General features: G+C 57.9%; 46 protein-coding genes (1 of these 46 running past the window's edge). 21 read left to right on the top strand and 25 right to left on the bottom strand.

Annotation, left to right across the window (positions count from 1 at the left end):
- The 4 genes in view from XX99_RS10820 to XX99_RS10805 are tightly spaced (at most 24 nt apart) and all read right to left on the bottom strand, a layout consistent with a single transcriptional unit that may run on beyond the window.
- On the bottom strand, nucleotides 1-374 hold the start of the coding sequence (locus XX99_RS10820) for an AAA family ATPase (protein WP_050059428.1). 604 nt of this gene lie to the left of the window's left edge; only the first 374 of its 978 coding nucleotides appear in the window; the start codon lies at nucleotides 372-374; its stop codon lies beyond the left edge, outside the window.
- Nucleotides 367-1,569: a DUF4350 domain-containing protein gene (locus XX99_RS10815; RefSeq protein WP_050059427.1), complete on the bottom strand. Its 1,203-nt coding sequence runs from the start codon at nucleotides 1,567-1,569 to the stop codon at nucleotides 367-369. The genes XX99_RS10820 and XX99_RS10815 overlap by 8 nt, the downstream gene beginning before the upstream one ends.
- Nucleotides 1,566-2,558 (bottom strand): DUF4129 domain-containing protein, encoded by a 993-nt coding sequence (locus XX99_RS10810; protein ID WP_050059426.1) that lies wholly within the window; start codon nucleotides 2,556-2,558, stop codon nucleotides 1,566-1,568. The genes XX99_RS10815 and XX99_RS10810 overlap by 4 nt, the downstream gene beginning before the upstream one ends.
- A gap of 24 nt (nucleotides 2,559-2,582) precedes the next feature.
- Nucleotides 2,583-3,584, bottom strand: a complete 1,002-nt coding sequence (locus XX99_RS10805) for a hypothetical protein (RefSeq protein WP_050059425.1) — start codon at nucleotides 3,582-3,584, stop codon at nucleotides 2,583-2,585.
- Between the two features lie 315 nt (nucleotides 3,585-3,899).
- Between XX99_RS10805 and XX99_RS10800 the strand changes: the two genes are divergently transcribed.
- Nucleotides 3,900-4,814: a hypothetical protein gene (locus XX99_RS10800; protein ID WP_050059424.1), complete on the top strand. Its 915-nt coding sequence runs from the start codon at nucleotides 3,900-3,902 to the stop codon at nucleotides 4,812-4,814.
- A gap of 351 nt (nucleotides 4,815-5,165) precedes the next feature.
- Complete coding sequence (locus XX99_RS10795; protein WP_156185935.1) at nucleotides 5,166-5,600, top strand: DUF6526 family protein; 435 nt, start codon at nucleotides 5,166-5,168, stop codon at nucleotides 5,598-5,600.
- Between the two features lie 28 nt (nucleotides 5,601-5,628).
- Here XX99_RS10795 and XX99_RS10790 read toward each other — a convergent pair whose 3' ends face one another.
- From XX99_RS10790 to XX99_RS10770, 6 genes are all read right to left on the bottom strand, one after another.
- Nucleotides 5,629-7,428: an ABC-F family ATP-binding cassette domain-containing protein gene (locus XX99_RS10790; RefSeq protein ID WP_050059422.1), complete on the bottom strand. Its 1,800-nt coding sequence runs from the start codon at nucleotides 7,426-7,428 to the stop codon at nucleotides 5,629-5,631.
- 37 nt (nucleotides 7,429-7,465) lie between these two features.
- Nucleotides 7,466-7,681 (bottom strand): DUF3565 domain-containing protein, encoded by a 216-nt coding sequence (locus XX99_RS10785; protein ID WP_050059421.1) that lies wholly within the window; start codon nucleotides 7,679-7,681, stop codon nucleotides 7,466-7,468.
- A gap of 174 nt (nucleotides 7,682-7,855) precedes the next feature.
- On the bottom strand, nucleotides 7,856-9,886 hold the full coding sequence (locus XX99_RS10780) for a S53 family peptidase (protein WP_050059420.1): 2,031 nt from the start codon (nucleotides 9,884-9,886) through the stop codon (nucleotides 7,856-7,858).
- Nucleotides 9,887-10,433: 547 nt separating this feature from the next.
- Entirely contained in the window at nucleotides 10,434-11,714 is a 1,281-nt protein-coding gene (locus tag XX99_RS10775) for a lactonase family protein (RefSeq protein ID WP_050059419.1), read from the bottom strand.
- 124 nt (nucleotides 11,715-11,838) lie between these two features.
- Complete coding sequence (locus XX99_RS27220; protein ID WP_156185934.1) at nucleotides 11,839-12,108, bottom strand: hypothetical protein; 270 nt, start codon at nucleotides 12,106-12,108, stop codon at nucleotides 11,839-11,841.
- Between the two features lie 59 nt (nucleotides 12,109-12,167).
- Nucleotides 12,168-13,166, bottom strand: coding sequence for a PIG-L family deacetylase (locus XX99_RS10770; RefSeq protein WP_184084917.1), 999 nt, complete (start codon nucleotides 13,164-13,166; stop codon nucleotides 12,168-12,170).
- Nucleotides 13,167-13,772: 606 nt separating this feature from the next.
- On the opposite strand from XX99_RS10770, the gene XX99_RS10765 reads away from it, so the two are divergent.
- The gene (locus XX99_RS10765) at nucleotides 13,773-17,222 is read left to right on the top strand and encodes a TonB-dependent receptor (RefSeq protein ID WP_050059417.1); all 3,450 of its coding nucleotides are present in this window, start codon (nucleotides 13,773-13,775) and stop codon (nucleotides 17,220-17,222) included.
- Nucleotides 17,223-17,290: 68 nt separating this feature from the next.
- On the top strand, nucleotides 17,291-19,267 hold the full coding sequence (locus XX99_RS10760) for an alpha/beta hydrolase family protein (RefSeq protein WP_050059416.1): 1,977 nt from the start codon (nucleotides 17,291-17,293) through the stop codon (nucleotides 19,265-19,267).
- 58 nt (nucleotides 19,268-19,325) lie between these two features.
- Here XX99_RS10760 and XX99_RS10755 read toward each other — a convergent pair whose 3' ends face one another.
- Nucleotides 19,326-20,822, bottom strand: coding sequence for a hypothetical protein (locus tag XX99_RS10755; RefSeq protein ID WP_050059415.1), 1,497 nt, complete (start codon nucleotides 20,820-20,822; stop codon nucleotides 19,326-19,328).
- Complete coding sequence (locus XX99_RS10750; protein ID WP_050059414.1) at nucleotides 20,819-21,136, bottom strand: PadR family transcriptional regulator; 318 nt, start codon at nucleotides 21,134-21,136, stop codon at nucleotides 20,819-20,821. Before XX99_RS10750 ends, XX99_RS10755 begins: the two co-directional genes overlap by 4 nt.
- 86 nt (nucleotides 21,137-21,222) lie before the next feature.
- On the opposite strand from XX99_RS10750, the gene XX99_RS10745 reads away from it, so the two are divergent.
- The 4 genes from XX99_RS10745 (at nucleotide 21,223) to XX99_RS10730 (ending at nucleotide 25,354) form a co-directional block, all read left to right on the top strand.
- A complete protein-coding gene (locus tag XX99_RS10745; protein WP_050060076.1) occupies nucleotides 21,223-21,996 on the top strand; it encodes an ABC transporter ATP-binding protein in 774 nt (257 codons plus the stop codon).
- Between the two features lie 673 nt (nucleotides 21,997-22,669).
- On the top strand, nucleotides 22,670-23,767 hold the full coding sequence (locus tag XX99_RS27215; RefSeq protein WP_156185932.1) for a hypothetical protein: 1,098 nt from the start codon (nucleotides 22,670-22,672) through the stop codon (nucleotides 23,765-23,767).
- 137 nt (nucleotides 23,768-23,904) lie between these two features.
- On the top strand, nucleotides 23,905-24,528 hold the full coding sequence (locus XX99_RS10735; RefSeq protein ID WP_050059412.1) for a YceI family protein: 624 nt from the start codon (nucleotides 23,905-23,907) through the stop codon (nucleotides 24,526-24,528).
- 124 nt (nucleotides 24,529-24,652) lie between these two features.
- Nucleotides 24,653-25,354 carry a flavin reductase family protein gene (locus tag XX99_RS10730; RefSeq protein ID WP_050059411.1) on the top strand — a complete coding sequence of 234 codons (702 nt, stop codon included), beginning with the start codon at nucleotides 24,653-24,655 and terminating at the stop codon, nucleotides 25,352-25,354.
- A 103-nt stretch (nucleotides 25,355-25,457) separates the two neighbouring features.
- Here XX99_RS10730 and XX99_RS10725 read toward each other — a convergent pair whose 3' ends face one another.
- Nucleotides 25,458-26,687, bottom strand: coding sequence for a TlpA disulfide reductase family protein (locus XX99_RS10725; protein WP_184084919.1), 1,230 nt, complete (start codon nucleotides 26,685-26,687; stop codon nucleotides 25,458-25,460).
- Nucleotides 26,688-27,332: 645 nt separating this feature from the next.
- Between XX99_RS10725 and XX99_RS10720 the strand changes: the two genes are divergently transcribed.
- Nucleotides 27,333-27,728: a putative quinol monooxygenase gene (locus XX99_RS10720; RefSeq protein ID WP_050059409.1), complete on the top strand. Its 396-nt coding sequence runs from the start codon at nucleotides 27,333-27,335 to the stop codon at nucleotides 27,726-27,728.
- Nucleotides 27,729-27,802: 74 nt separating this feature from the next.
- Here XX99_RS10720 and XX99_RS10715 read toward each other — a convergent pair whose 3' ends face one another.
- The 5 genes from XX99_RS10715 to XX99_RS10695 form a co-directional block, all read right to left on the bottom strand.
- On the bottom strand, nucleotides 27,803-29,416 hold the full coding sequence (locus XX99_RS10715; RefSeq protein ID WP_050059408.1) for an ABC-F family ATP-binding cassette domain-containing protein: 1,614 nt from the start codon (nucleotides 29,414-29,416) through the stop codon (nucleotides 27,803-27,805).
- A gap of 97 nt (nucleotides 29,417-29,513) precedes the next feature.
- Nucleotides 29,514-29,852: a type II toxin-antitoxin system PemK/MazF family toxin gene (locus XX99_RS10710; RefSeq protein ID WP_050059407.1), complete on the bottom strand. Its 339-nt coding sequence runs from the start codon at nucleotides 29,850-29,852 to the stop codon at nucleotides 29,514-29,516.
- Entirely contained in the window at nucleotides 29,839-30,039 is a 201-nt protein-coding gene (locus XX99_RS10705; RefSeq protein ID WP_050059406.1) for a hypothetical protein, read from the bottom strand. The genes XX99_RS10710 and XX99_RS10705 overlap by 14 nt, the downstream gene beginning before the upstream one ends.
- Before the next feature lie 71 nt (nucleotides 30,040-30,110).
- The gene (gene feoB, locus XX99_RS10700; RefSeq protein ID WP_050059405.1) at nucleotides 30,111-31,994 is read right to left on the bottom strand and encodes a ferrous iron transport protein B; all 1,884 of its coding nucleotides are present in this window, start codon (nucleotides 31,992-31,994) and stop codon (nucleotides 30,111-30,113) included.
- Nucleotides 31,994-32,224, bottom strand: coding sequence for a FeoA family protein (locus XX99_RS10695; RefSeq protein WP_231581270.1), 231 nt, complete (start codon nucleotides 32,222-32,224; stop codon nucleotides 31,994-31,996). Before XX99_RS10695 ends, feoB begins: the two co-directional genes overlap by 1 nt.
- A gap of 219 nt (nucleotides 32,225-32,443) precedes the next feature.
- Here XX99_RS10695 and XX99_RS10690 point away from each other — a divergent pair, with 219 nt between their 5' ends.
- The 9 genes from XX99_RS10690 to XX99_RS10650 all read left to right on the top strand — a co-directional run bounded on the left by XX99_RS10690 (nucleotide 32,444) and on the right by XX99_RS10650 (nucleotide 49,764).
- Nucleotides 32,444-32,752, top strand: a complete 309-nt coding sequence (locus XX99_RS10690) for a hypothetical protein (RefSeq protein WP_050059403.1) — start codon at nucleotides 32,444-32,446, stop codon at nucleotides 32,750-32,752.
- Nucleotides 32,753-32,935: 183 nt separating this feature from the next.
- On the top strand, nucleotides 32,936-35,359 hold the full coding sequence (locus tag XX99_RS10685) for an ABC transporter permease (protein ID WP_050059402.1): 2,424 nt from the start codon (nucleotides 32,936-32,938) through the stop codon (nucleotides 35,357-35,359).
- Between the two features lie 74 nt (nucleotides 35,360-35,433).
- Entirely contained in the window at nucleotides 35,434-37,851 is a 2,418-nt protein-coding gene (locus tag XX99_RS10680) for an ABC transporter permease (RefSeq protein WP_050059401.1), read from the top strand.
- Between the two features lie 53 nt (nucleotides 37,852-37,904).
- The gene (locus tag XX99_RS10675; RefSeq protein WP_050059400.1) at nucleotides 37,905-40,409 is read left to right on the top strand and encodes an ABC transporter permease; all 2,505 of its coding nucleotides are present in this window, start codon (nucleotides 37,905-37,907) and stop codon (nucleotides 40,407-40,409) included.
- Nucleotides 40,410-40,465: 56 nt separating this feature from the next.
- Nucleotides 40,466-42,943, top strand: a complete 2,478-nt coding sequence (locus XX99_RS10670; protein ID WP_231581269.1) for an ABC transporter permease — start codon at nucleotides 40,466-40,468, stop codon at nucleotides 42,941-42,943.
- A gap of 520 nt (nucleotides 42,944-43,463) precedes the next feature.
- Nucleotides 43,464-46,664: a TonB-dependent receptor gene (locus tag XX99_RS10665; RefSeq protein ID WP_050059399.1), complete on the top strand. Its 3,201-nt coding sequence runs from the start codon at nucleotides 43,464-43,466 to the stop codon at nucleotides 46,662-46,664.
- 90 nt (nucleotides 46,665-46,754) lie between these two features.
- Nucleotides 46,755-48,368 (top strand): flavin monoamine oxidase family protein, encoded by a 1,614-nt coding sequence (locus XX99_RS10660; RefSeq protein ID WP_050059398.1) that lies wholly within the window; start codon nucleotides 46,755-46,757, stop codon nucleotides 48,366-48,368.
- Nucleotides 48,369-48,428: 60 nt separating this feature from the next.
- The gene (locus tag XX99_RS10655; RefSeq protein ID WP_156185931.1) at nucleotides 48,429-48,881 is read left to right on the top strand and encodes a Rid family hydrolase; all 453 of its coding nucleotides are present in this window, start codon (nucleotides 48,429-48,431) and stop codon (nucleotides 48,879-48,881) included.
- 484 nt (nucleotides 48,882-49,365) lie between these two features.
- Complete coding sequence (locus XX99_RS10650; protein WP_050059397.1) at nucleotides 49,366-49,764, top strand: hypothetical protein; 399 nt, start codon at nucleotides 49,366-49,368, stop codon at nucleotides 49,762-49,764.
- An 11-nt stretch (nucleotides 49,765-49,775) separates the two neighbouring features.
- Here XX99_RS10650 and XX99_RS10645 read toward each other — a convergent pair whose 3' ends face one another.
- From XX99_RS10645 to XX99_RS10615, 7 genes are all read right to left on the bottom strand, one after another.
- Nucleotides 49,776-50,030: an anti-sigma factor family protein gene (locus XX99_RS10645; RefSeq protein WP_050059396.1), complete on the bottom strand. Its 255-nt coding sequence runs from the start codon at nucleotides 50,028-50,030 to the stop codon at nucleotides 49,776-49,778.
- Nucleotides 50,021-50,704, bottom strand: a complete 684-nt coding sequence (locus XX99_RS10640; protein ID WP_050059395.1) for a sigma-70 family RNA polymerase sigma factor — start codon at nucleotides 50,702-50,704, stop codon at nucleotides 50,021-50,023. The genes XX99_RS10645 and XX99_RS10640 overlap by 10 nt, the downstream gene beginning before the upstream one ends.
- Nucleotides 50,701-51,195 carry a DoxX family protein gene (locus XX99_RS10635; protein WP_082125472.1) on the bottom strand — a complete coding sequence of 165 codons (495 nt, stop codon included), beginning with the start codon at nucleotides 51,193-51,195 and terminating at the stop codon, nucleotides 50,701-50,703. The genes XX99_RS10640 and XX99_RS10635 overlap by 4 nt, the downstream gene beginning before the upstream one ends.
- Before the next feature lie 12 nt (nucleotides 51,196-51,207).
- Nucleotides 51,208-52,098 carry an HvfC/BufC family peptide modification chaperone gene (locus XX99_RS10630; protein ID WP_050059394.1) on the bottom strand — a complete coding sequence of 297 codons (891 nt, stop codon included), beginning with the start codon at nucleotides 52,096-52,098 and terminating at the stop codon, nucleotides 51,208-51,210.
- Nucleotides 52,095-52,982: an MNIO family bufferin maturase gene (gene bufB / locus XX99_RS10625; protein WP_050059393.1), complete on the bottom strand. Its 888-nt coding sequence runs from the start codon at nucleotides 52,980-52,982 to the stop codon at nucleotides 52,095-52,097. The genes XX99_RS10630 and bufB overlap by 4 nt, the downstream gene beginning before the upstream one ends.
- 93 nt (nucleotides 52,983-53,075) lie before the next feature.
- Complete coding sequence (locus XX99_RS10620) at nucleotides 53,076-53,375, bottom strand: hypothetical protein (protein WP_050059392.1); 300 nt, start codon at nucleotides 53,373-53,375, stop codon at nucleotides 53,076-53,078.
- Nucleotides 53,376-53,637: 262 nt separating this feature from the next.
- On the bottom strand, nucleotides 53,638-54,273 hold the full coding sequence (locus tag XX99_RS10615; protein ID WP_231581267.1) for a YkgJ family cysteine cluster protein: 636 nt from the start codon (nucleotides 54,271-54,273) through the stop codon (nucleotides 53,638-53,640).
- 329 nt (nucleotides 54,274-54,602) lie between these two features.
- Here XX99_RS10615 and XX99_RS10610 point away from each other — a divergent pair, with 329 nt between their 5' ends.
- From XX99_RS10610 to XX99_RS10600, 3 genes are read left to right on the top strand one after another with little or no spacing between them, the layout of a single operon-like run.
- Nucleotides 54,603-55,460, top strand: coding sequence for a hypothetical protein (locus XX99_RS10610; protein WP_231581265.1), 858 nt, complete (start codon nucleotides 54,603-54,605; stop codon nucleotides 55,458-55,460).
- A 13-nt stretch (nucleotides 55,461-55,473) separates the two neighbouring features.
- Entirely contained in the window at nucleotides 55,474-56,817 is a 1,344-nt protein-coding gene (locus XX99_RS10605) for a multicopper oxidase family protein (RefSeq protein WP_082125471.1), read from the top strand.
- A 30-nt stretch (nucleotides 56,818-56,847) separates the two neighbouring features.
- Entirely contained in the window at nucleotides 56,848-57,570 is a 723-nt protein-coding gene (locus XX99_RS10600; protein ID WP_082125470.1) for an SIR2 family NAD-dependent protein deacylase, read from the top strand.
- Nucleotides 57,571-57,671 lie beyond the last annotated feature (101 nt).

The following is a 57,671-nucleotide window of genomic DNA, read 5'->3' as shown; positions in this document are numbered from 1 at the left end:
GTGCGCGGCGGCATGCGGTTGATCTCGTCCGCCAGCAGGAACTGCGTGAAGACCGGTCCGCGATGGAAGCTGAACTCGCTCGTCTTCAAAGAAAAAACGCTGGTGCCGAGAATGTCGGCCGGCATCATGTCCGGCGTTCCCTGTACGCGGCGAAAGTCGAGCGAGAGAAAGCGTGCGAGGGTTTTCACCGCAAGTGTTTTGGCTACGCCGGGAACCCCTTCGATCAATGCGTGCCCGCCGCAGAGCAGCGTGAGCAGGGCCTGATCGATCATTTCGATTTGGCCGGAGATCACTTTGCCGAGCTCGGCGCGACCTTTTTCGAAAAGAGTGATGGCGGCACGCGGTTCCGTTTGGTGCTGGCTTTCTTCAGTCACGCAATTCTCCGTGAGGGTTTTCTGATTTTGAATGTTTCATAAGTCCGGTGAGGTTGGCGATGTGATGGTCGAGCCGCTTGACCAGTGCGAGCGCGCTCTTTGGAGCCAGCTTGGCAAACTCCGCCTCCCGCGCAGCCTTGATGTCCTCGGCCAGCCCTGTGCCGCGATAACGAAAGCGCTCGGCCACTGTAGCGGCGATTGCTTCCGGCGCGGAGCGCAACCTCTCGCGAGGAATTCCTCCCTGCGTCTCGAGGAAGTGCAGCAGGCGTCGCTCGGCGCATCCTGTAACCACATCGACTGCGCCCGCCTTGCGGTAGAGGTCGCCCATGGACTCGGCAAATTCCAGCGGCGAGGTTCGCGGTGAAGACACCAGTGCGCGCAGCGGACCGTTGCGGCGGCCAAAGCTGAGCACCAGCAGAATGGCCACACCGGCGAGCTGCCAGCCCATCGCGGCAACCGGCGTTCCAGAAGCGGTCGCCCAAAGATCGGGCCGCGCGCCGTGAATATATTCGTCGAAGATGACCAGACTCCCGGGCGGCCCCACGCTGGCGAGCAGCAGCTTCAGGCTCGGATCTTCTCGCAGTCCGCGATTGCTGAGCGGCAGCGGCGAGCTCCACCAGATCACCTCGCCTTTTCCTACCGCGTAATGGATGACCACGGCATCGTCGCCGCATAGCTGATCGATCCGCGTGGTCGCGTCGTTCGAACTCCAGCGCATCGGCACTTCGATCGCAACCCGGCCGGCCCGCGCCAGTGGACTCAATCCTTGCGGCGTTGTGTAGCAGAGCGCGGTGTGGAGGCCGTTAGGCTGCGCGATGTGAGAGTCGGGAAGCATCGCCGCACTCGATTCGCCCGTGGCCAGAACATGGCCTCCGAGGCGCAGAAAGTCGGCGATGGGCGGCTTCTCTTTGCGGTAGTCGAGGCTTGGCGCTTCAGCCAGAATCAGCGTGGCGTGCGGCGCATCGACATGGTCGAGCGCGGCTGCCGATTCATCAAGCCGTTCGGTTCGGTAACCCAGCCGGTTCAATAACAGATACGCGGCCTTGGCTCCGGCCGATCCGCTGTTGAAGGTACTCGGCGTGTGGTCGGTGTCGACCTGTGCCGGCGCGAAAAAAGCCCCGATCACAATCACGCATACCGCGGCAACGGTGACTCCGAGCAGGATGCGAGCGTCTTTGCCGAGCTTCTTGTTCACACTGTCCTCAACTGCTCGTGCGCATCGAGCGCACGCTGATAATCGCCCGGTTCGGCTGCTTGCAGGCCATACCAGATGCGTTCGAAACCCAGCGTCTGTTGACGAAGCAAGCTCCAGCCGGGCGATCCCGCCTCAAGCAGGCGCACATATTCGCGCGGAGTTCGCGAACGGTTGGGAGCCCAGAACCTGCGCCCCTCCAGCATCACGATTGTGGCCCAGTAAAGGCAATGAACGGCCTCCCGCCAGTCCGCGCGTGCTGCTTGTTCCGCTGCCAGCGCGCGCCAATTGCGCGAGGCCTCTTCACACGGCTCGATCTGCCGCCCGGCTTCGATTCTCACCTTCAGCCGCTGCCGCCGCAGCACGCGCATGGCCCATACAAATAGGCCGGTGCCCGCGAGCGCGATAAGCCCCCACTCGAAGACCGGTCCGATCCACGGCGAACGGCGTCCGAACATTGCGACGTTGTTGAAGAGGCTGTCGATCCAGAGAGCGATATGCGCCATCACGCGGTCCCAGAAGGATGTGCCGGAGACGGTTACAAATTCGGGGTGGCGAAGGATGGCATCCGCGTCAGCACGGGCATGATGGAACTGGTCCGTAGCGTTCCCGTCCGAAACATGACCTTGTGCATCGTCGAGCGAGTCCTGAATGCGGCTCGCAGCGGCATTCAGTTTGTCTGCTCGGTCTTTCATCGCCGGGTCGTGCGCCTGCCCAAGGACTTCACGCAGCCAATCGTAGTGGGCCTCGAAGACATCGACATTGGCGCCTGAATTCAATCCGGCCAGATGGACCTGCTCGTCGCTGCCGACCGTATTTGCGTCGCATGCCGCGGCGTTGGAGCGGCAGCTCTGCACCAGGCTGCGCAGGGCCTCGAGATGCGCGGTGTAGGCAGTCAGCGTCGACTGCGGCAACGCCAGCGCCGTGGCCGAACAGCAGAGAGCCAACATGGAAATCGAAAAGATGCGATTGCGTTGCTGAAAGAGGGCCATCACATTTCGCAGGATCGGACGAAGCTACAGAGAGATTTCCCCAGAAGGCGGAGCCGAAATCGCGGCGGCTGGGGCGATCTTCGACATCATCCATTCGATGTCGAAGCCCTCGCGGCGCACGCGCTCGTCAATATAGAAGAGGCAGACCGCGATCGCGCCGATGGGGCCGACCAGGGTCCCGGTCACAAAGCCTAAAGCCAAGCTGAAGGTGTACGTCAGGAAGGCCTGCGCTCCTCGCGAGCGCAGCGCGATCAGCGCAAGGGGAGCTTGCATCGCGGCGATTACGAGATAGAGCGCAAAGAGGAAGAGGAAGAGCAGGAGGATCCGTACCTTGCGGTCGATCAGCAGCTGCTTGCTGCGCTTGATCGAGGCCCTGACGTCAAGCGACTCCACAACCGCGGCGGGCACAGCGAGCGAGACGCGGATGTAAGCCCATACGGCATAAATCATCGAGAGGAACGTCACAAAGACGAGGATGCCTGCGGCCAGCGCTGCCTCGCGCGATCGCCGGTTGGCGAGCTGAACGGTCAGCGCAGCGATCATCAACGACATGGGCAGCCAGAAGCCGGCCCACAATTGCCGCAATACGATCAGCGTATACCGGAACCAGTGCTTGCCGGCTACAGCGAAGGCGGCCTTGATCGAGGCCGCTTCGCCCAGGTACACGGCAGAAACCGCCCAGGCAGTGGCAGCCTGCACAATTCCATACAAAACCAGCGAGATGAGCACAGAAACAAGGGTCAGCGAGGCGGTCAAAATCTGACCGCGGTAGAGGTCCGCACCATGAGGGGCATGAATACTCTGGTGCGCCGCGTACCACAGGCGAAGCGACTGGGCGACCACATTGACCGCGGCCGGAAGAACGGCTAGCCCGGCAAAAAGGCTAAAGCGCAACCGATAGATTTGGAAGGTGCGATCGAGCAGCTCTCCCGTAGAAAGCGGCCGCAAATCGAATTGCGCGCGCGGAACAGCGGACTGCTGCGAATTGTCATAGCCGGTGCCGACCCAACTGTTACCGCTGGACATTTAGCCTGCTCCGCTTCAAGGTTGGTCGATGGTAGCACAACAGGATCAATTCAAACGGGGCCAAGTCTGGCGCAAAAACCGACGCCAAAGTGTAGACTTAGCCTCGTTCGAGCGAAATCAATTAAAATAGAGAAGTTCTTTCCCTCGACCGGCCCAGGCACGCGGGCCTTTCCGGCAGATGCAAGTAAATTAGGTCAATATTTCAACGGGGACCAACCCGCTCAGCATTTGTCACGTCTATAGCTCAGATTGAGCAGGCTTGCCGGATATACGTACGCGGGAGAGACTCCTATCCACAGGATTGAGGTTAGTTGATTGGGTCGAAATTGTTGTTTCGCGGCTGCTTTTGTCGCTCTTTCCGTTTTCGCGGTTCATACGGCGCAAGCGCAGTCGGCAGATGCTCTGCTCAACTTGCCGGACGATCCGGCGGTTAGCCTGCAGCAATCGACATCCCCGGCTCCGTCAGCCGGAAGCGCCGGCACGCCAGCGTCCGGCGACCAGAGCACCACCGCCCAAAGCGCGGATGACATCCAGCGCAAGAAGGCTCAGGAGCAACTCGAAGAGCAGGAGCACCAGCGCGTGATGGGCGTCATGGCGACGTTCAACACCACCAATAACCGCGACGCTCTCCCTTTGACTCCCAAACAGAAATTCAGTCTTTTCTTCAAGAGCGCCATCGACCCATGGCCTTTTCTTTTGTCTGGAGTGATTTCCGGCATCGGCCAGGCGGATGATAGTTTTCCGGCCTATGGCCAAGGCGTTCAGGGCTACGCGAAGCGGTACGGAGCAGCCTACGCGGACTACTTCATCGGCAACTTCTTCGGGAACGCCGTCCTCACCAGTCTGCTGCATGAAGATCCCCGCTATTTTCAGAAGGGCACAGGCAGTAAGTTGGGCCGTTTCTGGTGGGCTGCGGCCAGTACTGTCTGGTGCAAACGCGACAACGGAACCTGGGGGCCGAACTACGCCAATGTCGGCGGCAACCTGATCGGCGCGGCTATTTCCAACGTGTACTATCCCGCTTCGGAGCATACCTTTGCCGATACCATCTCGCGCGGACTGACCACCTCCGCCGAGGGAGTCATCGGCGCGGAGGTCATCGAGTTCTGGCCGGATTACGCCCGCTACCACAAGCGCAAGCACGCCGAAAAACTGGCCCGGGAGCAAGCCAAGATCGATGCGCAGAGCGGAGCTCAAACCACCCCTTCACCTGTGAAGCCCCAAGACTGAAGATGTTTCCTGGAAAAGAGCCGCTTGACGCGGAGCTCTGCCTTTGTCGCCCGAGCGGCAGGGGCCAGAGCATTTTTTCTATAGGTGTCGACCGAGGAGAGGCACTTTACGCAGCTTTTCCGTTAAGAAAAGGTGCACCTAGCGAGTTTCCAAAAGGGCACAGTAATAGAAAAATGCTCTAAAAATAACCCTGGTCGCTTTGGACCAGGGCCAGGAGGTGTTATGTGCTAGAGACAGATACAGACTAGCTTCGATACCTCCCCGCCGTCATGGGTCCGGAGATCGGTTTTGCCGTCCTCCTTTCGGATGAGCTTTTTGATTGGCAATACAATCCAATCGAGGTCGAAGCCGATGTCAGACAAACAGCAAAGCTTTGCCAGCCACGGACGCGTACACCCGCTCTTTCATCTGATTCTGCTCCCGTTATTTTTTGCGAACTTCATCGTGAGCGTCACGTGGTTGGTGCGTTCTCCCGGCTTCCCGATGGCATGGAATCTGGTGATGGCGGTGGCGTTCCTGCTGCTACTTTTTCTCGCGCGCATCAATCCGATGATGGTGCAGGATCGCGTCATCCGTCTTGAGGAGCGATTGCGCCTCGCTGCGATATTGCCCCAGCCGCTGCAGGCCCGAATCCCCGATTTGACCATCGATCAGCTGGTCGCTCTGCGCTTTGCCTCCGATGCCGAACTGCCCGCGCTGGTCGAGCGCACTCTGCGCGAGAACCTGGGTCGGAAGCAGATCAAGCAAGCCATCGTTTTGTGGCGCGCCGATGACCTGCGTGTCTGACGACCTGCGGGTTTAACCCCGCAGGAAGCTAGTTCCTCTTGGCTTCGAGCTGTCCCCAGCGCGTATAGAGATCGTCGACAACTTCCTGCGCTTTCGCTGCATCTGCCAACGCTGTCTGAAGCCGTCCAGCATCGGTTGCTACTGCGGGATCTTCGATCTCCGCGTGATGCCGATTGACCACCTCTTCGGCCTGAGCGATACGCTCTTCGATGGTCGACCACTCGCGCTCTTCCAGATACGACAGCTTCTTTTTCGAACTCGCGGGCGCGGCGTTAGCAGCGCGCTCTGGAGCCTTAGCCTGCTTCTTGGCCTGCTCGCGCTCTTCAAGCCACGCCTCCCACTGGGCATAGTCGGCGAAGGCGCCTGCATTGCCTTCGCCGTCGAGGCCGATGACGATATTCGCGATGCGGTCGAGCATGTAGCGATCATGCGTGACCAGCACCAGCGAGCCGGGATATTCGAGCAGCGTCTCTTCGAGGATCTCCAGCGTGGGGATGTCGAGATCGTTGGTGGGCTCGTCGAGCAGCAGCACATCCGCAGGCTGAAGCATGAGCTGGGCGATCAACACGCGCGCCCGCTCACCACCCGAGAGCCGCGACACGGGCTGGTTGAGCTGCTCGCCGGTGAAGAGGAAGCGGGATGCCCACGATGCGACGTGAATCACGCGGTCCTGATAGACAATCGCATCGCTGTCCGGAGCAAGCGCACGGCGCAGCGTCTGGTCGCCGTCGAGCGTGCGGTTCTGCTCGAAATAGGTAAAGCGCAGCAGATTCGCGCGCTTGATCTGTCCGGCAGTCGGCTCAATTTCGCCGGTGAGCAGGCGTAGCAGCGTGGTTTTGCCGCTGCCGTTGGGGCCAACCAGCCCGACGCGCATGCCTGCGGTGAGATGAAAATTCAGCTTGTCGAAGAGCGTTCTGGTCTCGATGGCATAGCTCAGGTCTTCGAGCTCGACCAGCCGCTTGGTCTGCCGTCCGGTTGCCGCGAAATCGAAATTGGCGCTGGTCACCCTGCTGCGATTGCTCAAGTCGGCCAGTTCTGCAATGAGCTTGTTCGCATTGTCGATGCGCGCCTTGGCCTTGGTCGCGCGCGCCTTGGGGCCGCGCCGCAGCCATTCCTTTTCAATGCGAACTCGATTCTCCAGCGCATCCTGATGGCGAGCCTGCGCATGCAGAAACTCCTCTTTCGCCTCGAGAAATTCGCTGTAGTTGCCCTTCGCGCGCAGCATCCCATTGGGATAGGCGCGATTCAGCTCGGCCATCTGCGTGGCCACGTTCTCCAGGAAATAGCGATCGTGGCTGATGACCACCGACGCGAACGATCCTGACGTAAGCAGAGCTTCCAGCCACTCGATGCCGACGAAATCGAGGTGATTGGTTGGCTCGTCGAGCAGAAGCAGGTCAGGCTGCTGAACCAATGCCTCGGCGATGGCCAGCCGCTTGCGCCATCCTCCCGAGAAGGTTCCAGCATCTGCCTCGAGGCTCTCAAACCCGGTCAACCCAAAGGTCGAGTGCAGACGCTGATCCCACTCGGATTCGCGGACCCGCGCCCGTTGCAGCGCAGCTTCGAGAACCGCGCGCACCGTGGCTCCGTCAGGGAATTGCGACTCCTGCGCGACGTAGGCCATGCGCAGATTTTTGCGCGGCGTCACTTCGCCGGAATCTGCATCGATCTCTCCGGAGAGCATTTTCAGCAGCGTCGATTTGCCACTGCCATTGGGGCCGATGAGTCCGATGCGGTCGCCGTCATTGACGGTGAAAGAGACTTCGCGAAAAAGATTCGTCGCGCCGAAAGACTTTGAAACAGATTGTGCATTGAGCAGAAGTGCCAAGGTGCTCCAGTATTCGAGAAGGCTCGAAAGCTTTGTTTTATGACTCTGCGCATTTCGCGCAGAGAAGAGTTATGCCGATGTGCTGCTGCCGGCCTTCGAGCGTCATGACCCACGGCCGCAGCTCCCATGGAGGGCGATGCCGCACATGCTGCGTATGCCCGCAGGCTAAATCCGCAACCCAGTCGTCATGCTCATCCTGATGGAATCCGAGGATGGCCTGCGGTGGATAGCTTGTAGATTTGGCGTCCGGCATGAAAATCACCGAGCCACGCTGGCTGCGGTGATGTCCTAATTATAATGTGTGCGGAAAAGACCGTCAGTCAGTTCGGAGCCGGCTCCTTAATCGCGAAGGCCATTGCTCCATACAGAAATGCGGGACGGAAGTTGGAGGCTAGAACTCTTCCGTCCCGATAGAGTGTTGCGGAAATTACTTCTCTGCAGCGACTGCGTTGATAAAGGTGAGGCCATTCGGCGTGCCGAAACCAGTCACATCATCCCAGCCAGGAGTTACAGTGAGTGAGCTGTCGATACCGAATCCGAAATCGACATATTCGCTGCTGCCCAGATTCCATATAGCACTCGTAAATCCGGTGGTGCTATACAACGCTCCTTCGAAAAGCGACGCGGGCGAGTAGTAGTTAGAGCCGCTCTTGTCGACAATGATTCCGGAAACATCGGTGGGGCTGGAGAGTGGCAGAACATCTTGCACACTGCCTTCCTTGAGAGCCGCGATTGCAGGTGCGGCCTGTCCCAGCGCGTGGCCAGCCTTCTGGTTGGCGATGGCCCAGATGGCGGTGAAGATGGGACTGGCAAGACTGGTGCCTCCCCAGCCTGCTTCAACAACCTGCTGGCTGCCGGAGGTGATGACAATAGGCACGCCGGTGTAAGGATCGGCCAATGCCGAAACATCCGGTGTCTGACGACCGGTGCCCGGAAGAGACTTTTGCCACGATGGCTTGGAAAAGAAGAGGCTTTCGCCGCCACCGCTTCCTCCGACCAGACCCAGAACTTCTGGCGGATCGAGAACGCCGCCAGCGCTCACATACGTGACCGTGTCACCCCAACCGACCGGCTCTGTTCCGGTGCCTCCAACAATGTTCAGGATGGCAGTGCCGCCCACCGCAGTTGCATGCGGCGAATCGGACGGGACGCCCGGCGCTCCGAGCGGCGTGCCCAGACCGCCATCACCACCATCGCCGGTAGAAAATTGGAAGGAGATACCTTTCGCCGCGGCGCGCTCGAGAACCTGATCGAAAGATGTTTGTTCCAGCGGACCCGCGATGAGGTCAGTATCCTCTTCCCAACTATCGGAGACCGAATTGCCGAGATTGTGATTGGTGATGTAGCTGATGGCGTCCTGAAAGTCTTCGCTGTCCTGACCTGCAGCCGCGACTACGACAATCTTCGCTCCAGGTGCAATGGAGTGTGCCCATTGCACATCGATCGCGATCTCCGTATTCCATCCCGTGAGGATACCGGCCTGGGAGCTCACCGGCTGGCCTTCTGGATATACGATCTCGAAGTTAGAAGAATTAAGCAGCGGCAGGCCCGCCAACTTGAAGAAGGCGTTGGCATCCTGTTCGATTGTGGGATAGCCGTAGGCTTCAAGCAGCACAATCGTCTGTCCTGTGCCGTTGAGGCCTTGTTTGTATGCAGCGGTGAGGCCGTAGATCTGTTGCAACTGCGCGGGAGTGTAGTCCGGAGTGAGGTTAGGATTCGCCCCGTAGACATTGCCATAGTAGATGCCGATGGGCAGCGATGCGCCGGGCGAGTTGAAGGTGAAGGTTGTGGGCGCCGAGAGAATCTGGTTCGTGATGATAGAAGAAAGGCCGCCTGAGGCCTGCACTTTGGTTAGCGCTACTGATGGTAGCGGTTCTTTGGTTTGAAGATTGATAGCCCGAGTTGCGAGCGGACGCACAGTATGGCTTTCAATGCCGGAGACAGATGCGACATAGGATCCAGCCGCTCCGCTAAGTTGGACATTTTGTACATTGGCGCGGAAGACCTTTCCGTTGTGCTGGAACTGGTGAATCTGCGTATGGAAGGCCTGCTCCACGTTAGCTGCAACGCCGCTGGCTCGGATGGAGAAACCGTTCTCGTCGGTTGAAAGGATGGTGAGCCCCTGGCTCTGCAGCTCCTTTGTTACCGCCTGAAGCTGTGCTTGCGGGGGGGCAAACTTTTTCAGATCTTCATTGCTAAGCCACTGGTGATAAGTGGGTGAGGAGGGATCGTAAAGTGCGTCGACAGTCTTTTGGAATAAAGCTTCATTCTGTGGTTTGAGATGGACAGTGATATTGATCGGCTGCGATGCATCGACCGGTCCCAGGTCGCTGGCTAAATGCGTAGCGGCGGAGACATTGTTCTGCAATTGCGCCGACGCGGAAGGCATAGTAACTGACGCAGACACGAAGAGCGCTGATAGCACAGCAACGCTCACGGTTCTCTTTGAAAACGTCATGGTCTTCTCCTAAAGTTTAACTAAGTGAAATAGCCGCTTGAGAGCATGGGAGGGCGTCGTCTCGAAGAGGCGGCGGATCGCGCGCCGCATATCCGAGACCAGCATTGTGCAACGCTCTCCAGACGCAGAACCGCTCACTCGCGAGAGAGATAGCGATGCTCTCGAAGACAGGCAGGAAGGAGTTACATCCTGCCCTTATGCTGAGTAAGTTATGTTCAGATCAACCGGCGACATCGACAGCCGGCGAATGGCAAGATCCGCTTATTGGGGGGCATATGATTTCTCCGTGGAGTGGGAATGGAGAGCGGGTTGAGGGCAGAAACAAAACGGCCCACGATGTTGAGGTCGCGGGCTGTCCGGAGGTCTGTATCGCTTCTACGCTTAGGTCAGTGCGTATGCAAACCTGTGCCCACGTCGATCGAACAGGAGTAACAGGCGGGATAGATGTACGCGGGCAGCATGAGCGGAATATAGCTTAGGCTTATACGGATGTCTAGAAGTTTCTACTCTATTTTTTTTTGGCCAGACTTATTCGAAGGTATATATCTCATCTCTTCTTGATTGCGATCGCACTGAGACTGCGCGAAGTGTAGTTGGTGAGATAGAGAGTGGAACCATCCGCAGTTAGACTGAGGTTGCGAGGGAAGCGGCCTGCCGGTAGTAAGAGCGGCTGTCCAGTCTTTATAGTGTCAGACAGGTTGAGGATCGCGAGGGTGCCGTCTGAATCCGCGAAACGGTTTGAGTTCGCAACAGCGAGCAAGTTGTCATTCGAAAAGAGGCGCACTCCCACCGGCGCTGTGCCGCCTGATGGAATCGAGCGAAGGAGTGCATGCTCAGGATCACGCTCCAAAAGAGGCGCACTGAACGCAAGAATTGCATCATCGCCGCGCGCGGACACAATGAGGATTGACTTGTCGGCGGGCTCTGTTATCCGCACAGGAGAGCACCCCGAGGCGACACGGGTAATGACCGGTTCTTTGCTGAGCGCAATCGCTTTCTGCGTGTCGATCACAGAGATGTATCCATTCGATCGCGCTGGAGCTCCCTGGCGCTGGACGCAGTTATTCTTTGAAAGCAATGGATTGCCCGCACCTGCTATCGGCGGCGGATCGTGTGCGGGAATTAATTCAGAGGCGACATACAAGCGGTCTCCATCGGGAGAAAGAGCCAGGCTCGGAACAACATCGCCCGTAGGTATTTGGCCTAACGTCTGCGGGTTTTCCACTCGTCCGTCGTGATCTATGTGTGTCTCGATAATCCCGACGCTGCCTCGCTGTTCATCGACCGCGCCATATTCGTTTGAGGAGAAGACAAACTTTCCATCCGGCGTTGCGACAACATCGAACGTGCCTGCTCCCTTGGTTTGAGGCGCGAAATGGGGAGAGCCCGTGCCACGAATAAGATGGTGCACATTGAAAAACGCAACTCCGTCGTCGCCAACCCCGACTGCAATGGTGCGTTCTCCGCGAAGCAATACGAGGCCATTGGCTCCGGTCGATCCAGTGCGGACAAAAGCGATGGGGGCAAGTTTGTCTTGACCGAAAGATGACCGGCTGCGATGAAATACCTGAATCCCCGACACCGCATCTTTGCGGCTTCCAGCAGAAGAGTCAGGGCCGCTGAAGTTAGGTTGATCGACGTTGGTGACAGACACGAAAACATACCGGCCGTCGTGCGAAGCGAGCGCAGAAGTTGGGTTTCCGCGCGTTGGGTAGGTACTTACTTTCATTGCAGGAATTTGTGGCTGAGCAGGTTGCGCAATTACGAAGGAGGAGACGAAGGCGCCAAACCAAACCCACTCGTGGAGAGCGCCGAATAACTGTTTCATAATTTCTCCAACCTGCGTTCCAGAATAGAAAGCGAATGGGCTACGCGCGCGACCTTCTTGGAGGCCGAACAATAATTGTGAACGAAAATGCGCGTCGCATTGCGTAAGTCGACGCGCCTGTAGGTCACGATCCGGTGCGTTTCAATTCCAACTGCTCCGTTTGCGGACATGCAGATTTCCAGGCGCGGCGTATTGAAGCGGGACCGGAGGAAAGCTCGAAGACCTGCGCGACGCGAGCTCCACAGACCCGGCAGTCGGCTCCGACCTCAGGCGTCACCTCTGCACGAAGGCAGATGCCGCAGTAAGTCAATCCGGTCGACGTGGAAACCCAGCCCAAACGTGCTCGGGCCTGATCTGCGCTGGTCAAGATGGTATAGACGAGTGTTTCTCTCATATTCTTTCGAGGATGTTCTTTATTACTCATACTGGAGTTGGGCGAAGTCGATAACGGGTTTAGTGGTCACTGAATCCGGCCTGGTGTATGGCGCCGAAATCGAGCAGGCCGAAGAGAGAATTTGCAGCCGCGTTTGCATTGGGAGCACTCGCAAAATCTACCCACACATATTCTTTGGGGTCTTTACCGCACATTGTCTGTAGAAGTCCCTGGGACTTGTGTTCGGCGATCATCCAATCGACGACGATCTGATAACTCAGTGCGTCATGAAAGCCAAACTTGGTCGTTCTGTCGAACGCGTAGGCATACGTTGAACGCCATCCCTGGGGATGCTGAACTTGCCGGCTCGGGATGAAGTCTGTCGCATCGGTGTCGAATCCGAACAAAACAGGCCGAATGTTCTCGGGCACATCATGAATGGCAAGTGCCGCAAGGGCTGTCGCGGCCTGATGATGTCCGTGGGTTGTTGTGCGAGGAAGTATCGAAAAGACGTACTGATAATGTTCCTTCTTGATGAGCGTTTCGATCTTGCCTCTTATGAGAGCTGCATCCCAGCCATGTTTCGGACCATCTTCTTCATCGGTTGTGAAAGCATCGTCTTTCTGATTCAGAAAGAAATGCTCTTTGATCCCCAATATTCTGCCGGCGTTCAGCGCTTCCTCTCTACGAATCGCAGGAAGGTCTTCCCGGCCGATCGCCTCCACAGTCAGAGACTTTTTGTAGTAAGGCTCTGCAAGAGTGGAGTACCGGAAGCCGCCTTCGCCGTCCGTGATGATGAGCTCATCCACCTGCCCATGTAGCTGCGTCGCCATCCTATAGACGGTCGCAGCGAAGTAGTATTCGTCGTCAGGATGCGCGACGACCAGCAGCGTCTTTCCCGGCGATTGTGCAACGGCAAAGGAGGACAGCAGAAGCGTGCAGCAAAGCATCGCTATGAGTTGGATCTCGCGCCGGAACGTCAGCCCCGTTGGCGTCTTCCGCGTGTAGAAACATTCGGAAGGGAACAGCCCGTTGCGGCAATGTATTTCGTTCCACCTCGGCTTTTCAGGATCGCTCACCAGGTCAACCTCCTTCGGCTCATAAACACAAAACCCACCTGCCAGTTCATCTTCTGGCGGTGGGTCGTTAGAGTCTTCTCGGATTTTCAGCTAACTAGCGATGCGATCGCCTCATGCCCGAAGACGCGTACCCTCCGCACAAACGTGCGCGACAACAAAGGGAGATCTTCTGCGAGACAGGCTTCATTGGTTGGAGTGTAGCACGGTCAGATTGCGAATTGAGGAGCTCCCCCGGCGGCCGCTCCCGATCTAAGCGGTAAAGTTGTGGCGAGGATTTTTGTTGCCTCCGTCATAATATGTGATATATAGAGTGCATGAACCGCGCGCCCATCATGTCCATCCAGTTGATCGCGAGCCGCGTGTGTTGTTGTCCTTGTCGAAGCTGTTGACGGCATCCCTTCGAAAAATCTTTTTCTAGATCAAGTGTCGTAACTTCACTGTTCGCGGGCTCTTGCTCCGCGAACGGTTGAGTTCATGAAGACAATTGCCGTTCCTCCATATTTGCCGTTCCCCGCCGCCATTGGATGAGCGCAAGCTGACACATTCAAACATCCGCGTGTCTTCACGCGCACAGCCTGCGCACATAAAGCGCGACTGAAAGAAAATATGAAAACTATTAAGTTTTGCAGCTTGTTCTTTGCATTGCTTCTTGTCATTTCGCCGGTACGTTTCCTGATCGCCCAAACACTTACCAGCGCCACCGTCGTCGGCACCATCAAGGATTCGAGCGGTGCGGTCGTGACGTCTGCTACCGTGCGAATTCGCCAGCCTGATACAGATGCCGTCAGCACGACGATAAGCGAGTCTACGGGACAATATCGTTTCCCGTTTCTCAAGCCGGGAGACTATGAGATCACCGCAGAAGCGGCGGGTCTCTCTACGCCTGCTGTGCGCATCCATCTGCTCGTGGGACAGGAGCAGTCAGTCGACCTGAAGCTGGGAGTGCAGGCGGTGCAGCAGACGGTAGAGGTTGAGTCGGCCAGCGGCCTTCTGCAGACGGAAAACGGAAACAATCTTACTGACTACAATCTGCACTACGTTGAGAACACGCCCGTGAATGGCGGCGATATCACCAACGTCGCGTTTTCTACTCCCGGTGTGCGCGTGAACGTGGGCGGAGGAAATAACAACTTCAACGTCAACGGCCTGCCTTTCAGCTCTGTGCTCTTCACCTACAACGGAGCGGACATTGTCGAGCCTTACGGCAACAATAATAAGTCCGGTTCCAGCAACAACACGCTTGGTCAGAACGATGTTGCCGAGGCCTCGGTGATCACCAACGCCTACAGTGCACAGTATGGACGGATGGCCGGAGCGCAGGTGAATTACATCAGTAAATCCGGAACCAATCGGTTTCACGGAAACCTGGTTGAAAACTACAACGGCGATGTGCTGAATGCGAATGATTATTTCAGCAATGCCACACATACTCCGCGCGGCCGTGCGGTGGCAAACCAGTATGCCGGGTCGGTCGGCGGTCCAATTCTCAAAGACAAGCTGTCGTTCTTCTTCAACTATGAAGGATTACGCTACGCGCTGCCCACCAACCAGGTCGTATCGATTCCATCCCCGGCGCTGCAGACGTATGTATTGGCGAATGTGCCCGCGGCGTCGCTTCCGTATTATCAGCAGCTGTTCAGTCTCTATAACAACGCGCCTGGCCTTAGCCGTGCGGTGGCTGTGACGAACGGTCCCGGGCAACTGCAGGATGGTACAGGTAATCAGGGTTGCGGCAAGAACAACGGGCTCTCCGGCGTACCGGTTCCGGGTGGCGGCGGGACAACATTTGGCGGAGCCAGCGGCTTCCCTTGCGCCGTCGCATTCGTATCGACGGCCTCGAGCGTCAACACCGAATACCTCACCAGCCTGCGCATCGACTACAACATCAACACCCAGCAGAAGCTCTACTTTCGCATCAGCCGCGACGCGGGCGTGCAGGCAAGCGGCACCAGCCCAATCAATCCGCTCTTCAGCGGAGTAAGTCCTCAGCCCTGGGTAATTCCGCAGTTGAACTACACCTATGTGATTACACCGCGGCTGGTGAATAACTTTATTTTGAATGGCAACTACTATTCCGCTGTGTTTTTCGGCTCCAGCAATTTTCAGGAGGCACAGAAGCTTCTTCCAGTTTCATTTACGAATGGAACCACGGGCGCGACAGGCTTCAGCGATGGCGGCGCAGGGAATGCGGGCTTTCAAAATCTCGGCCCGGCCGCACCCGAAGGGCGACTCGGCCAACAACTTGGCATCATCGACGATTTGTCGTGGGAGCATGGCCGTCACACGCTTCAGTTTGGCGTGAACAATCGGAATAACCGCATCACTAGCACCGCGAATCAGACGGGCACAATCATTGGCGACTACAACTTCGGCAGCGTCTCCGACTTTGCGCACGGCAACATCTCAGACCCCAGCAACTACAACAGCTTTACCCAGTCATTTCCTCTGATACCCACGGTTCATTTGCGCGTCGACTCCCTCGGCTTTTATGGTCAGGATGAGTGGAAGATTCTCAAGAATTTAAATCTTACTTACGGAGCGCGCTTCGAATACCAGGGCAATCCATGGTGCAAAGAAAAGTGCTATTCCCGGGCGAATACGGAATTCCTCGCCAATGGCTACCAGGCCGGCAGCACTATTCCTTATAACGCAACGCTTCAAACAGGAGTACAGCAGGACTTCAAGTCCTTTGAAGGCGTCATCGTTGAGCCTCGATTCGCCTTTGCCTGGTCACCAATCGGCGAAGGCAAGACTGTTGTGCGCGGCGGTGTCGGGCTCTTTGCAAATACCATCCCGGCCAATATCGCCGCGAACGTCTACGGCAATCCGCCAAACAAATTTGCGCCCAAAGTTACGAATGGAATTGTCGGTCTATCTCCCACGGCGGGAACATCGCAGGCGACCGCGGCTGCTTCGAACGCCGCGTTCCAGGCAGGATTCTCAGCCGGCGACACACTCAATCAACTCAAGGCTGCTGTTCCCGCTGGCGTGACCTTCTCTACGCCTACGCTTTATGTAAACCCGGACAACTACCACACCATCAAAACGCTGGAGTGGAGTCTCGAGGTCGAGCAGCCATTAACGCGTCACGACGTGGCGACGATTTCTTACGCGGGCAATCATGGATACGATGAGCCACTTTCGAACACTGGCGCCAACGGCTGGGCTACGAATGGATACGGCGGATTGCCAACCGGCATCCCCGATCCCCGCTTCTCGACAGTGACCCAGATTTTCGCTAACGGCTATTCAAACTACAACGGAGTGACGGTTCTGGAACGGCACTCTTTCGCAGGCGGACTGCAAGGCCAAGCCAGTTATACGTGGAGCAAAGCCTTGCAGCTTGGACCGGGCGCTGGCACGACTGCTGCGTCAGGAGCCATCTACAATCCGACCGTATATGCATTGAACGGAGGAACGCCTGTCGGCAAGGTGACGGATGGCTATGGCGCCACGGCCTTCGATACACGGAGCAACTTCACGGCGGACCTCGTATACACGACACCCACGCTGAGTCGGACTCTGTTGAAAAAAACGCTGAGCGGATGGAAATTCGGAGGCAAGATTTACCTCTACAGCGGACGTCCCTTCACGGTGACGGACAGTGGAATCAGCGCCAAGAATGTCTTTTCGAGTTCGTTCAGCGGAACCGTACTTGCGGACACGGCAAACCCATCCGTGATCGGAGTCCATTGCGGCAGCTCGGCGGTACATACGCCCTGCTTGAGCACCAGCGACTTCGAGACAGCAGCAACGCAGACGGACTGGGGCAATACGAAGCCGAACAGCTTCTATGGTCCGGGCTTCTTCTCCATTTCATCCCAGCTTGCCAAAGAGATTACAGTGACGGAGAGCACCCGTTTCGAACTCGGCGCCGATGCCTATAACCTGCTGAACCATCCCAATTTCGGATTGCCGAACTCGGATGTAAACAAAGGGCAGACGCTGGGCACAGTCACGACCGATGTGAGCGTGCCGACCAGTATTTACGGCACCGGGCAGGGAGCTATCGTTTCCGGACGCGTGCTAGTTGTCTTCGGCAAGTTCGTCTTCTAAACCAACCACATTCGGGGCCGTTGCGCACAGAGCGCGAACGGCCCTTCGAGAAAGAATTGAGGGCTGCTATGCGAAAGAGTGTGCTTGCACTTGCGCTGCTTTATCCCGCGCTTCTTATTGGACAGGCGGGAAAACTTACCATTGATGACTTACTGAACCCCAGCCTCTCCGGCGCCGGCTATGGACGACGGAGCGCCGAGGGGGAGATAACTCCTGACGGTAAATACACAGTGGTCCAGGAACGCGGACAGATTGCTTTGAAGCCGGCGGATGGAAGCGCTGAGAGGGTGCTCACCTCATCGCAGGAGCCTAAGTCGGAGCTTGCGTTATCTCCAGACGGCCGGCAGATCGCTTATGTGAGTCAGGGACAGGTATGGGTCGTTGCGTTGGCGGGAGGAGAATCACTGCAGTTGACGCACGATCCTGTCGGGCCGGGCGATCCGCGTGGAGCTACGGATCATCATCCGCAGTGGAACCCAAACGGAAACTGGATCCTCTACGAGTCAGGACGCAAGGGATACAACGAGCTGTATGTCGTGAGCCAGGACGGAAAGATACTTAACCTGCTGGCCGCAACCGAGATTTATCACGGCAAGGACATCATCGCGAATACAGCGGTGGACAAAGGCGATGCGGTATCTTCTGACCGCTTCGATTCGCGGCCTCTATGGTCTCCCGATGGAACTCGTATTTCCTACACCGAGCGATCGAGAGAATTCTTTTCGGGTAAGTTGAAGGTGCTTCCCTTCGACCAGAAGACAGGCACTGCAGCGGGCGCGTCCCTGGATATCTACATCGCGAAGAACGATCCGGGAGGCGCGTGGGCCATCAATACCGCTGCATGGTCACCGGACAGCAGCACGCTCGCTGTGGTGCTGCAGGAAACGCACTGGGACAAGATATGGCTGATACCCTCCAAAGGCGGCAAGCCCAGGCAGTTGACGTATGGAACGGGCGAAGACGAAGAGCCTGTTTATTCGCCCGATGGAAAGTGGATCGCATTTGTGTCGAACCGCGATCTTCCCGAGGAGAGGCATATCTGGGTTGTTCCGGCTGCTGGTGGAGAGCCGCATCGTCTCACTCAGCTGGCAGGCTTTGAGCTCGACCCGCTCTGGACAACGAACAGCGAGAGCATCCATTTTCAATGGCGCTCCACGCTGGGAGCATCGGCGGCATACGTTGCGGCCGCGAGCGGAAAGGATCAACCGCGTCTGTTGGGAGCGATCCGTCCTTCGAAGTTCGAACAGCTTGGCATTACGCCTGAAGTTGTGCGCTACAAAGGAAAGGACGGCCTGCCGCTTGCGGGCATTCTCTACAAACCTGTTGACTACCATGCTGGCACTCGCTATCCGGCCGTGATCCTGGCGCACGGCGGTCCCGAAGGCCAAGTGGGCCTCAGCGTTTCGCCGTGGTCAGCATTTCTGGCCGATCAGGGATATGTCGTACTTGAGCCGAACTTCCGCGGCAGCACGGGTTATGGCGAGCGCTTTCGCAACGCCAATGTCGAAGACTCCGGCGGCGGGGAGATCGATGATATCGCGGCATCGGTACAGTATCTCGTCGATGCCGGCCTCACTGATCCCAAGCGCGTCGGCATCTCAGGAGGCAGCCACGGCGGCACGGTCGTTGCCAATGCCGTATCCAAATATCCTGATCTCTTCGCTGTGGGCATTGAGAAGTTCGGAGTCGTCGATCGCGCATTGTTTCTGCGCTACACCAATCGCAACTCAGCTATTCGCTGGGAGACGAAGATGGGCGGCCCTCCAGAGCTGAAGCCCGCGGTTTATCGCAAAGCAAATGTGCTTCCGGATGTAGCGCGAATCAAAACGCCGTTGCTGATCCTGCATGGCGAAGAAGATCCTCAGGTGCCCCCTCAGGAGTCGCAGGAGTTCGCCGCTGCCCTCAAGCAAGAAGGGAAGACCTTCACGTATATTACGTATCCGCACGAAGGTCATGGCTTCCAACAGCGGGAGCATCGCAAAGATGCTGACGAGCGTGAACTGGCATTTCTCAACAAGTACCTCAAACCTGACTCCGCTCAGTAGCACATGTAAAGATCGCGTCTTGCGGAAACAGGACGCGATCTTTTCCTTGGAGCGTGATCTAACGCATGCTCGAGGGCCGCGAGTAGGCGCCAGCAAACAGAGAACGCCATGACGGATCAAGATACAGCCAGCATTGCGAACTCCGCCAGCTGGTGGAAAGCTCCGGAACATGCAGGAGACCATGTCCTTGAGCGCAGATCCACTCAGTGCCATTCCATGCGAGGAAATTGCGCGAGGCCTGACCAACGCGGGCTGGATTCGATAAGAGGCGGAGGCAAACAGGGCAGCGTTTGCGCTGGTCTTGCCACGCCCAGCGGAAGGATAATAGAAATCCCGTAAACGAGAGAGCGATCAAAATATAGATAGATAAGGACGAACCAATTGGGTTCACGAAGTAAGCGATAGCAATTGACCAGAAACAGACGGCCGCGACAACAAGTGCAAGTTTCGCAACCAGAAAAAACCAGCGTAAGTATGACGCCGATTGGGAGCTGGAGTTTGAATGGCTTGGATACTCACCTAATGGCACCGGCGTGGTTGCAGGAAGAGCTGCGATGGCCAGGACCAGCGTATAAACGAGAATGAAGCGCGGCAGGTTGAATATCTCCGAGAGAGCGATGCAGTCGAACTGCTCGAAGCTCCTCTCAGGCCCGGGAACAGTCATGAACCACCGCGGGCCGTATGCCGCTGCAATTCCGTCTGGATTGATGAATGCGATGACAAATCCCTTGGTACGCGCGCCGAGACTATCGAGCCATGTCTGATTCTCGGATAGCCACCCATCGATCTGCGACGGGAATGGCCAGATAGCGTTCGGCAGTATCCCCGCGACCGTCACCCATTGACCACCAACTTCAATGCTTCGTCCAATGAGATTGGGATCGCGGTGGAAAGATTGCTGCCAGGTTTTTTCGGTGAGGAAGAGCTGCGGTAAGGCCGAGGGCCGAATGCGAATCGCATCTTTTACCGTCGGGGGCAGGTCCATAAAATCTATCAAGTTAGGGCTGGAACGGGCTACGGATATCCCATCGACGTCGTAATGATCGACATGGATTCTCTTGACCGCCGGTTGATAGAAAGCGAGTTCAGTAAATAGCCGATGAGTCTCTACGGTCCATTGCCGATAGTCGGCAATACGGACGGTCGGGATTTCAACTCCGTGATAGCCATCTCCGGATATCCAAACGGAGTCAGAATTTCGAGAGTGGAACTGCAGCAGCGCTTCATGCGCATTGGGGAGAGCGATGCAAATCACAAGCCCAACGAATGCGCCGACGAACAATGCGCCCAGGCATCGTGCGGCCGAACCGCGCGGAGCGGTCGGCATCGTCACGCCGCTACCACCCGTTCTGCGGAAATAAAGTGCATCTTGAAAGGCGCCGGCGGAAAAAGTGATTCCCGGCCAAATATTCTTATCTTCATGGCACACATGCCAAAGCTCTGCACGCCATTCCGCCAGCCATTCGGCCCTCTGTCGCCTGGGAACCAGCGCAGATGCCGTGCGTAGAAGCGCATATGCTGCAACTTGCGAGAGGCGACGTGAAGATGGCGTCATGCCTTCTGCTCCTCAGGCGAAGGCAGCATTCTTTCAAGCAGTGGGTAACGCTTGTAAAGACCTTCGAGCGCGGATTTTCCTGCGCGTGTGAGTTTGTAATATTTGCGGAGCGGCCGTTGTTCAGCGTCCGCGATCGACTGCTGCTCCCACTTCGACACAATCAGTTCGTCGCGTTCTAGCCTGCGCATCGCCGGATAGACGGTTCCGCTGGGAAGGCCCGTCGCCTCCATCACACTAAATCCGTAAATTCGGCCCGTGTGAATGGCCTGAAGAATCATGGCCGCGGTGTGTGAGAGTTTAGGCTCTACCGGCATGACGGCATTTTACCTATGTAGCAAGCTTCTTGCCTAGGTCGATAGAAGTATGCTACATAGGGTGCATGGAGATCTCTGACGTGGCCATGCTCAAGGTTGAAAACCTGTCAAAAAGTTATCGCAACATTCCGGCAATTCAGAATGTGAGCTTTTGTCTCCGCGCCGGCGAGATCGTCGGATATCTCGGAACAAACGGTTCCGGCAAATCGACTACGGTCAAAATCATCACTGGACTTTTACAGCCAAGTGACGGCCGCGTGCTGTTCAACGGTCGGAATATCAGGGATGATCTCCCTCGCTATCGGGAATCGCTCGGATATATCCCCGAAGAAGCGCACCTCTATGCCTACATGTCGGGGATGGAGTATCTGCAATTAGTAGGGCGACTGCGTGGAATGAGCGAGAAGACAATCGATATCAAGGCGAACGGTATGCTTCGGCTTCTCGGGTTGGAATCGTGGCGGCACTCCCCCATGTCGCTTTACTCGAAAGGCATGAGACAGCGGGTGCTCATGGCTGCCGCCTTGTTCCATGATCCGAAGCTTCTTGTTTTCGATGAGCCGTTATCCGGCTTGGACATTCTTTCTGCCCGTCTATTCAAAGATCTCCTGCAGGAGCTCGCCGCAAGCGGAAAGGCCATTTTCTACATCTCTCATGTACTCGAGATCGTAGAGCAGCTTTGCACTCGGGTACTCGTGATCTCGAAAGGGAAAATTCTGGCAGATGCGCCGCCGTTGGAATTGACGCGGGTGATGCAGTTATCCAGTCTGGAGCGTGTCTTCGCGCAACTGGTCGAGCAGCAGGATACAAAATCGATTGCCAGCGAAATGGTTGCCGTAATGCAGGTCGCAAATCACTGAACAGCTAAGAGGTGTTGTTCGCATGAAAAATTCTGTACTCTCGCTCGACGTGCTGGCGCGAACCACGCAGACGAAAGTTGACCAGCCTCAGCAATTCTGGGTGCTAGTCCGCCATATTCTGGAGCGGTTTTTCAATAACGAGTTGATGAGTCTAGATGTAGACGCCAAAACGCGACTCGTACAGATGGCCTGTGCCATTGGCCTTCCCGGATTTGTGATGGCTCTCTATTTGTATGCGCCGTACCACCCTCCGCGCGGAACGAGACCCTATTGGGGACAGGTAGGAGATCATTATTTTTACGTCCTATATTCCTTCGTGGCGACTGGGATCCTTACTTTCTTCGCGTGGGATTTCTTTTTCCCAGATATGCTCGACGTCCTTGTGCTCTCCACGCTGCCTTTCCGGAAGGGAAGACTGATCAGGGCGAGAATCGCGGCCGTCCTCATTCTTCTCACGGGCTTTTTGTTGGACTCCAATTTCCTTGCGCCGCTCGTGCTTCCGGCGGCGACAGAACCACCTCATTTAGGAAGGCTCCTGCTGGCTCATGTCGTTGCAGTTGGAATCAGCGGAGTATTCGCCGCAACCTGTGTTCTTTCCCTTCAAGGAATTCTTCTCGCGGTGCTGGGGGAGCATGGATTCAGGAAGGTCGCTCTCTGGCTGCAAGGCGCCTCGGTGGCAGCGTTGCTCTCGATCCTCTTCCTTTATGCGGCGATGTTTGGAAGTCTCCGCGCGCTGATCACGTCTCAGCAGGGCGTTGAGTACGGTTTGCCGCCACTCTGGTTTCTAGGCATCTATCAGCAGATACTCGAGGGTCATGCCACATCGCCTGCATTCGTGCGGCTCGCTCACATCGGGTGGTGTGCCACGCTCTCAACAACGTTCCTGGCCGTACTCTTTTATCCGATCGCTTACGTGCGCAAGATTCGCGGCTTAATGGAAGGGATAGCGGCACGCCAGGAGCAACGCCGCAAGTTGATACGGATTGGACTGCACGCAACCGTTGTTAGAAGTGCGCCCGCGCGCGCGATTTGGCATTTCATTGGTCAAACGCTGCTCGGGGTGGCGCGTTATCGTTTTTATCTCGTGATGTACGGCGGTATAGGTTTGGCGCTTCTTGTTTCAGCTGTTTTGCGAATCGATGTCGAACACGAACGCCTGGCCGTCGCCTTCTCTCATGATGGTTTGCGGGCCGCGCTTCCCATCGTTGCCTTCTGGACTGTTTCAGGTTTTCGAATGACGTTCATGTCCCCAGCTGACCAGAAGGCAACGTGGGTATTCCGAGTCATTGCAGGGAAAGCAAAACATGAGCATTTGGCTACCGCGCGCAGGTGGGTCGTCTGTTGGGCTGCTGGCTTAAGCCTGGCCGTACTTGGAATTGCGGCCATAGTAATGCCCAACTCTTACCCGAATTGGCGAGCGTTCATAGGCCAGGTCGTCGTAGCATTTGGGCTTTGCATCCTGCTCACGGATGCATTTTTCTTCGATATAAAGACAATCCCGTTCACCTACAAATCCTCATCGTCGACGACGAACTTCACGCTGCACCTCATCCCATATCTGGCTTTCTTTCCGGCAATTGTATTCGCCACTGTAGCCCTCGAACCGTGGATCGAAAGCCAAAACTCTCACCTGATTGTCACAGCGCTGATGATCCTGACAATCCACCTCGGCGTTCACTCATTCAATAAGGCCGCGATTGCCGAACATATCGCCCGCGCAGATCTGGATGGAGACGAGGAGGACTTTCCGCTCAGGCTGGGACTTCGCTAATGAACGAAAATTGAGTTGCTCGGTGCGAAGTCCGGCACGCTGTGATATTTGAAAGCGTCTCCGAGCGGCTGACGTAGTAGGCTAGGGCTGCCGGGATTTCAATACGCGATCGAATAGCAACCAGTCGGATGAGGGTTATGTCCAAGAGACTCACACGCAACATGCGATTTGCTGGCCTCCTTCTCGTGGTGTCCGCCATGCTGACATCGTTCAGTCACGCGCAGGCACCTGTTTATACAATCACGCCGATGTCCAGCTCGATTGTGTTCAACGTGAAGTCCTCTGTCTCGATAACCGGCAAATTCGACAAGTGGGATTCCACTCTCGTATTTACATCCGCGGATATCAGCAGTGGAGTTTTGGACATCAAGATTCAGGCGGCCAGCGTTGATTCCGGAAGCGGCATGAAGAACAGCAAGCTGAAGAGCAAAGACTTCTTCGACGTCCAGAATAATCCGTTGATCACGTTCCACTCGACGAAGATAGTTCAAACCAGTCCAGCGGTGGCGGGCCAACCCGTCCACTTTGAAGTCGACGGAGACTTCACGATACGCGGAGTCACGAAGCCGGAGAAGCTGGAGCTGATCGTTTCCGGCTATGGTACGGGCACCGGAGAGATCAAGGGCACCATGGCCTTTGACCGCAAGGACTACGGAATCAATGGCAGCATTCCCTTCATCAAGATCGCCGATCGCGTCGAGGTGATCGTCAACCTCGAAGCGAAGCGCATGAGCGGGTCTGCGCCGAAACTTAATCAATAACTCGGTCTGCAGCTTTTTGCGTGGCCGCCGAAGCGCAGTTATAGTGCGGCCCTTCGCGAAAATCTAGAAATTCGACAGCAACAATCGGGATGTCTCAAATCTGAAGATGCTCGAAATTGGTTCTATGCACAAGACCATCGAACCCTCGATCCTCTACTTCGGCACCCCGGTTGTTCTCATCAGTACTCGCAACGAAGACGGCACGATCAACGTTGCGCCCATGTCTTCCGCATGGTTTTTGGGCTGGAGCTGCATGGTCGGCCTTGCCTCCGGCTCGAAGACGACGGAGAACCTTCTACGCGAGCAGGAATGCGTGCTCAATTTCCCGTCTGTTGCACAGGTCGGGGCCGTGAACAGCCTGGCAAGAACCACCGGCTCCAACCCTGTCCCCGCGTGGAAGCAAACCACCGGCTATCGCTATGTAAAAGACAAGCTGGGCGCGGCCGGCCTCACCACTCTTCCCTCCGAGCTCATCCACACTCCTCGCATTACCGAATGCCCCGTGCAGATGGAAGCCGTACTTCAGGCTGGACACCCCTTCGGCGGATTCGAAGTGCAACGAGCCTACGGTACTGATCTCGAAGAGGCATTCGTCACGGCCTTCGAACTCAAAATCGTCCGGGTGCATGTGGAAGAGAATCTTCTGCTCGACGGCAAAGCCAACCATGTGGATTCGGACAAGTGGAAGCCGCTCATCATGAGCTTCGCTCACTTCTACGGTCTTGCGGATGGCCAGATCATTCCTTCTACCTTGGCCGAAATTCCGGAAGAACTTTACCGTCCGGCCGAACGCATGGGCGATTCGCGGCAAACCCAGGAGGCATGAGCCAAATGAGCGCCTCTCCCGAAATGCGGGAGAGGGTAATTCGCAACGTCCAAAGGCTTTCGCTGCTCGAGTCATCAGTATTGCCTTGGTGCGGGCTATCTCTTCACTGCTTCTGCGCGACCTGGATTGCTTTCGCGCGAGGGGAAGATGCTTTGCCCGCGAGCAGCTGCTCAACTTGCGCAGTAACGTGAGATTCAAGTTCACGATTGTCTGCGCCTGTGGCGGGCCCTGCGTAACCGGTGTGGATCGCCTTCACCAGTCCATCTCTCCCGACAAAGAATGTTGTCGGCCAGCAGTCTAGGTTCTCGACGTGCTGAATCTTCTCGTTCAATTGATCAGGCGTGCCCGCGAGTAAGACCGGATAAGTTATGCCATAGCGCTGAATAACTGCCCGCAAACGTACGGGATTCGGAAGTTGTGCCGCTTCTTCGAAGCTGACCTCCACAATTTCCAATCCACGGCTGTGGTATTTGCGGTAGAGCGCTTCGAGAAAAGGAGCTTCATCCTGGCAGTTCGGGCACCAACTACCTCCGATGGATACGATGAGAGCTTTATCCGCAAAGTCCTCACTGGAAACCAATTTGCCGCTGAGATCAGGAAAACGGAACTTCAGCGGTTCGTAGGGATACTTCAAGAATGTATGGTGCAAAGGGTCATCGTTGCTCTCCAATGCAACCGTTCGCACCGGAGATGCACGACGGGCCGTAGAAGCCTGCATCGTGCCGCCATGCGCGGAGGTTTCTACCTGGAGACTTCCGTCGGGCTGCGGGCGCAGGATAGCAAAACTCGGACCAGCCGCAGTGAAGTGGCTGACGGTAAAGACGCCGCCGCGCCAGACGCCGTATAGGCTTCCAGTATCTCCATCGATGCGTTCGATCACCGCATTTACATTAGGGCCGGCCTGCCGCACCCGAAGCTTCCAGGTATGCTCACCCTTGGCTCCGTTGTCTACCGCAACCTCCCATAGGTCGCCAATGTGCGGCGGATTCGCATCCGCAACCGGCAACTTCCCATTCAGTTCAGCCGTGACGGGAATGCTACGGCCACGCCCACTGAAGGTGCCGGTCAGGATTCCATGTTCAAGCGTGGCGTCGAGTGTATTTGCGTAGTAATCGAAATTGACGATCAGGTGCCCGTTCGCATAACTGGCACTCGACGCAGCCGATTTCTCTTTTCCGTTAATGAACGCCGCGCGGACTTGATCACCACTTCCCGCGATCTCAAGACGGAATGGAACCTCATGGGAGTTAACCTGCGTCGCTCCGCTCCATATACCCGCAGGCGATGCATCTGTAGTAGCACTGCTCGATGAGCTCTGGGCGAATACTTTCATGGGGGAGCCTGTAAGCAGCCCGATTGCGACAGTGATGGGAAGAACTAACCTTGAGCCTTGAATCATCATTGGCGAGACCTCTTTCAGAGGAAGACTTCCTGATGGATGGCGGAGAACGGCATCGAAGTCGATACGTTCGAGCCGGAGAACAGTCTTATCGAGGGAAGGTAGAACGTTGCTTCAACAACAGGAACTTGCCGGCGTGTTGGATGGCGCCGGGCAAAACACGGTCCTGTGGAGCATCGTCATGGCAAGAGCCTAGCACCGATCCGAGCTTGCTCGCAATATATTTGCGCCGACCAAGCTCGAAACTATCCGATTGAATGGAGCGGATAAACCGGGAACGGGATGACGCCGACTTTAGCAGCGGCGCGCGAGTTAGAGATTGAACGAGTGAGACTATCCGGTTTTTAGTTCTCACTTAGTGGATGGTTCGCCTCATGTTGCGGTGCCTGCGATTCAGTAAACTACGACCAGTAGTCACAATAGATCTACGTCCGGTCGATGACGCGGCGTAAAACTTCGGCGCGAAGTGCAAATCAACCGCCACAAGAAGGCGAGTCGATCAGCTTCATCCGGATCATTCAGAGCATCCGGGAGCGGGCACATCGATAAGAACCCTCTCAACATTCAAGGAGCACTCCCGTGAAGTACGGTTCCAAATCTATTGCTGTTCTGTTTGCTGTCGTCAGTGCTTTGCTACTCGTTGCGAGCTCGCGTGCCGATGAAAAAGCCGAGCCGGTCACGATTGTCAGCCATGTGGACATCAAGCCCGATGCCTATCTGCCACAGGCAGAGGAGAATTCAGCAAGACTGTTTCGCGCTGAGATCGCGGCCACGAAGCAGGACCCGGGCTTAGTTTCCTATGTCATCCTGCAAGAGACAGCTGCTCCCAACCACTTCACGATCGTAGAGACATGGCGCGACGCAAATGCCTTTGCGCGGCATGTAGGGTCTGAGCATACAGTGAAATTTCGTCAGGATATCCAGCCGTTCCTCGGCAGTCCCTTCGACTCTCGCATCCACCATCAGTTCCGGTAGCACGAACGAGCTCGGAACTGCATTGTTGCGCGCCCGGCGGGACCGCTAGTGGGCGCGCAACAGAGTTGCATCGACTACGAGGTCTTGGCTCCTGAGGAAGCCGTAACGTACTCCTCATAAGGCCCCTTGAAGTCCTCGATCGCGCCGTTTTCGAAGTGCCAGATGCGGGTCGCCACTTCGTCGATCAGATCATGATCGTGCGTGACCAGCAGAACCGTGCCCTCATATTTCTGAAGCGAAATATTGAGCGCGTTGATCGATTCGAGATCCAGGTGGTTGGTGGGTTCGTCGAAGATGAGGATGTTCGGCTTCTGGAGCATGAGCTTGCAGAAGAGCAGGCGCGCAGCCTCGCCGCCGGAAAGCGCGGAGGTCGGCTTCAGGCCTTCTTCACCGCGGAACAACATCTGTCCCAGGATGCCGCGAATCTCTTCCTTCGTCACCTTCGGATCCCACTGATGCAGCCAGTCGGAGACGGTGAGGCCGTGCTCGATAACGCCGGTGTGATCCTGCGGAAAGTAGCCCACCTGGGCCTCGTGTCCCCATTTGATGGTTCCCGCATCGAGCGCGAAATCCTTCTCGGCATATTCAGGCGACTCGGTCAGCAGGGATTTGAGCAGAGTGGTCTTGCCCTGTCCGTTGCGGCCCATGAGCGCGATCTTATCTCCGCGCTGTATGTTGGCTCCGAAGCCGGGAATCACCTTCAGGTCGCCGTACGATTTGGTCACGCCTTCGAACTCGAGCGCCGTTTTGCCGGACGGCCGGATCAGATCGAAACGCAGGTAGGGGCGTTGGATGTTCGAGCGCGCCAGATCCGTGGTTTGCAGGCGTTCCACTTCCTTCTTGCGGCTGGTCACCTGGCTGGAGCGGGTACCGGCGGCGAAGCGGGCGATGAACTCGTTCAATTGCGCAATCTTCTTTTCGCGCTGCTCGTTCTGCGATTCCAGCCGCGAGCGGATCTGCGTCTTCGCCATCACCATATCGTCGTATCCGCCGGAGTAGGTGATGATGGTCTGGTAGTCGATGTCCGCGGTGTGCGTGGTGACGCTGTTCAGGAAGTGCCGGTCGTGCGAGATGGTGATCAGCGTGCCTTCGTAATTCAGCAAGAAGTCCTGCAGCCAGTGGATCGAGTCGAGATCCAGGTGGTTGGTAGGTTCGTCGAGCAGCAGGGCTTGCGGTTTTCCAAACAGAGCCTGCGCCAGCAGCACGCGAACCTTCTGGCCGCCCTGCAGTTCGCCCATTTTGCGCTCGTGCAGTTCGTCGGGAATGTCCAATCCCTGTAGAAGTATGGCGGCGTCGCTCTCGGCGGTGTAGCCATCCTCTTCGCCGACGATTCCTTCCAACTCCCCGAGGCGCATGCCGTCGTCATCGGTGAGTTCGGCTTTCGAGTAGATGGTGTCCCGCTCTTCCAAAGCTGCCCAGAGCGGCTTGTTGCCCATGATGACGGTGTCGATGACGCGGTAGGCGTCGAAGGCAAACTGATCTTGCCGCAAAACGCCCAGCTTCTTCGGGCGAACGACGTTGCCCTTCTGTGCATCGAGCTCGCCGGTGAGCACCTTCATAAACGTCGACTTGCCGGCGCCGTTGGGCCCGGTGAGGCCGTAGCGGCGGCCCGCGACGAAGGTTACGCTGACTTCCTCGAAGAGGATCTTTGCGCCGTAGCGCATGCTTACATTGCTGACTGAAATCATGTTTCTCTCAAGGCGATGAAGTGAGGGAGCCGCAGAATGCGGAGAAAACTTCCACTCTTATTGTAGCTGGGATTTCGCTATAGATGATGTGTTTGGCCTATCCCAGAATGGATGAAATCGTGATGCGGAGCGCCGACTGATCTTGTGGGTCGAGGGCGCCTAGTTTCGTAAGGATGAGCTGCCGTTCGAGTGTCGCGAAGATTGGCTTGATAGCAGAAGGCTTGAGCAAACCAGCATTTTGCCAGTGGGTGAGCTGGAAATCGCCAGCCGCAGGATTGGGGCGGATCTGGCTCGTGATGGCCATAATGATGACATCCGGCTTTGCCAGGTTATAGGACCGGTTGCTCACGATTACGGCTGGACGTTTCTTAAAGGCCTGTTGATTCGTGAAAGGAAATGGAACGAGCACTACATCGCCGAAGTCATAGGGCGTCATAGATGTCGTCTTCGGGATTGCTCCAGATCTTTTCGAAGGCCGGCTCACTCACCGATGTTGCGATTCGGGCGGTTACACGCTCTTGATTCCGGAACATCAGGGTGTCAAGAAATCGTTCAACCTCTGCCCGCTCGTCGGAGCTGAGGGTCTCGATTTCTTCAGCGAGATTGCGTTGGCTCTGAGACATAGCGTCTTAAACCGAATTCATAGTTTACAGCGAACGTCATGTGGTAACGGCCGAGGTTATCCCGCGTTTGATTACAGGAAAAGATGCGTAACCAGAAGATTCGTCGCGAGCGCGGCCACGTACGCCAGCACGCTCATATAGGCGAACTGCAGGGCCGGCCACTTCCAGCTGTTCGTCTCCCGCCGCACGATAGCCAGCGTCGAGGTGCATTGCATGGCGAAGGCGAAGAAGACGACCAGCGCCATCGCGCCGCCCAGGGTCAGGTCGTGGTGCAACGCCACTTGCAGGCCGGTCGAGTCGGCTCCGTAAAGCGTTCCCAGCGTTCCGACAATCACCTCGCGGGCGACGATCGAGCTGAGCAGTCCGATGCCGATCTTCCAGTTGAAGCCCAGCGGACGAATCACCGGCTCGATCCAGTGCCCCACACGGCCGATCACGCTATCCGGAAGCGTGGAGTGAAACGGTACATGGCTGAGAACCCAGAGAACCAGCGTGACGGCCAGAATGATGGTGCCTGCCTGCTTCAGAAAGACCTTGCCGCGATCGAAGACGCGCAGGCCAAGGGATCGCAAGGTAGGCAGCCGATACTGCGGCAGCTCCAGGATGAACGGCGCCGACGATGTCTTCAGAATCGATGACTTGAGCAGCCGCGCCGTCGCCAGCGCCGCCAGGAATCCCAGCAGGTAGAGCGACAGCATTACCGCCGCGCGCATGCCAAGCAGGCCGCCAATGATGGGCTTATTTGGAATGAACGCCGCGATCATCAATAAATAGATGGGCAGCCGCGCCGAGCAGGTCATGAAGGGCGCAACCAGGATTGTCGCGAAGCGGTCGCGCTTATTCTCGATGGTGCGGGTGGCCATGATCGCCGGCACCGCGCAGGCGTAGGCCGAGAGCAGAGGAATAAAAGCCTTGCCGTTCAGCCCGATCGAGCGCATGACGCGATCCGCAATCAGGGCCGCGCGCGCCAGGTAGCCCGAGTCCTCCAGAACTCCAATAAACAGGAAGAGCAGAAGGATTTGCGGCAGGAAGACCAGCACCGACGCCACACCCTTCCAGACGCCGTCGATGACCAGGGATTCGAGCCATCCATGGCCTAGAAACACTCCGACCTTATCCCCCGCGCGGTTCAGAAAGTCACCGAAGCCATCGCTGAGCGGCTGTCCGACCGAGAAGACCACCTGAAAGACGGTGATGACCACGGCCAAAAAGAGCAGCGGACCCACGATGCGGTGCAGGAGCAGGCGGTCAAGCTTGCGCGTCCACTCGGAGGAAAGCGGAGCCTTATATTTTGTGCGGGTGCTGATTCCTGTCGCCCACTGGCGATAGGAGCGCGCGTTTCCCATCACCGGCAATTCAAGCCGGCCGGCATTGCGCGGTACATCGGGCTCGCTCTTGCGGTCGAGAAAGTGCGTGATCGCGTCCAGACCGGTGCCGCGTGAGGCGCTGATTTTTGCTACCGGCGCGCCCAGCTCCTGGGCCAGCGCCAGAGTATCCACCTCGCCGCCGCGCGTCTCCATCAGATCGCTCATGTTGAGCAGGATCAGGGTAGGCAGGCCGAGCGAAAGGATGGAGGCAGCCAGCATCAGCTGGCGCCGCAGGTGCAGGGAATCCAGAACCAGCAGAACGGCGTCCGGCTCCGGGGTTCCAGGCATCCGGCCGCGGAGGACGTCGACGGCCACGCGGGCATCTTCCGAAAACGACTCCAGGCTGTAGATGCCAGGCAGGTCGATCAGCAGCAGATCGCTGCGGCCGATGCCGCTCAGCTTTCCCACATGCTGCTCGACAGTCACGCCCGGATAGTTGGCAACCTTCTGGCGCAGCCCTGTCAAACGATTGAAAAGCGTGGACTTGCCGGAATTCGGCGGACCAACCAGAGCGACCGTCCGGATCTTTCCCGGAACGCGCGGCTCTACCTGGATATCGATGGTTTCGGTGACACAGCAGTCACTCATCAGGAGCCTTCCTCGAGCGGGCGGACCTTAATGGATTGCGCGGTCTCGCGGCGCAGGGCAATTTCAAAGCCATCGATCGCGTAAACCGTCGGATCGCCGGCCGGTGCGCGGCGGATGACGATTACCCGCGCATCGGGCACGAAGCCCATGTGCATCAGGTGATGCCCCATCTCGTCCGGCATTTCCAGCGTTTCCACGATGGCTACCCTGCCGATTTCCAAATCGCTCAATGCTCTCAAAGCTCTTCCAACTGGGATTCGCCGCACTGTTCAAGGCGATCGCCAGATGTTTTCACTAACTTTTTTCATCATAACGCAATGGCGACCACTTCGCTCGTAGTTTGAGCTCCGGTAACGCACACCCAGGTAATTAAAATGTCTCTTTTTCAACTTCGTAGGCAGAACTCCTTCGTCCGGCACCTTATATACCCGCATAGATACAATGCAGGCGTGACCCTCGAAGACTTCCGCATCTCGCTGCACGAAGCTCAGCCGCCGGCGGGCATCGTCTCGCTTCTCGCCGCGATGTGGTGGGACGGCAAAGGGGACTGGCACCGCGCTCACAACATCGCGCAGGAGGTTTCCTCAGCCGATGGGGCCTGGGTGCATGCTTACCTGCACCGCAAGGAAGGCGACGAAGGCAACGCCGGCTACTGGTATGGCCAGGCGCGAAAACCGCATTCCCGGCTGTCGCTTGAAAGCGAGTGGGATGAAATCGTAAGCACCTTGCTGGCGTCTTCGCGATCCGATCCGAAATAAGGCAGTTCCAGGAGCCCGGCGCCTCAATTGCTGTTCAGTTCTGAACAGTTTTTGTCGCGGGCGGACATCCTTCCCGCTCTGAATGCGCCTTAATTCACGCGGTTTCAGGTGCTTACGCGCACTGACCAATTGGGCACGGGATTGCTTCCATCCCGCTGAGGTCCCCACTCGGAGAAGTGCCATATGTATGCAGACCTGAAATTCGCACTGCGGCAGCTGCGGAAGTCGCCCGGATTTGCCATCACCGCGATCCTCACGCTCGCGCTCGGCATCGGCCTGAACACGGCCGTTTTCAGCTTCATGGATGCTCTCGTGCTCCACCCGCTCGCCGTGCCGGACATGAGCCACGTCGTTACCGTGGAAGAAGAGGCTCAGGATCGCGCCGACGGCCAATGGGTCACCCTCGCGAACTATCAGGACTGGGGTGCTCAAAGCCGCTCTTTTGAAGACTTGGCGGTACGCGCGAATCGTGCGATGAGCCTGACCGAGGCCGGCGGCGCGACGCATATCGATGCAGCCGAAGTGTCCACCAATTTCTTTCAGGTCCTGCGCGCAACACCCATCATGGGCCGCGTCTTTCGTGCCGACGAAGCGCAACCCGGCCGCGACGCCGAGGCGGTGCTGAGCTTCAGCTTCTGGCAGCGCCAGTTTGGCGGCGACGCCGGCATCGTGGGCCGGAGCATTCAGATCAACGAGCGCGCATACACAGTGGTCGGCGTCATGCCGCGCACCCTGGCCTATCCCTCCGAAGCGGATATGTTCGTGCCCTTCGCTCCGGCCGCCGATCAAAGGCTGAACCGCAGCGCGCATGACTACCAGGTGGTGGGGCGGCTGCGCTCGGGTGTGACGGTTGCCCAGGCCCAGGCGGAGCTGCAGGGAATCGCCGTGCGCCTGGCTAAGGCCTATCCGGCGACCAACCTGGGGTGGGGAGTGAAGGTCACACCGCTGCTGGTCGCTGTGAGCGGCACGCTGACCCCGCTTTATTTCCGGATGGTTCTTGGCGCGACCGGCTTCGTGCTGCTGATCGTGTGCGCGAATATCGCCAATCTGCAATTCGCTCGCGGGCTGGGACGCCGCAACGAAATGGCGCTGCGAACTGCTCTCGGAGCTAAGCGCCTCCGGCTGCTGCGCCAGCTGCTGGCAGAGAGCGTGTTGCTGGGAGTGGCCGGAGCCGCTGCAGGGCTGTTGCTGGCAAAGCTCGATCTCCAGATCTGCCTCGCATTCATGCCCGAGCGCGTGGCTCGCTACGTCGCCGGTTGGGGACACGTCTCCTTGAATGGACGCGCTCTAGCTCTCTCCATAGTCTTGGCCGTCGTCGCGGGCATCGTCTCCGGAGTAGCACCCGCACTCGAAGCTCTGCGCGTGAATCTGGTCGACCAGTTGAAATCTGGCGGACGCACCTCCACCGGCTCGGGGAGCGCGCACCGGCTGCGGAATATCTTTGCCGTGTGCCAGATTGCACTGGCCGTGGCTCTGGTCATCGGCGCTGCGTTGATGGCTAAAGGCATGTGGGCCATGCTGCACATCGCCGACGTTCATGATCCGAAGCAGGTTCTCACCTTCCAGGGGCAATTGCCCGTGGAGCGCTACAACACACCGGCCAAGCAAGCGGCATGGTACGCAGACAGTCTCAGCCGGATTCGCGCGCTGCCGGGAGTGAAGACCGCCGCGCTCGCTACCTATCTGCCGGAAGGCAACGACGGCACCTGGCAGGACGACTTCCGGATCGACAACCGGGCACTGATCCCCGGGAAATCCCAAAGCGCCGCGCGCCTTTCCGTCAGCGGCGGATACTTCGACGCGCTGCACATCCCGCTGGCAGAAGGCCGCACATTTCGGGAGAGCGATGGATTGACTGCCGCGCCGGTCGCGATTGTGAGCCGCTCTTTCGCCGCACAGTATTTCCCCGGCACCACGGCGCTGGGGCACCGCATCAGGATGGGCGCGTCGCGCCACTCCGACGAGCCATGGATGACGATTGTGGGTGTGGCCGAGAACCTCGGCTATGACTGGACGAATCCGTCCGGATCTCTTGCCATCTATCTGAACTCCGCGCAGATTCCTCCCACGGGAACGAAGTATGTGGTGGTGGCCGAAGGCGATCCTCTGGCGTTGGCTCCCGCGGTGCGTAAATCGCTGGCGGCCATCGACGCCACGCTGCCGCTCGATGCGATGCAGACCTATGACGGCTATATCCGCGAGGCCCTCACCGGGCTCATGTACGTTGCCTCCATGCTGGGCGTCGATGCGGCGATTGCCTTGCTGCTGGCGGCGATCGGCATCTTCGGCGTGATGGCCAACCTGGTAGGCGAACGCCGGCGCGAAATCGGCATACGCTTCACCTTTGGAGCACGCCGCGGCGATGTATCGCGAATGTTTCTCGGCCGTGCTGGAAGGCTGGCGGCGATCGGCATCGCTGCCGGCGTGGTGATGGCCGCGGGCCTGGCCCGGCTGGCGGCCAGCCTCTTCTATGGAGTGCATCCGGGCGACCTCGCGATATTTGTAACCATTCCCGTCACAATTTTCGGAATCGCGCTGGCCGCCAGCTGGCTGCCCGTGCGCGTGGCCTCTTTGATCGATCCGGTGCAGGCCATGCGCGATCAGTAAGTCGCAATTCTGGCGAGAAGACTGCGCCGTAAAAGTGCGGGCACGAAGAATCCCAAGAGGCAGGAGCGGCAACCATGTGGCTGGATTTTAAATTTGCTCTGCGACAACTCAAGCGCTCCCCGGCGTTCGCCATCACCGCGGTGCTCACGCTGGCGCTTGGCATCGGCGCGAACATCGCAATCTTTTCTCTGGTGGATTCCATCATGCTCCGTCCGCTGCCTTATCCGCAGCAGGACCGTCTGGTGCGCATCTCGGGGATCTTCCCCAAGGGCTGGGTGAGGGAGCTGGGACGCCGCGCGAATGGTATTGCTTCCATCGGCGGATACGGCCCCAGCGCAGAGTCGAATATAGCCGGCAGCGGCGCATCTGAGCGCGTCTTCGGAGCGGAGGTTACAGCCAACATATTCGACACGCTCGGAATCCATCCTGCCATCGGACGATTCTTTCTGCCGGACGAGTCTGCTGCCGGTCAGGACCAGGTCATCGTCATCAGCAATGGATACTGGAGGCAGCACTTCGGCTCCGATCCGAGCGCGGTAGGACAGACCATCCGCGTCGATGGAATCTCGCGGCGAATTGTCGGCGTAATGCCCGAAGGGGTTCACTTCCCGTATTCCGAAACGCAGTTTGTCACGCCCGTCGCCTTCAAGGGCGGCGATACTATCGATCCATGGCGAATCTTCGATCTACGCGCATTGGGGCGATTGAAAGACGGCGTGACGACGCAGCAAGCCCAGGCCGAGCTGAACCGGTTGCATCCGCTGCTGCTGCCGCTCTTTCCCTGGCGGATGCCGAGCGAGTGGGAAGCGAAGACAACTGTAGTTCCGCTGCTCGATTCGCTGGTCGGCGATGTGCGTCCGCGCCTGCTGCTGTTATTTGCCGCGGTGGGGCTCATCCTGCTGATCGCGTGCGCCAACGTGGCCAATCTGATGCTGGCCCGGGCTGCGGGTCGCGAGCGCGAGATCGCAATTCGCGGAGCGCTCGGCGCATCGGCGTGGCGTCTGATGCGACAGTTCCTCGCCGAAAGCGTGCTGCTGGGTGCGCTGGCCGGAGCGGTGGGACTTCTCGCCGCAACCGGCGGCCTGAGGCTGCTGGCGCGCATCCTTCCTTCCGATACTCCGCGGATGACAAATCTCGGCTTGCACTGGCATGTCTTCTTATTCGCCGGTGCAGCGTCGCTCCTCGCTGGCCTCCTGTTCGGACTGGTGCCTGCGCTGAAAATGACTTCGCCCGATCTGCAGGATTCACTGCGCTCGGGCAGCCGCAGCGTGGCGGGAAAAGCGTCGCAGTTCCGCACCGCGATGCTGCTGGTGATGGGACAGATCGGCCTGTCGGTCATGGTCATTACTGCGGCGGGCCTGATGCTGCATAGTTTGTATCGACTGTCGCGTGTCGATCCGGGCTTCCAAACCGGCAACCTGATGACGGCGGAAGTTTCGTTGGATTCGACGGCATGCGCACAGCAGGGCCGCTGCCAGGCTTTCTTCGATACGCTCTTGAATCAGTTGCACGGCGTTGCCGGAAACCAGGGCGTCGCTCTCAGCGATTCGCTGCCGCTCACCGGTCTCGCGGACAACTATGTCTACGATGCCGAAGGGCATCCCCGAGACGCGCGCCAGGAGGCCATGCAGGCCACGGCGCGAACTGTCTCTCCCGGCTACTTCGCCACCATGGGCATGCGGCTCTTGCGAGGACGCCTGCTTGACGATCAGGATGCCTCCGGAGCAAGCCGCGCCGTCGTCATCAGTCAGCACATGGCCGAGATCCTGTGGCCGCACCAAGACCCGCTTGGCAGGCACATCAACAACGTGCGCGATGAGGCCCAGCCGGGAATATGGAATGTCAGCATGGGCGCAATCGTCGTGGGAGTTGTGAGCAACACGCACGAAGGCAGCCTGGCTGACGACTTGGGCGACGAGGTATATCTGCCCATCACTCCGGCGAACGAACAGCCGGCCATGTATGTGCTGATGCGCTCGCGTGCCGGTGTACAGGATGCGGCGGCTTCGCTCCGCGAGGCCGTGGCGAGCATCGATCCCCTGGTCCCGGTGACGCGAGTGCGCAGCATGGAGGAAGTGGTCGAGATCTCCGACTCCGCATCGCGTTCGCTAACCTATCTGCTTCTCGGCTTCGGCGCGCTCGCCGTGCTGATCGGTGTGATCGGCGTCTACAGCCTGATCGCATACATCGTAAGCTGGCGGACTCGTGAGATCGGCATCCGGCTCGCGCTCGGCGCGCAGAGAAGACAGATCATGGCCGGCGTGATGAAGCAGAGCTTGCTGCTCGCATCCGGCGGCTGCCTTATCGGACTCGCGGCCTCCGCCATCGCAGCGCAGTCTCTGCGCAGCTTTCTCTTTGGAGTAAATGTGATCGATCCAGTTACATTTTGTGCCGTCCCGCTGCTGATGGCTCTGTCCGCGCTCATAGCTGCATGGATTCCGGCACGGAGAGCAGCATCGGTCGACCCCATCGAGGCATTGCGCAGCGAGTAGCAGCTCGTGCTCACAGGCTGCTGCAAAACCATTTGAAATTCGGAGTGACGAATATGTTGGATGACCTGAAGTTTGCTCTGAGGCAGTTGCGCAAATCGCCCGGATTCACCCTGACCGCGGTGCTGACTCTGGCCCTTGGCATCGGCGCGAATACCTCGATTTTCTCTCTGCTGGATCAGGCGCTTCTGCGCGCACTGCCCGTGCGCGAGCCACAGCAGCTGGTGTTGCTCGAAAACACCGGCAAGGCCTGGAACGGCCGCACCTCCAACAATGGCGGAGACGAGGGAGCTTACTTCTCTTACCCCATGTACAAAGATCTGCGCGACCAGAACAGGGTCTTCGACGGTCTGATCGCCATGTTGCAAACAGAAGCCGGAGTCGTATGGCACGAGCGCTCCGATCTGGTCGAAGCCGAGCTGGTGAGCGGCAACTACTTCGATGTCCTGGGCGTGAAGCCCGCAGCGGGACGACTTCTCGTGCAGGCCGACGACGTGTCAAAGAATGGAAATCCGGTTGTCGTCCTCAGCTTCGACTACTGGAAAAATCATCTGGGCGAAGACTCGCGCGTGATCGGGCAGACCATTGCCGTGAACGGACATCCTTTTCAGATTCTCGGCGTCGCATCTCCCGGCTTCGACAGCGCGATCTGGGGATCGCCCGCCGACATCTTCGTGCCCATGACCATGAAGCCGATCGTCACCCCGAACTGGGACGATCTCGACAATCACCGCTCGCGCTGGCTGAACATCCTGGGGCGCCTCAAGTCTGGCGAGACGCGGGAACAGGCGCAGGTCGCGATCGCCCCGCTATGGCATTCGCTGCGTGCCGCAGAGCTGCTGTCAATGGGTTCCACATCCAAGCGCTTCGTGGATGGTTTTGTCACCAACAGCCACTTGCTGGTGAATGACGGCTCCAGGGGATTTTCCTATTCGCGCGACAGCCTCCGCACGCCCTTGCTCGTCGTCATGGGCATGGTGGTGCTGGTGGTGTTGATGGCCGCCGTCAATGTGGCGAGCCTGGTGCTGGTGCGCTCGGCAAGCCGCTTGCGTGAATTTTCGATGCGTTATTCGTTGGGCGCGCCACGCGGGAGGGTTATCCGGCAACTGCTCATCGAAGGACTTTTGCTCGGCGTGTTAGGCGGCGTCGTCGGTTTGATTTTGGTCCCGATTGCCACCCGCATCTTGGTCAGTAGGATGACCAGCGGTGCGGGCCAGCCGCCGTTCTCCACCAGCGTCGACGACCGCGTGCTGGCCTTCAACTTTGCTGTCGCCCTCGGCGTGAGCCTCTTGTTCGCGCTCGCGCCCGCATTGCAATTGTGGAAGCCGGACCTGGTCGGCCAGATGAAGCAGCAAAGTGCGGCAAGCACCGGCGGAAGCCTCACCTTCCGGCGCATCACCGTCGGACTGCAGATTGGATTGAGCCTGCTGCTGCTGGTCTGCTCCGGCCTGTTCGTGCGGACGCTCAAGAATCTTCATAACGTCGATGTAGGATTCGCGACCGATCATCTGATCACCTTCGGGGTTAATCCCAACCTCTCCGGATATCCCGCCAACGCCCTGTTGCCGCTGCACAAAAATATTCGCGAACAACTGGCCGGCATACCGGGAGTCGTAAGCGTGGCCGCGACCGACGATCCCGAGTTGGCCGACAACGGCGAGGGCTCGAACATCAGCATCCAGGGCTACACCGCGCGCGAAGACGAGGACACGCATGTCGAGGTGCCCATCGTCACTCCCGGCTACTTCGCCACGCTGAAGGTTCCGATGTTGGCTGGCCGTGAATTCAATGAGACCGACGACGCTGCCCACCCCAAGGTAGTCGTAATCAACGAGGCGCTCGCCAAACGCTTCTTCGGCACTCCGCAGCAAGCACTCGGGCGAATGCTGGGCTCGGGCGGAGGCAACGGCGTCAAGTACGATCTGCAGATTGTGGGCGTGGCGCGCAACTACATTCATCGCGGCATGAAGGATCAGGTGAAAGAAACGATGTATTCGCCTTTCGCCCAGGACACACCGCTTTCGGGAACCAGTTATTACCTGCGGACTTATCAGTCTCCCGAGATGGCGATCGGCGAAGTTCGCCGCACCTTAGCCAGGATCGATACCAAGTTGGTTGCGGATAACCTAGCCACGATGGACGAGAAAATCGAAGAGAACATCAGCGACGACCGCATGATCGGCTTGCTCGCGGTGAGCTTCGGCGCGTTGGCCACACTGCTTGCCGGCATCGGACTGTATGGCGTGCTCGCGTATGCCACCGCACAGCGCACCCGCGAGATCGGCGTGCGCATGGCTCTGGGCGCGGATCGGGCCGGCATCGTGAAACTTGTGCTGCGCGATGTATTGAAGCTGGCGGGGATCAGCATTGCGGTGACGATTCCTCTGGCGCTGCTGGCCACACGGCTGCTCAAGAGCCAGCTCTTCAATGTGTCCAACGCTGACCCTATGGTCTTCCTGCTCGCCATGAGCCTGATTGCCGTGGTCGCCGTCGTCGCGGCATCGCTGCCGGCGCGACGGGCTGCCAATATAGAACCGATGAAGGCTTTGCGCAGCGAGTAGGCCTAGACAATCTCTGCGATAGGCTTCTTAAAGATGTAACTGTGATGGAGACGAGTATGCTGAACGATTTCAGATATGGCGTGCGGCAGTTGCATCGGAGCCCGGGCTTTGCGCTCGCGGTAGTGGTTACTCTGGCCTTGGGCATCGGCGTCAATACCGCCGTCTTCAGCATGGTGGATGGCTTTCTGCTGCGGCGCCTGCCTTACCCGCAGCCTGATCGGATTGCTGCGCTCTTCACGCACGCTGAGGGCGCCGACAACGGCCGCCACTGGATTGACGAAGACGATAGCCACGGCACCTACGACTGGCGCATGGTGCGGGAGCAAGTTCCAGCGGTCACAGCCGCTGCCTATGAGGGGCAAGTCGATGCGACGCAAGGCGGCGTGAACCTCGAAGCCGGCGTAGATAGCGGAGGCGCGGTTCGTTTCGTTCACGCGACCGCCGTCACGGCACACTACTTCGAAGTGTTGGGGATACGTCCGCTCTTAGGCCGCGACTTTCTCGAGGAGGAAAGCCGCGTTGGCGGTGCAAAGGCCGTCATCCTAAGCAATGACCTCTGGCAATCGACCTTCCGCGGCGACCCTGGCATCCTAGGCAAGTCAATCGAGGTGAAGGGCGCGCCGTACACCGTGGTTGGTGTGCTGCCTGCCAACACTGTCACACCACAAGCGGGCAGCGACCTGTGGACCTCGCTCCAGCCAGGTGACGGCGAAGGAGCATGTGGAGGCCATGATTGCGGCATCCTCATGCGATTGAAACCTGGCGCGACCTGGGAGCAGGCCGCGGCGCAGCTGTCACGCATTGAGGCCCATCCCGATAACCAATCGAAATCGGCGAAGGCGTGGATCTATGCGCAGCCTCTCCAGCGATCCATGGGCAGCCAGAGCAAGCCGAAAGTCCTGGTGCTCATGCTGGCGGTAAGCTTCATCCTGCTCATAGCCTGCGCCAATCTCGCAGGATTAGCCATGGTGCGCATCTCGCGCCGCACCCAGGAGATCGCCACGCGCATGGCGCTGGGGGCAACGCGTGCTGCGCTGCTGCGCCAGCTTTGGATCGAAAACCTGCTGCCCGCTGTATTCGGCGCGCTCACCGGGCTGATGTTCGCCGCGATCATTCTGCAAGGGCTGCAGAACTTCCTGCCACCCAATCTGATCCCGATGGGAGGACTCTCAATTGATGGACGCGTGCTGTGCTTCACTGCAGCCGCAACCTTTCTCACCACGCTGTTGTTCGGCGCACTGCCCGCCCTGGCGACGCGACGCGTGGATCTTCGTTCGTCCATCGCATCGAACAGCCATTCCATTGCGGGCGGCACCGGATCTCTTCGCCGCGCTCTCATCGTCGCGGAAGTGGCTTTGACTGTGGTGCTGGTTGCAGCCGCAGGTTTGCTTGTCCGCACGTTGGCGCATCTTGAAACCATGCCTCCAGGCTTCGATTCGCAGAATGTAATGACTGCCAAGGCCTCTCTCGATGACGCGCGCTATAAAACTCCTGCGGCGTTTCAAGCTCTCCTGAAGAAGAGCCTCACCGTGATGCGCCAAATTCCCGGTGTCGAAGCAGCTGCCGTAGGTCTGAGCGTGCCTTATGAGCGCGGACTCAACTGGGGTATCCGCGTCCTCGACGGAAAACATGCCGGCGCAGAGAGCGGAACGAGCCTGGTCTACGTCACTCCCGGATATCTTTCCGCATTCCGCATCCCGCTGCTCTCCGGCCGAGATATTCTCGATAGCGATTCCGCAGCGAGTGAGCCCGTGATCATCGTCAATGTTTCCTTCGCAAAGAAGTTTTTTGGAACCAGTGACGTTTTGGGCCGCCACATCGGTCTTCTGATGGGCTCGAAGGGCGGCAATCCGCGGTTCACGATCATAGGCGTGGTTGGCGATGTGGCAAAGGCGTCCGGCATGAGTCCGGTCGGGCCGCTTGGCACCGAGCCGGTCTTCTATGTGCCGGTGGAGCAATTTCCAACGGAGGCACTGCTGGCAGCGCACACATGGTTTCAGCCCTCCTGGATCGTCCGCACTCGCAGCCAAGTGGCGGGAATCGCCGGTGAGATGCAGCAGGCGATGGCTGACGCCGATCCCAACCTGCCTTTCTCCGGCTTCTATTCCATGGATGACCTCATGAAGCAGGAGCTGCAGATGCAGCGCGTGGAAGTGCTGCTTCTCAGCGTGCTGGCCGGATTGGCACTGCTCCTCTCTGCCGTCGGAATTTACTCGCTGGTGTCGAATCTCGTTCTGCAGCGCACGCGGGAGATCGGCATCCGCATGGCCTTGGGATCGTCAGCGGTACGCGCGATGGCGCAGATCAGTCTTTCCGGCCTGCTGGCTGCAGGCCTGGGACTTGTTGTCGGCATGAGCCTGTCCTTCGCGGCGCTGCGTGTTCTGCGAAGCGAGATCTACGGCGTAGGCGTCTACGATCCCGTGACGCTACTGGGAGCTCCTCTCCTGCTGGCCTTCGTTGCCCTGATCGCAACCATCCTGCCCGCTGCGCGCATCATGCGCATCGATCCCGCAACAACTTTGCGAGTGGAATAGTCCTTATATGTAAGTGAATCAGTTTGATCCAGCCGGAGTAGTCCCATCAAAAACCGGCTGGCCTGCGTTCCTTATAAATAAGACTTATAGCTCGCCTCGTGGATTGATGATATGGGGCGAGTGCGCCTACGCATGGGTAGCTGAATCAGTATCTGTGAGAGTTGCAAATTACTACTTCTGCACTATGCCTCACTTTCCCCAATAAACACTGCTTATTAATGGCCTCATGAAACGCTGATAGCAGTGTATTTTCTCCTTGTATCGGTAGATGGGTTGACCTACGTTGGGTCATGGCAATCGCGATTGCGCTTTTTCATCCCGCGAAACTTTGCGAGGAACCTTCAAGCAATTGTCAGAGTTGTTGATCTGACGGCTCTCTAGCTGTCGCCATTCGTTCAAAAGCCCAAGACAACGAAAACATAAAAACCCACTCAAGACCCCTTTGGAGGCTTTACCTATGTCATTCCGAAGCAGGAATATCTTTCCATCCGGTTTGTTATTGGTAGTGAGCATTGTTCTTATGTCCCCCACCCTGCGTGCACAGACCTTTCGAGGAAGCATCAATGGTGTCGTTACTGACCAGTCCGGAGCCGTCGTTGCCGCCGCTCAAGTGGAGGCAACCGATGTGGCCACCGGCATTGCGCATACGACTATCACTTCCAGCGGTGGTGAATTCTCATTTCAGGATCTGCCCCTCGGTTCCTACTCGGTAAGTGCAACGGCCAGCGGCTTCCAGAAGATCAAGGTCGACAAAGTTCCAGTTACAGCTGGAACGGTATATACCTTGCCCATCAAGCTCGGCGTGGCTCAAACCGCAACCACGATTGAAGTCAATGCAGCGGCACTTACGCTCGACACCACCTCAACAACGCAGACTGCCGGCGTAGGCGGAAAGCCGCTGCAGGATACTCCCCTCAACGGCCGCGATTTTACGCAGCTCATTATCCTCTCGCCCGGCTTTTCCAACTCCGGCGCCGGCGGTTTTGGATCGCTGAATGGTACACGTGCCAACCAGATCAACTGGCAGATCGACGGTATCGATAACAACGATCTATGGCACAACATTCCGGCGGTCAATCAGGGCGGCGTTTCCGGCATCGCGGGCATTGTCTTGCCTATCGACGCAGTCGATCAGTTTTCGGCGCAGACGCAGGCCTCTCCGGAGTCAGGGCGTAACCCAGGCGGCAGCGTCAACCTCTCGCTGAAGTCGGGAGGCAATCAGCTTCATGGAAGTCTCTACTACTACAATCGCAACGAATTCTTCGGCGCAACGAACCCATTCACCGCTCCGGTAAAGCAGGAAGTTCGCAACTATAACTATGGATTTTCTGCCGGCGGCCCGTTCATCAAGGACAAGCTCTTCTGGTTCACGACTTTTGAGCATCAGCGCTTCACCATCGGCGTTCCGAACAACGCGACTGAGCCCACGCAAGGTTACCAATCAGCAGCAGAAGCCACGCTCGCGAAGTTCGGTGTTCCCGTCAACCCTTTATCTGCAAAGTTGCTCAGTACGTTGTGGCCAGCCGATGCGGTCGGCGCGGGTCCTGCCAGCCCGAATAACTACACCAGCACCCAGCCCGAATATGGATACAGTTACAACGGGCTCGCCAAAGTTGATTACACCATCAACGATAAGAACAGCCTGACCGCGCATTGGTTTGTGGGCCAGGGAAATCAGGTTGCGCCGGTCACCGGCTCGTCTCTCTTTTATTACTATGAAGTCGCTCCCATCCACGTGCAGAATTATGCGATCGTCTACAACCACGTCTTCACGCCGACGATCACCAACCAGGTCTTGGCTGGGGTGAATTACTTCAACCAGGTCTTCAACGATTTCAATAACAGCTTCGATTCGGCTTCGCTCGGACTGGTCACAGGGTCCGGACTTGCTGGCTCGCCCAATATTCAGATCTCCGGCTTCGACCAGGTTGGTCTTACTCCTCCCGAGGGCCGCAACGACATAACCGGCCACCTCACCGACGATCTCTCGTGGACCGTAGGCAAGCATCAGTTCAAGTTCGGAGGAGAGTTTCGCAAGGCGCAGCTCGACGAGTTCTATCACCGGCATGCGCTCGGTAGCTTCATCTTCGATGGCACGCAGGGACCGACACCGCAGGCGTTGAATCCGGCCACCGGCCTCCCCGCTGTTGCGTGGGATAGCGGAGACCCGCGCGTCGATGCGCTGTCGGATTTCCTTGCGGGAAATCTGAAGACCGGTTCGATCGCTTTGGGCGATCCCGATCGCCAGGTCTTCGTGAATACTCTTGATTTCTTCGCTCAGGATTCCTGGCAGCTCAGCCCAAAGTTCAACGTCAACTATGGTCTTCGCTGGGACTACGAAGGCCCTCTGCATAATCAGTACAAAAACCTGTCGGTCTTTCGTCCCAATCTTGGCGGCATCGTATATCAAGGCGCGGGGATCGATAGTCTTTACGATTCAACCTACACTGACTTCAGTCCGCGCTTTGGCTTCTCTTATCAGGTCACTCCGAGCACGGTTGTACGCGCTGGCGCCGGCTTGTACTTCGACACTCCCAACCTGAATCCCTTCCTCGACAATCGTCCTGGCAACGGTGCTCCGAATGGTGTCGAAGGCAATCCGGGCGGCCCGAATCCGGTCGTGACAGCAACCGCCGTACCCCAGACACTGATGTCCGGAGTCGACCCATTCACCCAGGGCACTCCATCCAACAGCCTGTTTTCCATCGCCAAGAATTTTGTTCCTTCTCGGAATGTGAACTATAACTTCCAGGTGGAACAGAGCCTCTCGAACAAGCTTGTAGCGCAGATCGGCTACGTCGGCAGCGAGGGACGTCATCTGCTTTCAATTTTGGACATCAACCAGGCCGCGTTAAGCAGTGTTTACTCGGCGCCAGGGTTCGCCTGCCCTGCAGCTTTCACACCGCAAAACTGCAGCCGTCCGTACTTCTCTCAGTTTCCCAACGACACTTTCATCAACCAGATCGAGAGCATCGGAACTTCAAATTACAACTCGCTTCAGGCGACCATTCGTGCCTCGGGCTATCACGGACTGACGCTGCAGGCCGCTTATACCTGGTCGCACAGCTTTGACGAAGTCACCGCTTATCGCGGCGCTCTGCCGCAGGACAGCACGAACTTCAAAGGTGATTACGGTCCCAGCGATTTCGATAACCGGAATATATTCGACACCCTGATTACATACGAAGTTCCCGGATCTCAGCACTGGAAGCCATTGACCAAAGGCTGGCAGTTGAACAGCCTGATGACCTTCCACGGCGGCTTGCCCTTCTCGGTTTATAGCTCGGCAGATACGTCCGGAACCGATGACGGCAATCAGCGCGCGAATCCTGTTGCAGGCGTCGATCCCTACGCCGGCTTCCGCAAGGGAGGCGTGGGTGTGAACTGGCTCAATCCAGCAGCTTTTGCGGATGCGCCCGCGGGTACTTGGGGAACAACGAGCCGCAATGCATATTACGGCCCAGGCTTTGGGGACGTCGATTTCTCCGTGTTCAAGAACACGCCAATCGGAGAGAGAGTTACGACACAGTTCCGCGTCGAGATGTTCAACCTCTTCAACCGCACCAACTATGCTCCGCCACTCAATGGCAACTTCAACCCTTCGTATACGCAGGACAATGCGCTCACACTCTTCACCACCATCGGCAGCTTCAACGGTGCTCCCGGCATCGGTGCTGGCGAGCCTTTCAACACGCAGCTGGCTCTGAAGATCATCTTCTGATCCGCTGCTTTCAACCGCTGTTCAAGCGCCTGTAGACAAACAGGCGCTTTGGACTGTCTCAATATCGTTTACCGAAATGCTGGAGTCGAGATGAGCTTTTCAAGGCGTGATTTTCTGATGCGAGTAGGGCAGGCTGGCGGCTTCGGCGCTGCCTTCATCACCATGCAGCACCTGGGCCTGATGCCCATGCCGGAGGCTTTGGCCGAGACTGGACTTGAGCTCGCTGCGGGTGGTGGAACCAAGGTGGTGATTCTGGGCGGCGGCATCGCCGGCTTAGTCGCTGCTTACGAGATGGGCAAGGCTGGATATTCCTGTACGGTGCTCGAGGCGCGCAAACGCCCGGGCGGACGCAACTTTACTGTACGCAACAGCACCAAGATTGAATTTACCGACGGCACCGTACAGACTGCGAACTGGGACGACTCCAGCTATTTCAACGCCGGTCCGGCGCGGCTTCCCTCCATCCACAAAACCATGCTCGGCTATTGCAAAGAGCTGGGCGTGCCTCTCGAAGTAGAAGTAAATACTTCGCGCTCTTCACTCCTGCAAAACGACGATGCCTTCGGCGGCAAGGCGATCGAACAGCGGCAGGCCATCAACGATACGCGCGGCCACGTCTCCGAGCTTCTCGCCAAATGCATTCAAAGCAACGCTCTCGATCAGCAGATGACCAAGGAAGATCATGAGCGAATGCTTGCATTCCTTAAAATCTATGGCGATCTGCAGCCCGATTACTCCTATACCGACTCGGAGCGCAGCGGCGTAGACAAGCTGCCCGGCGCGGGTCCTGACGATGAAGTACTTCGCGCGCCGCTCGCCATGCATTCGCTCCTCGACGCCGATTTTTGGCAGGGAATGATGTATGAAGAGATATTCGACATGCAGGCGACGATGTTCCAGCCAGTAGGTGGAATGGATCGCATCCCGTATGCTTTCGCCGCGAAGCTCGGCGATATCGTGCAGTATGGATGCCCCGTCAAGGAGATTCGCAAGACCACAAACGGTGTAAAGGTGAGTTACGCCGACCCATCGGGCGCAGTCAAGATGATCGAAGCCGATTACTGCATCTGCGCGCTGCCCATCACCATTCTGAAGAATATTCCGAATGACTTTTCGCCGCGCGTCAAGCAGGCGATCGCCGAAGTTGGATACGACCATGCCTACAAGGTCGCATGGGAGTCGCGCCGCTTCTGGGAACAGGACTATAACCTCTACGGCGGCCTTGGATTCGTTGTAAAGGGCCCGGTGAACATGCTCTGGTATCCAAGCGCCAAGATCTTTTCCGAAAACGGTGTATTGATTGCGGGCTACGGCGTGGAAAACCAATCGGACTTCGCCAAGCTGCCCGATATCCAGGCGAAGTTCGAAGCATCGCGCGCGGCAGCCGAGAAGCTGCATCCGGGACACGGACATGAGTTGAAAAACCCCATGTACATGAACTGGGGGATGATGCCCTATAACCTCGGTTCATGGGTCGGCGCCGCGCCGAACTTCGTACGCAATCGCCGCGCAGGGTACTACGATGGCGCCTATAAAGAATTCATCCAGCCGGACGACCGCATTTTCTTCTCTGGAGATCACTGCAGCCGCATCATCGGCTGGCAGGAGGGTGCGGCGCTCGCATCGCACCGCGCCACCAGGATGATCTCCGAGCACGTAAAGATGGCACGGCTCGCCGGCTCAACGACCACACACGATGCTTAAGAAAAAAGGAACGATGATGACTTGGAAGCAGGGAATTGAAGCGGCAGCAGTCGCCGCGATGTGTGGAGCTGGACTCTCGATGCAAGCACAAACCAAGGTCACGCATATCCAGAAGAAGGATCGCCTCTGGCCTCGGCGGTATGGGCTGGAGACACGCTCTACGTAAGCGGCCAAATCGCGTCTCCGGTCACTCCCGCCGATCCAGCCAAAGGAACGCAAGCCGTTTACGGAGATACCGAGGCGCAAGCCAACAGCGAGTTCCTGAAGATACAGGACATCCTGAAAGAACAGGGCCTCACGCTGGGAGATGTCGTGAGCATGCACGTCTTCATGGCAGGCGATCCGGAGAAGGGCAACAAGCTGGACTTCGCCGGGCTGCAGAAGGCCTATCTCAAATACTTCGGAACCGCCGATCAGCCCAACAAGCCCACCCGCGCAGCCATGCAGGTGGCGGCGCTCGCGGCTCCCTGGGCGCTGGTCGAAATTGAAGTGATCGCGGTGCGTTCTAAATAGCGCATCTCCGCGAGAAGAAAAAGTCCCGGCCATGGGCGAAGGCTTATGAAAAAGCCGCAGACCATGCACCACAGAGGACACAGAGATATTCACCTAATATCTTCCGCAAAGACGCGAACGCATCATCAAAAACCTCTGTGCTCTCCGTGTCCTCTGTGGTGAATGTGCTTTAACCGCGAGAGCGCAGCTGGACGGCCATCCTACTCTTGAATCCGCCGATGCATCCCTTTGCGAACTTAGCGTCTTAGCGGTGAAATTCATCTCAAAAAGAAAGTCGCAGAGCATGCATTACAGAGAACCCGGAGGTCACAGAGACTTTTTCCGCAAAGACGCGAACGCATCATCAAAGACCTCTGTGCTCTCCGTGCCCTGTGGTGAAGGTCCTTCAGCGCGATGCACCGGAAGTCCGCGAAAGCGCAGCAGCCCGGACGGCCAGTTGCGCTGCTACGATAGACAGGATGATTCGCCAGGAAATTTGCAACAGATGAAGACCCGTTGGTTAAGCTGGTCGAGTTTTGTATTTGCCCTTCTGCAAAGCCTTTGTACAGCCGTATTGACCATCAGCGGTGTACGTGTGCTCATCGGGCTGGGAGCTCTGGCCGCTGCTGCAGGCACTGATGCGCCCGCCGCAGGATGGCACCGCGATGCCATCCGCATACCGATGATGGTGCTCGCGCTTGCCGGCACTCTGGTGAATCTTTATGTGATCTGGAGAGTGCGCAACTTACGCAGCCGGCCGGCCGCGCAGTGGCGGGTTCAGCTGCCCACCGCGAAAGAGATACGCTCCGAACGCTGGCAGATCTTTCTAGCCGCGGTTACATTGATTCTTCTCGCTGCCGAGTGGCAAATTCATCACATGCTTCATCATCCGCACCACGGCTGATCGCGCACCCATCAAGCCGGCTCGGGATATTCATGCTTCAGCACATCGTCGAGACGCGCGTGCAGTCTCTTGCTGAAGTCCACCGGCAGCTCGAAGACGCGATCATCGGCCATCAGGATAATGATGTTCCTCGTTGAGTCGAGGATCGCCGAGCAGATTTCGCAGGTCGCGAGATGGCGTTCGACATTGGCACGCACTTCAGGATCGAGTGCGCCGTCGATGTATCCAGAGATGTGGTCCCACACGTGCCGGCATTTCAGAACCATGGCGTCCTCCGGAACAACGATCGCTTGCGGGGACGATCGGAAGTCGATTTCGAGCTTGCTTTGATCGCGCGGTTGAGCTGAGGAGCAAGCCTCTTCTGCAGCAGCATGCGGGCACGGTGCAACCGTACTTTAACCAGGGCCGATGAAATGCCCAGTAGATGGGCCGTGTCGAGGACGCTGCACTCCTCCACGTCACGCAGCGTTACGATTTCGCGATACGTATCGGGCAATTCCGCAACGGCCTGCTGCACCAGCTCGCGGATTTCCTTCCGCTCCAGCAGTGCCAAGGGAATCTCATTCCAATCGGTCAACGCTGCCGGTGTAAAGTCGGCATTCTCTTCGCGCTGCTCGTCCAGAGAATCCACAATTGTGCGGTTCTCTTTGCGCAGCCGGCCGCGTGCTTCGTTCAGCGTGATCGCGATCAGCCAGGTGCTGAATTTGGCGTCGCCGCGAAAGCTGCCCAGCTTGCGGTAAGCCTTCAGCACCGCATCCTGGACAACATCTTCCGCTTCTTCCGCATTCTTCACCAGGGCAAAGGCCGTGCGGAAGAGCTGCGACTCATAGGGAAGAATCAGAATGTGAAACTTCTCGCGATCGCCGGCCAGGATCGCCGCGATCAGCGCTGCTTCCGAGCTGTTCTGTGCGTCGGCTCCCAATGTTTCGGTCGCGGTCATACCGCGGTCTTATTCCTCCTGGCAATCAGCGCATCCAGAGAGAATAGACCCGCGCCGAAGACGAGAATGATCAACGAGGCAAAAAGAAAAGTAAAGGGATCGGCAATATAAAACTTGCCCGGATCGCTGAACACCGAACCGAGCGCCTCGCGGTCGGCCGTGACATAAGCGACGAACATATTTCCCGCCAGCAACAAGCTGATCAGGCGCGAACCCAGTCCCACGATGAGCAGGATGCCTCCGACGAACTCAAGCATCGAAATGGCCGGCGCCATGACCGCGGGGGCGGGGATATTGAGGCTCACAAAAAGGTCTTTCACTCGGCCGATGTTGTGCAGCTTGCCCCAACCTGTCTGTGCGAACTGCCATCCCCAGTAAAGCCGCACCAGCAGCAGAAAGGGGGACTGTAGAAAATCGGCGTAGTGCGCAAAACGGCCACAGAGGCCCGAAATTCCGGAGCTGTTCCGGGAAGATAATGCAGTGCTGCTCATAAATAACCTCTCTTATTGAATGAACCAGCCAAGCGCCGCCCAGGACGCAAAGGCCCGCTGGAGAAATTCTCCCTGATCGTCTTCCGCAATTGCGCTGTCCGCAAGGGCTGCATCGATGGCTGTGCCTATGGGTGCTCCCGCAAGAAGCGACTGAAGAAGCGTGTAGTCCTCGCGGCCGAGCCGTTTGTAGTAAACGGAATTTTCGTGGCGATGCACGGCCAGGTAAATCTGCTCCGGCCTGAGCATGGCCACACGCCGCACATGCCGGCTTTTCCGGCTGATGCTGGCGTTGTTGCTCGAAGCATCGCTGCTTCCGCTCTCGCTGCGCAGCTCGATGAGCAGATCTTCGACCGGATAGCGCAGCTCCACGAGACGAAGATACGGCTGCAGTCGCAGCTGCGAATTCTCGTCGATCGATGCCAGGTCGTCGGGATCGAGCAGAGGAAGCTGCGCAGAGTCGAACGCCTCGATGTGCGCCCACTCCAGGCGCACCATATCCATTGCGAGATCGCGTTGCTGCTCCCGATTTTCCGCGTCCAGGTATTCAGGATGCTCGGTCAGCCAGGCCTCGAGTTGTGACCCAAGGTTGCGCAGCGAAAACGATTGCGAAGGCCGCTCGGTCAGATAATCTCGCATCAGGCGGTCGAACTTCTTCTGGCCGAGAATCGCCTTCAGCCCCGAAAAATCTTCCTCGAAAGAAGAGTAAAGACGAAACCAATACTGGCGGTTATAAATCTCCAGTCGCTCGAAGGAACTCAGCCGGTCATTCGGTTTGATGAGGGCATCGGCTTCCGCCGTATTCGACAACCCATCGCGGCGTTTGCGCGGCATGGTCTCGTTGCCGGTGAGCGGATGCATGATGGCCGCGGCCACTCGCCGTTGCAGCTCGAGCAGCTCGCTCATCGCATCGCTCCTTCCAGAGCAGGTTCAACCGCCGGAGCGTCCAATTTAGCCTTCGCAGCATCGAGGAATCGCGTCGCCTTCAGCGCCTCGGCGTGGACCTCATCGAAGGTCGGGATATTGTCGTCCCATTCCAGCAGCGTGGCCGTCGGTCCTGCACGCTCGATGGTCCGTGCATACAGCTGCCACACCGGTTCGAGCACCGGGTGATCGTGCGTGTCCAGAATATATTTCTCGAACTTCGAGTGCCCCGCGATATGGATCTGCGCGATGCGCTCAGCCGGGACGGCATTCACATACGTGAAGGGATCGAAGCTGTGATTCTGAGATGAGACATAGATATTGTTCACGTCGAGCAGAATCCCGCAGTCGGCGCGCTCGACGACCTCATTCAGGAATTCCCACTCCGTCATCTCCGAGACGTGATATTCGGCATAGCTCGAAACGTTCTCGACGACAACTGGGATCTCGAGGGTATCCTGCACATGGCGGATGCGGTCCGCGGTGACCTTGACCGCTTCCCAGGTGTACGGCATGGGCAGCAGATCGTGCGTATAGCGGCCGTCTACCGATCCCCAGCAAAGGTGATCGCTGAGCCAGGGCGTTTTCGTACGTCGAACAAGAGTTTTAAGCCGCTTGAGATGCTCCGGGTCCGGATCGCTCGCGGAACCGAAATACATGGATACGCCGTGCTGCACCACCTGGTACTGGTCGAGAATTTTATCCAGCACCTCGAGCGGGCGTCCGCCGTCGATCATGTAGTTCTCCGAGATAATCTCGAACCAGTCGACGAGAGGCTTCCTGGTCAGGATGTGCTGATAGTGCGGAATGCGCAATCCGATTCCGACGCCATACTCGGTGAAGCCATTGAAGCGATTTGCGGGCACGGGGAGAACTCCACAAGTTAAAGAAGATCGCTGTAGGTGAAAGGGCCAGCCCGGAACAGATCTGGCCCTGGAAAAAAATCGTGGGAGTTGAAGTTATGCGGAGGGGTGCTTGGAGCCGTCGGTGGCGCAGCCGCCCTTGCCCTTGCAGCTGTTCTTGCCCTTGCAGCCATTGTCGCTGCTCTTGCAGCCGCCCTGGCCCTTGCAATCATTCTTGCCTTTACAGGAGTGCTTGGTGGTGTCCTGATTGAGCGAAGAGCTTCCGAACGACGCTTTACCCACCTTGACGACGGGGTTGGTGGTGGTCTGCGAGGTGGCTGCCTGCATAGTCGCAGCGCCACTCAGCATGCCGGAGACCGCCGCGGCAACCATCAGGGTCTTCATTGAGTGCTTCATATTGTCATTCCTCCATATTGAGGCCTAAGACCTAGCGCAAAGCGCCGGTGGGAAGGCCGTCTACCGCATAGGACTACGGTAGCGCGACTAAGGTTACAGCATTCGACATGTATTTTTGTGAAAGATTTTCTGCCCGTAAACAACACAAAAATCTATAAATCCGATCTTTCGCGGGCTTCGTTCTTTCATTCCTTTTTTGCACAATGTCCAATGCTGGACGCCTTATCCAGATTTGGCGCCGGCACTGCTGCCGCGAGACCCGTTACGGTTGGGATAAGAGGGCAAAAGCAACGATTGTAGTGCCATGAAAGCCAGAGTCGCCCTCAGCCTCAGCGTTGAGCGAGTCTTCGAGCGGTGACCAGTCCATATTCAATTCCGCCGCCACAATCTCCTGCTCACTTGCGCCGTCGAAACAAAGCTCGCAGACACCAATGCCGTCTTCCGAGCGTATGGGAGGTCCGAAGACCCTGCAGGTCATCGGACGCGCCGCGTAAAGATCGCAGGTTCCAGTCGTCGGATCGAGCACCGGGCAAGGCTCGTCGTTGGCGAAGTCCTCGAACGCATCTTCTTCGGAGTCGTAAAGAATACCCGTGGCCGGATCGCCGGGAAATTGAGCGGATAAGCGAAGTCTGGATTGCTCGGCGCGAGAGCGAACCGCAAGCGCCCGTTCTGGATCGGATTGCTCCAACTCGCGCAAGCCCGCGCGCAGACGCAACGCATCAAGCTGGCTGAGGGCGAAGACGCCATGGCAACACTGCGTGCATCCCGGACGGCACTTCAACCACGTGCCCGATCGGCGCGCCGCATCCGCCGACGCAGCGTCCACGATCTGCACCAGCTCGGCATCCGCACGCAACAACATAACAACAGAATAGACCAGCCGAATAGACCATCCCAAGACGCGGCATGCAAGATGACAACCACGTCATTTGTGCATGCTACTTTTTGCTTAGAGCCTCTGATAACCGATTGCACAAATGGCTTGTATCAGCGCACAGCTTTGATTCGCTCATGACTCGGTCTGTCGGGAAGCCAGATCATGGTGGACGGCTGAAGATCGCCGTCATTCTGACGACCGTAGGGAGGAGGAATCTCAGCGATCTGCGCGTATCAACTGCGTTGAGAAGGACGGCCTTGTGGAGAGATGAGGAGTGTTTTTGAATTCTCCAATTTAGATTTATGCAACTAGCCCCGGTCATATTCCGCGCTAACTGGAGGAGGCAAGTATTGCCTCGGCGAGCGCGTCGTGCAATGGTGGTCTCTTTATTGGCCATTGCTGGAGTTATTCTCGGCATCTCTGTCGAAAGCGCCGCGTACGGCCAGGATAACTACGAGATTCAGGTCTACGGCTCGGACACCGTCGCTCCCAAGACCACGATGCTTGAATTGCACAGCAACTTCACTGCCGACGGCAGCAAGCCGCTGCCCGGTTCTAAATTTGCAGCCGACCGGCTCTATCCCACCGATCACGCCGAGCATGAAACGGTGGAAATCACGCAGGGCATCAACAGCTGGTCCGAGGTGGGCTTTTATATCTTCACCAGCGCGCGCGACGGCGATGGCTGGCAATGGGTCGGTGACCACATCCGTCCGCGCGTGAGGGTTCCGGATAGCTGGCATTGGCCCGTGGGCGTGAGCTTGTCCACCGAGATCGGCTATCAGAGGCGCGACTTTTCGACCGACACATGGACCTGGGAGATTCGCCCCATCATCGATAAGAGCATCGGCCGCTGGTACTTCACTGTGAATCCAGCGCTCGAGCGCTCCTTTCATGGCCAGAGCGTCAGCGAAGGAGTGGGATTTTCTCCTAACGCCAAATTCAGCTACGACTTCAACAAATACATCTCCGGCGGCCTCGAATACTATGCCGATTACGGATCGCTGCACGGCTTCTATTCACTTCACAATCAACAGCAGCAGTTTTTTCCCGCCGTCGATCTCAACGTCTCGCCGAACTGGGAGATCAACTTCGGCGTCGGCGTCGGGCCCACCGCGAGCACCGATCATCTGATCGTGAAAGCGATTGTCGGGAGACGCTTCGATTGGACGCATCATCGCGCGGGCGGCTCGGAAAGCACACAGTAGTCTCATGCATAGAATGAACCGGCGTGAATTCATCGCGAAGTCCTCCGCAGCCGCGGGCTTGTTGGCTGCCTCAGGCCAGCGCAGGCTTTGGGCGCAAACTCCGGCCGATGTCCGGTTGGAGATTGCTCCGCTCAAGCTTGAGATCGCCCCCGGCAAGCATGTCGAGACCATTGCCTACAACGGACAGGTGCCGGGACCGCTCATCCGCTGGCCGGAGGGCAAGCCCATTACCATCGACGTGACGAATCGCACCGATGTTCCGGAGATCGTGCACTGGCACGGACTGTGGATTTCCTCCGATCAGGACGGCGCGATGGAAGAGGGCTCGCCGATGATCGCGCCTGGTGGACAGCAGCGTTACAGCTTCACGCCGCGTCCTTCTGGCCTGCGCTGGTATCACACCCACACCTACGCCGGACACGACCTGAAGCGAAGCTCGTTCACCGGCCAGTTCGGATGTTTCTATATCGAGCCACGGAACGAGCCCGGCGCATACGATCAGGAAGTTTTTCTCACCCTGCACGACTGGAACGCCTACATGGGTGCGGCGACCGATGCCTCGATGGACGCCTCCTACGAGCACGCGACCATCAACGACCGCGTGCTGGGTGCGGGCGCGCCGATCCAGGTGAAGCAGGACCAGCGTGTTCTCTTCCGCATCGTCAATGCCAGCGCGACAATAACGCACTGGCTGGCGCTTGCCGGTCATTCGATGACAGTGATCGCACTCGACGGAAATCCTGTGCCGGTACAGGCTCGTGTCTCAGCCATTCGCCTTGCTCCGGCTGAACGCGCCGAGGTTATCGTCGAGATGAACCAGCCCGGAGTGTGGGTGCTGGGCGAGACGCGCGCGGACATTCGCAAATCGGGCATGGGCATCGTCATCGAATACGCCGGGCAGCAGGGCGAGCCCAGGTGGGCCGAGCCGCAGGAGACGCTATGGGACTACCGATCCTTCGCGCACCCCGAGCCAGCCAGCGCGCAGCCCGACCAGCGTGTGCCTCTGCTCTTCCAGTCGAAGTTTCGCGGCCACGGCGACTTCGATTACTGGACCATCAACGGCAAGTCCTATCCGAAGACCGACACACCGATGCTGCAGGAAGGGAAGCGCTATCGCCTCGCCATGCGCAACAAAAGCTCGGACGATCATCCTGTCCATCTTCATCGCCATACCTTCGAGGTGACCAGCCTCGATGGCAAGCCGCTCTCCGGCCTGCGCAAGGATGTGATCGTGGTCTCCGCGAACTCCACCGCTGAAGTTGATTTCGTCGCAGCCAATCCCGGCCCCACGCTCTTCCACTGCCACCAGCAGAACCACATGGACTTCGGTTTCATGATGCTCTTCCGCTACGCCTGACCGGTTGCCGCTGATCTATGATCTCGGTGTATGCGAAACAAGATCGAGATTGGCCCCGAAGACCGCATTTTTGTTTTGACCGGCGCAGGAGTAAGCGCCGAGAGCGGGCTGCCCACCTTTCGCGATAACGGCGGGCTATGGAATGGCTATCGCGTCGAAGAGGTCGCGACTCCGGAGGCCTGGCAGGAGAATGCGGAGCGTGTGTGGCGCTTCTACGCGATGCGTCGCAAGGATGGCTTGCAATCCGAGCCTAACCCGGCCCACATCGCGCTCGCTCATCTCGAAGAACAACTCGGCGATCGCCTCTTTCTCTGCACCCAGAACGTGGACGATCTCCACGAGCGCGCCGGCTCGAAGCGCGTGCTCCACATGCACGGTGAGCTCTTCCGCTCCCGCTGTTCGCGCGAGTGCGGTCGCGAAGATTTCGCCGACCAGGGCATTTATGAAACTGCAAGCGCCATCCCGCGCTGCGAATGCGGCGGTCGAATCCGTCCGCACATCGTCTGGTTCGGCGAGATGCCGCTGTCCATGGACCTGATCTTGAACGAACTCGATCGCTGCACCGTGCTGCTCGTCGCCGGATCTTCCGGCACCGTGCATCCCGCGGCCAGCTTCGCGCAATGGGCGCAGCGTCGCGGCGTTCGAACCTTCTACGTTGGCCCGGAGAGACCGATCAATGCCGATCTCTTCACAGAAATCTTTCTCGCCAAGGCCGGCGAAGCCTTACCCTCCCTCTTCGATATTCTTGCTTAATACAAACCGGGTGCCAGAAGTGCCTGTCATTCTTGTATCTATGAAGGATCGACAGTTTAGGTAGAGACTGTTGAGGTGGGGGAGCACTTTGTATTGCTCCC

The organism is Silvibacterium bohemicum (assembly GCF_001006305.1).
Classification (GTDB): domain Bacteria; phylum Acidobacteriota; class Terriglobia; order Terriglobales; family Acidobacteriaceae; genus Silvibacterium; species Silvibacterium bohemicum.
The sequence above is the reverse complement of the archived record's forward strand: the minus strand, read 5'-3'. Positions and strand labels throughout refer to the sequence as shown.

Coding starts and splice junctions, on each gene's coding strand:
- XX99_RS10810 (WP_050059426.1), bottom strand. CDS start 2,558: ATGGCCCTCTTTCAGCAACGCAATCGCATCTTTTCGATTTCCATGTTG.
- XX99_RS10805 (WP_050059425.1), bottom strand. CDS start 3,584: ATGTCCAGCGGTAACAGTTGGGTCGGCACCGGCTATGACAATTCGCAG.
- XX99_RS10795 (WP_156185935.1), top strand. CDS start 5,166: ATGTCAGACAAACAGCAAAGCTTTGCCAGCCACGGACGCGTACACCCG.
- XX99_RS10785 (WP_050059421.1), bottom strand. CDS start 7,681: ATGCCGGACGCCAAATCTACAAGCTATCCACCGCAGGCCATCCTCGGA.
- XX99_RS10780 (WP_050059420.1), bottom strand. CDS start 9,886: ATGACGTTTTCAAAGAGAACCGTGAGCGTTGCTGTGCTATCAGCGCTC.
- XX99_RS10775 (WP_050059419.1), bottom strand. CDS start 11,714: ATGAAACAGTTATTCGGCGCTCTCCACGAGTGGGTTTGGTTTGGCGCC.
- XX99_RS27220 (WP_156185934.1), bottom strand. CDS start 12,108: ATGAGAGAAACACTCGTCTATACCATCTTGACCAGCGCAGATCAGGCC.
- XX99_RS10765 (WP_050059417.1), top strand. CDS start 13,773: ATGAAAACTATTAAGTTTTGCAGCTTGTTCTTTGCATTGCTTCTTGTC.
- XX99_RS10760 (WP_050059416.1), top strand. CDS start 17,291: ATGCGAAAGAGTGTGCTTGCACTTGCGCTGCTTTATCCCGCGCTTCTT.
- XX99_RS10755 (WP_050059415.1), bottom strand. CDS start 20,822: ATGACGCCATCTTCACGTCGCCTCTCGCAAGTTGCAGCATATGCGCTT.
- XX99_RS10750 (WP_050059414.1), bottom strand. CDS start 21,136: ATGCCGGTAGAGCCTAAACTCTCACACACCGCGGCCATGATTCTTCAG.
- XX99_RS10745 (WP_050060076.1), top strand. CDS start 21,223: ATGCTCAAGGTTGAAAACCTGTCAAAAAGTTATCGCAACATTCCGGCA.
- XX99_RS10735 (WP_050059412.1), top strand. CDS start 23,905: ATGTCCAAGAGACTCACACGCAACATGCGATTTGCTGGCCTCCTTCTC.
- XX99_RS10730 (WP_050059411.1), top strand. CDS start 24,653: ATGCACAAGACCATCGAACCCTCGATCCTCTACTTCGGCACCCCGGTT.
- XX99_RS10725 (WP_184084919.1), bottom strand. CDS start 26,687: ATGAAAGTATTCGCCCAGAGCTCATCGAGCAGTGCTACTACAGATGCA.
- XX99_RS10715 (WP_050059408.1), bottom strand. CDS start 29,416: ATGATTTCAGTCAGCAATGTAAGCATGCGCTACGGCGCAAAGATCCTC.
- XX99_RS10710 (WP_050059407.1), bottom strand. CDS start 29,852: ATGACGCCCTATGACTTCGGCGATGTAGTGCTCGTTCCATTTCCTTTC.
- XX99_RS10705 (WP_050059406.1), bottom strand. CDS start 30,039: ATGTCTCAGAGCCAACGCAATCTCGCTGAAGAAATCGAGACCCTCAGC.
- feoB (WP_050059405.1), bottom strand. CDS start 31,994: ATGAGTGACTGCTGTGTCACCGAAACCATCGATATCCAGGTAGAGCCG.
- XX99_RS10685 (WP_050059402.1), top strand. CDS start 32,936: ATGTATGCAGACCTGAAATTCGCACTGCGGCAGCTGCGGAAGTCGCCC.
- XX99_RS10680 (WP_050059401.1), top strand. CDS start 35,434: ATGTGGCTGGATTTTAAATTTGCTCTGCGACAACTCAAGCGCTCCCCG.
- XX99_RS10675 (WP_050059400.1), top strand. CDS start 37,905: ATGTTGGATGACCTGAAGTTTGCTCTGAGGCAGTTGCGCAAATCGCCC.
- XX99_RS10670 (WP_231581269.1), top strand. CDS start 40,466: ATGCTGAACGATTTCAGATATGGCGTGCGGCAGTTGCATCGGAGCCCG.
- XX99_RS10665 (WP_050059399.1), top strand. CDS start 43,464: ATGTCCCCCACCCTGCGTGCACAGACCTTTCGAGGAAGCATCAATGGT.
- XX99_RS10660 (WP_050059398.1), top strand. CDS start 46,755: ATGAGCTTTTCAAGGCGTGATTTTCTGATGCGAGTAGGGCAGGCTGGC.
- XX99_RS10650 (WP_050059397.1), top strand. CDS start 49,366: ATGAAGACCCGTTGGTTAAGCTGGTCGAGTTTTGTATTTGCCCTTCTG.
- XX99_RS10645 (WP_050059396.1), bottom strand. CDS start 50,030: ATGGTTCTGAAATGCCGGCACGTGTGGGACCACATCTCTGGATACATC.
- XX99_RS10640 (WP_050059395.1), bottom strand. CDS start 50,704: ATGACCGCGACCGAAACATTGGGAGCCGACGCACAGAACAGCTCGGAA.
- XX99_RS10635 (WP_082125472.1), bottom strand. CDS start 51,195: ATGAGCAGCACTGCATTATCTTCCCGGAACAGCTCCGGAATTTCGGGC.
- XX99_RS10630 (WP_050059394.1), bottom strand. CDS start 52,098: ATGAGCGAGCTGCTCGAGCTGCAACGGCGAGTGGCCGCGGCCATCATG.
- XX99_RS10620 (WP_050059392.1), bottom strand. CDS start 53,375: ATGAAGCACTCAATGAAGACCCTGATGGTTGCCGCGGCGGTCTCCGGC.
- XX99_RS10605 (WP_082125471.1), top strand. CDS start 55,474: ATGAACCGGCGTGAATTCATCGCGAAGTCCTCCGCAGCCGCGGGCTTG.
- XX99_RS10600 (WP_082125470.1), top strand. CDS start 56,848: ATGCGAAACAAGATCGAGATTGGCCCCGAAGACCGCATTTTTGTTTTG.